The sequence below is a fragment of the Propioniciclava sinopodophylli genome (assembly GCF_004324755.1).
Taxonomy (GTDB): domain Bacteria; phylum Actinomycetota; class Actinomycetes; order Propionibacteriales; family Propionibacteriaceae; genus Propioniciclava; species Propioniciclava sinopodophylli.
This window is the reverse complement of the sequence record NZ_SDMQ01000002.1, coordinates 56395-112857: the sequence shown is the minus strand read 5'-3', so window position 1 is coordinate 112857 and position 56463 is coordinate 56395. Positions and strand designations below refer to the sequence as shown.

Below are 56463 nucleotides of genomic sequence, written 5' to 3'. Positions count from 1 at the left end.
GGTCTACACCCCCGGCGTGACCAGCGCGGACGCCGCGGCCACCCTCACCCAGCAGTCGCTGGCCGGTGAGTTGGGCGCGTGGACGGCCCCCGTCATGGCGATCCTGATCTTCGTGTTCGCCTACTCCACGATCCTGGGCAACTACTCCTACGCCGAGGTGAACCAGGACTTCCTGGGCGGCGGCCGTATCGGCAACATGCTGGTCCGGCTGCTGGTCGTGGGCTCCACCGCGTGGGGCGCGCTACAGGGCCTCGAGTTGCTGTTCGCGATCGCTGATGTGTTCATGTCGGTGATGGCCGTGATCAACCTCATCGCCCTGCTCCTGCTGGGCAAGAAGGCCGTCGGTGCGCTGCGCGACTTCCAGGCACAGAAGGACACCCCGGTCATGGAGCGCGTCTTCGACCTCACCGACAATCCCCACGTCTCCGGGATCCCGGGGGAGGTGTGGACCTCCGACGCCGGACGCCGCAACGTGGGGGTCGGTGTTCAGCGGTAGACCTCCGAGCGCGTCGATCCCGCCGAGCCGCAGGATCCCGGCGAGGTCACGGGCGTCTGAGGCTGGTGGCTGGGCTCAGCCCAGCCGATCGAGCAGGAGGGCGCTGAGTGGGTCCGCCAGGCGCGGGTCCATCCAGCGCCTTTCGGTGCGTGCGCGCAGGGCCTCGGCGACGGCGTCCGCGAACTCGGGGTGGTGGTCGACGAGGGTCTGGGCGCCTGCCTGCTTGCTGAGCCACGTGCCGTCCTCGACGAGCACGACCAGGCGGGCGAGGTTCAGGACACGGTTGGGTGAGCCCGCGTCAGGGCCATCGGGGGCCAGTTGGACGACTGAGGGACGCGCGAGGCCGCCGTTGACGTTGAGCTGGAAGGCGACCGGGTCGCCGAGCGGGTTCAGGTCGGGGAGGGTCGTCACACCGTCAGTGTGCCGAGTCACCAACCACGCTCACGCCACGTGGGCAGGTGTGGTCGCTCGTGGCCCAGCGTCGTCGGGTCACCGTGGCCGGGGTGGACGACGGTGTCGTCGGGCAGTTGGGCGAAGAGCTTGCTGGTGACGCCCTCGAACAGGGAGTCGAACTCCTCAGGTGTGTGTGTCTTGCCGACCCCGCCGGGGAAGAGGGAGTCGCCGCTGAACACGTGGGCGTGGCCCTCGTCGGGGGAGTGGATGAGCGCGATCGACCCGGGCGTGTGGCCGACCAGGCCGACGACGGTGAGCCCGGTGTTGCCGACGCGGAGGGTGTCGCCGTCCCAGACGCGTTGGTCGATGGTGACCCCGGTGGCGGATTCGATGGCGTCGGCGTCCGGCGTCCCGGCAACCAGGCGGGCGCCCGTGTGGGCGGCCATCGCGGCCAGCGCCTGGACGTGGTCGGGGTGGCGGTGGGTCGTGACGATGGTGTGGACGGGCGTGTCGCCGATCAGGGCGAGCAGCGCCACGGGGTCGTCCGCCGCGTCGATCAGCAGGCCCTCACCCGCGTCGACGAGCAGGTAGGCGTTGTTGGTCATCTTGCCGACGACGGCGCTCCTGATCTCCATGACCAGACCCTAGACGAGTCCTGGTCGTGCCTCCCACCATCAGCCGGCGAGGGGGAAGCTGATGCCCTCGGCGTCCGTGAGGCCCTCACCCTTCGTGCGGCCGGTCACCCAGGCCCAGAGCGCGGCGTCCGGGCCGGTCACCGTTCGGCGCTCTCCGACGCCCCCCAGCGAGGCCGCGACGCCGGCGTCCGACTCGATGTCGACGGCGGGCAGGGACTGGTCGTCGCGGAGGAGGATGAGCATCCACTCCAGCATCCAGCGGGCGGGGATGAGGTCGACGTCTTCCCAGGTGAAGCCGGTGTCGAGGTCGAGGTGGTGCAGCGTCAGCTCGTGGAGGCGGATCAGCGTGACCACCGACAGGGGAAACTCGCCGCCGATGAGGCGGACGGGGACGAGCCAGTCCTCGACGCGCTCGCAGAGGTTGGCCAGTTCTCCGGCCGAGGTGTCGAGGTCGACGTGGAGCTCCAGGCCGCTGCGTTCCGAGCCGCGCTCGATGTCGTTGAACTTCGCCGCCGACGAGGGGTAGAGAGGCGCCGGTTCGCCGTCGCGGGCGGCCGCGATGACGCGACGTAGGGCGTCCGCGTTGCGGCTGATGTGCGACGCGACGTGGGCGCGCGACCAGCCCGGGAGGAGGGACGGGGCGCGCCAGTCGTCCTCCTCGAGGTCGAGGGTCTGGCGCAGCAGCGCCTGGGTCGCGGTCGCGATGCGACGGAGGGCAGGCTCCACCTGTCCTTGGTTCAGGATCGCGAGCATGAAGGTCACCCTAGCCTTACCTGGCTCATCGCCGTGGAGGGCGGTACGGAAACTGTCAGGGGCCGCGCCTAACATGGTGCGGGTGACTGAACGCCTGATCGTCGCTGGTGCGCGCGAGCACAACCTGCGGAACGTGAGCCTCGAGCTTCCGCGCGATTCCCTCATCGTCTTCACCGGGCTGTCCGGCTCGGGCAAGTCGTCGCTGGCGTTCGACACGATCTTCGCCGAGGGCCAGCGCAGGTACGTCGAGTCGCTGTCCGCCTACGCGCGCCAGTTCCTGGGGCAGATGGACAAGCCCGACGTCGACTTCATCGAGGGCTTGTCGCCCGCGGTTGCGATCGACCAGAAGTCGACCAGCCGCAACCCGCGCTCCACGGTCGGCACCATCACCGAGGTGTACGACTACCTGCGCCTGCTGTACGCCCGCATCGGGCGTCCGCACTGCCCGGAGTGTGGGGAGCCCATCACGCGGCAGAGCCCGCAGCAGATCGTCGACCGCCTGCTCGCCCTGGAAGAGGGCACCCGGTTCATGGTGCTGGCGCCGGTCGTGCGTGGCCGCAAGGGCGAGCACATCGACCTGATGCGCTCCTACATCACGCAGGGCTTCACGCGCGTGCGGGTCGACGGGGAGATCCACCAGCTCACGAGCCCGCCGACTTTGGACAAGCAGATCCGCCACAACATCGAGGTGGTGGTAGACCGGCTGGCGGCCAAGGCGTCCATCAAGCAGCGCCTCACCGACTCGATCGAGACCGCACTGAACCTGGCTTCGGGCGTGGTCGAGATCGAGTTCGTGGACGTGCCCGAGGGCGAGCCGGGGCGGCACCGCCGGTACTCGGAGAAGCTGGCCTGCCCCAACAACCACGACATCTCGCTGGAGGAGCTCGAGCCCCGGCAGTTCTCGTTCAACGCCCCGTGGGGCGCCTGCCCGACCTGCTCGGGCCTGGGCACCCGCATGGAGGTCGATCCCGACCTGGTCGTGCCCGACCGCAGCAAGAGCCTCTCCGACAACGCGATCGTGCCTTGGAACTCCGTCTACGTTTCGGGGTACTTCCAAGCGATCTTCCGCACGCTGGCCGACACGCACGGCTTCTCCGTCGACACCCCGTGGGGCGACCTGCCGGCGAAGGTGCAGGGCATGATCCTCAACGGCGTCAAGGGCACGCTGCGGGTCTCCAACACCAACCGTCACGGGCGCACGACGAGCTACAACGCGTCGTTCGAGGGGGCGATCCCGTTCGTCCGGAGGCGGTTCACGGAGGCGGAGAGCGACAACGCGCGCGAGCGGTTCGCCGGGTTCATGCGCGAGCGTCCCTGCGACACGTGCCACGGGGCGCGGCTCAAGCCGACCTCGCTGGCGGTCACGATCGCGGGCAAGAACATCGCCGAGGTGGCCAACCTCTCGATCGCCGACTGCCTGGCCTTCATGCGGGGCCTCACGCTCACCGAGCGCGAGGCCGCCATCGCCGAGCGCGTCGTCAAGGAGGTCAACGAGCGGCTGCGATTCCTGCTGGACGTGGGTCTGGAGTACCTGACCCTGGCCCGCTCCGCCGGCAGCCTGTCGGGCGGCGAGGCGCAACGCATCCGGCTGGCGACGCAGATCGGGTCGGGGCTGGTGGGCGTCCTGTACGTGCTGGACGAGCCGAGCATCGGCCTGCACCAGCGCGACAATCGGCGCCTCATCGACACCCTCATCCGGCTGCGGGACCTGGGCAACACCCTCATCGTCGTCGAGCACGACGAGGACACGATCCGCACCGCCGACCACATCGTCGACATCGGCCCCGGCGCCGGCGAGCACGGCGGCAACGTGATCGTCTCCGGTGGGCTGAAGGAGCTGCTGGCCAACAAGGAGTCGGTGACGGGCGCGTACCTGTCGGGGCGCCGGTCCATCCCGGTGCCGGCGGTGCGGCGTCCGGGAAACGGGCGGAAGCTGACGGTCGAGGGGGCGTCCGAGAACAACCTGAAGGACGTCTCGGTCGAGTTCCCGCTCGGGTGCATGGTGTCGGTTACCGGCGTCTCGGGCTCGGGAAAGAGTTCGCTGGTCAACCACATCCTGTCCAAGGCGCTGGCGCGCCACCTGTACTCGGCCAAGGACGTCCCCGGCCGCCACAGCCGCATCACCGGCCTGGAGCACGTGGACAAGGCGATCCACGTCGACCAGAGCCCGATCGGACGGACGCCGCGGTCGAACCCGGCGACGTACACGGGCGTGTTCGACCGTATCCGCAAGCTGTTCGCGGAGACGCCGGAGGCGAAGGCGCGCGGCTACCAGCCGGGGCGGTTCTCGTTCAACGTGAAGGGCGGGCGCTGCGAGAACTGTGCGGGCGACGGCACGATCAAGATCGAGATGAACTTCCTGCCCGACGTGTACGTGCCCTGCGAGGTGTGCCACGGGGCCCGGTACAACCGCGAAACGCTGGAGGTGCACTACAAGGGCAAGACCATCGCCGAGGTGCTCAACATGCCGATCGAGGAGGCTGCCGAGTTCTTCGCGCCGATCAACGCGATCGCGCGCTACATGAAGACGTTGGTGGACGTCGGGCTGGGGTACGTGCGACTCGGCCAGCCGGCCACGACGCTGTCGGGTGGTGAGGCGCAGCGCGTGAAGCTGGCCACCGAACTGCAGCGCCGGTCGACGGGCAAGACGGTCTACATCCTTGACGAGCCGACCACCGGCCTGCACTTCGAGGACATCAACAAGCTGCTCGTGGTGCTGAACCGGCTGGTCGACCAAGGCAACTCCGTGATCGTCATCGAGCACAACCTCGACGTCATCAAGACGTCGGACTGGGTGATCGACATGGGCCCCGAGGGTGGTTCGGGTGGCGGCACCGTCGTCGGCGTGGGCAAGCCCGAGGACATCGCGGCGCTGGAGGACAGCCACACGGGTCAGTTCCTGAAGCCGCTGTTGGTGTAGGAGGTCCCTGAGGTGCGAGCGCAGTGGCCTCGAGGGGCCTGTGGCGCACTGAAAGACGTGGCGACTAGGGTGTTCGCATGAAGGTCACGGACACGCCCCGCCGCGTCGTCGACGCAGCGATCACGGGGTACCAGCGGCACATCAGCCCGCGCAAGGGCTACCGGTGCGCCCGCGGGGCCCTGCACGGCGACCAGACCTGCTCGGCAGCGGTGCGGGGGATCATCCGCGAGCGCGGGGTGATTCGTGGCATCCGGCCGTCGGTGATGAGATTCGTGGCGTGCCACCAGGCGGCGACGCTGCTGAAGCTGTTCCCGGGCGAGGTACGCGGCGTGTGCTGCTGCGGCCCCATCCCGATCCCGTTCCGCTTCTGACGTCCCGGTCCCCTCGAGGCTCGTGGACGCTCACACCTCAGCAGCCTCTACGCCGCCGAAAGCCCGGGCGGGTCAGGCGGAGATCTTGACCTGGTCGCCGTCCAGCTCGGCCTTGGCGGCCTTGAGCGGCTTGGTGGCGGGGCCGTTGGTGACGGACCCGTCGGCGATCGAGAACTTCGCACCGTGGCAGCGGCAGTGGATGTCGGTGCCCTGGATGTCGGAGACCGGGCAGCCCTGGTGCGTGCACATCTTGTTGAACGCCTTGAACTCGCCCGCGGTCGGTTGGGTCACCACGAAGTTGGCCTCGTCGAGGATCACGCCGCCGCCGACGGGGATGCGGCTCGCCGGGACCGACAGCGTGTTGCCGGCCGGGGGAGCGCCGGGCGACGTGCGGGCGGGGGCGCTGCATCCCGCGAGGGCGCCGGTTCCCACTGCGAGTGCCGCCAGGCCGGCGCTGGTCAGGAAGGAACGTCGGTCGGGAGTCATGCGACAACCCTAGTACGCGGGCGCAGGGCTGTCCGGCGCGGCTGTCCGTGGCCGGGGTGGCTAGGGAATCGCCTCGCGCGGGACAACCTCGGCGTCCGCTGGGAGGTAGGGCTCGGGTCCGGCGCTGTCGATGTGGAAGGAGCGCCCGTCGTCCATCAGGATCGCCGCCCCCGCGCCCACACCGGCCAGGCCGTGGACCCGAACCGTCCGGACCGAACCGTCCGAGCCGGTGAAGCGGTACACGGTGAGGCGGCGTTGGCCGAGCTCTGCCTCGGAGAAGGTCTTCTGGCGCGCCCTGTCATAAGGGAAAGCCGTCGCGCAGGCGTCAGCCGCGTCGTCGATGGAGACCTCGTGCCGGTCCGCGATCGGGTGGTCGGCGTAGGTGTTGAACACCTCCACCCGCACCACGTTGGCGGGGCAGGGGTCGAACGGGGCGGACGCCGAGCAGCCGGCTACTGCGCCGGTTGCGAGCAGGAAGCCCAGCCCCAGGGTCAGGGGCCGCCTCATCGCAGCACCACCACGGGTCGCTCCTCCGGGTTCACCGGGGAGCTGGCTGAGGGATCGCCGGGGGTGCCGTGGTCGCCGATGCCCGACCCCCATTCCGCTGCACCGCCGGGCTGTCCGGCCACACCACCACGGTGTCGCCCGCCCACCGGGAGTGCTTGGGAACGGGGCTCTCGGCGCACAACACCGGGGCTGTCGGCGCACAACACCGGGGCTGTCGGCGCACAGGGCCGGGGCTCTCGGCGGCCAAGCCCGGGGCTGTCGGCAGGGGGACCTAAGCTGGCGCGCATGGCTGACCCGGCGTCCTACCGACCGGCGCCCGGCACGATCCCGACCCAGCCCGGCGTCTACCGGTTCAGCGACCCCTCGGGCACCGTGATCTACGTCGGCAAGGCCAAGAACCTCCGCCAGCGGCTCAACTCCTACTTCGCCGATCCGCACTCGCTGCACTTCCGGACGCAGACGATGGTGCGCACCGCGTCCAAGGTGGAGTGGACCGTCGTGCAGAACGAGTTGGAGTCCCTGCAGCTCGAGTACACGTGGATCAAGCAGTTCGACCCGCGGTTCAACATCAAGTACCGCGACGACAAGTCCTACCCGTGGGTGTGCGTCACGTGGGGCGACGAGTTCCCGCGCGTGTTCGTGGGCCGGGGCGCCAAGCGCAAGGGCAACCGCTACTACGGCCCCTACGCGCAGGCGTGGGCGATCCGCGAGACCATCGACTCCCTGCTGCGCGTCTTCCCGATGCGCTCGTGCACCAACGGCGTCTTCCGCAACGCCAAGGCGTCCGGACGCCCCTGCCTGCTGGCCCACATCGGCAAGTGCTCGGCCCCGTGCGTCAACTGGATCGACCCGGACGCCCACCGCGAGCTCGTCAGCGACGTCTGCGACTTCCTGGCCGGCAACACCAACCACCTCATCCGCCGCGTCCGGCAGGCGATGATGCAGGCCTCCGACGAGCTGGAGTTCGAGCGCGCCGCCGTCCTGCGCGACAAGCTCGCCGCGCTCACGTCCGCCACGGAGCGCAACGCCATCGTGCTGGGCGACGCGACGGACGCCGACGTCATTGCCCTGGCCGCCGACGAGCTCGAGGTCGCCATCCAGGTGTTCCACGTCCGCCACGGCCGCGTCCAGGGCGAGCGCGGCTGGGTCGCCGACCGCGCCGACGACTCCACACTGGAGGAGCTGGTCGAGAACTTCTGCCTCCAGCTGTATGCCGACCCCGACCTCGCCGGCATCTCCGGGGGCATCCCGCGTGAAGTGCTGGTGCCGGTGAAACCGGCGTCCGGCACGGCCCTGTCCGGCCTGCTCAGCGACGTCCGGGGCAGCCGCGTCACCGTGCACGTCCCCCAGCGCGGCGACAAGCGCGTCCTCATGGACACCGTCGCACGCAACGCCGGCGAGGCACTGGTTCTGCACAAGACCAAGCGGGCCTCCGACCTCTCCACCCGCAACCGCGCGCTGGAGGAACTGCAGGATGCCCTCGGCCTGGACGCCCCGCCGCTGCGCATCGAGTGCTACGACATCTCCCACCTGCAGGGCACCGAGGTGGTCGGGTCGATGGTCGTCTTCGAGGACGGCCTGGCCCGCAAGGCCGAGTACCGCCGCTTCATCATCCGCACCGTCGAGGGCTCCGACGACGTGGGCAGCATCCACGAGGTGATCACCCGCCGCTTCCGCCGCTACCTGGAGGACCAGGAGTCCTTGACCGGCTCCGACGCCATGCTCGTCGACGCCACCACGGGCGCGGCCCGCAAGTTCGCCTACAAACCGAGCCTGGTCGTCGTCGACGGCGGCGCCCCCCAGGTCGCCGCCGCCAAGGCCGCGATGGACGCCCTCGGCATCACCGACGTACCCCTGGTCGGGCTGGCCAAGCGCCTGGAGGAGGTCTGGCTGCCCGACGACGAGTTCCCGCTGATCCTGCCCCGGGCGTCCGAGGGCCTGTACCTGCTCCAGCGTGCCCGCGACGAGGCGCACCGCTTCGCGATCACCCACCACCGCGGACGCCGTAGCAAGTCGATGGTCGACTCGCTGCTCGACGCCGTGCCCGGGCTGGGGGAGCTGCGCCGCAAGGCCCTCATCAAGCACTTCGGCAGCCTCAAGAAGCTGCGTGCCGCCGACGTCGAGGAGATCGCGCTCGTCCCGGGCTTCGGCCGCAAGACCGCCGAGGCCGTCAAGGCCGCCCTCGACCAGCAGCAGCCGGGAGAGGCGCTGAACACGGCCACCGGCGAGGTCGAACTGACATGATGGCGGCATGAGCGTTCCCTCCACCCGCTTCGTCGCCATCACCGGAATGTCGGGCGCCGGACGCCGCACTGCGGCCCACGCCCTGGAGGACCTCGGCTGGTACGTCGTCGACAACCTGCCGCCCACCCTGCTGGACGAGCTCGTCCAGACCGTCACAGACTCCGGCTTCGACAAGGTCGCGGTCGTCCTCGACGTGCGTACCCGCTCTGAGTTCGACCAGATCCCGGCCGCCTTCGACGCCTTGAACGCCCACGGCGTGTGGCCGCAGATCCTGTTCCTGGAGGCGTCCGACCAGGTCATCGTGAAGCGCCAGGAGCACGTCCGGCGTCCGCACCCACTGCAGGGCGACGGACGGCTGCTGGACGGTATCCGCCGCGAGCGCCACCTGCTGGCCACCCTGCGCGGCGCTGCCGACCTGGTGATCGACACCTCCGACATCAACGTGCACCAGCTGGCCAACCGAGTTGCGTACGCCTTCAACACCTCGGACGACCGGGAGTTGCGCCTCACCGTCATGTCGTTCGGCTTCAAGAACGGCATCCCGATCGACGCCGACATGGTGCTCGACGTACGCTTCCTGCCGAACCCGCACTGGGTGCCGGAACTGCGCCCGCAGACCGGCCTGTCCAAGTCGGTGTCCTCGTACGTGCTCGGGCAGGACGCCGCCGGTCCCTGGCTCGACTCGGTCGAGGCGATGCTGCGCACGGTCATGCCCGGCTACGAGCGTGAGGGCAAGCGGTTGGCCACGGTCGCGGTGGGCTGCACGGGCGGCAAGCACCGTTCGACGGCGATGTCGGAGGAGCTGTCCCGACGCCTGCGGGAGGCGGGCTACGGCGTCCATGTGCTGCACAGGGACCTGGGGCTGGAATGACCCCGACGCTCGACCCGGGGTTGCCCGCCGTCGTCGCGATGGGGGGAGGGCACGGCCTGGCCGCGTCCCTGCGCGCGCTGCGGCGCGTCACCAGTGACCTCACCGCCGTCGTGACGGTCGCAGACGACGGGGGGTCGTCCGGACGCCTGCGCGCCCAGTTCGACATCCTGCCGCCCGGCGATCTGCGGATGGCCCTGGCCGCCCTCTGCGGCGACGACCGCGAGGGCCGCATGTGGGCCGACGTGCTGCAGTCCCGGTTCGGCGGCGAGGGCCCACTGGCCGGCCACGCCATCGGCAACCTGCTGATCGCCGGCATCTGGGAGCGCCTCGGTGACCCCGTCTCCGGGCTGGACATGGTGGCCAAGCTGTTGGGCGTCCAGGGCCGCGTGCTGCCGATGGCGGCTGTCCCGCTGGAGATCGAGGCGGACGTGATCGGCGTCGACCCGGAGCGCCCCGACGAGGTCACCCACATCCGCGGGCAAGCGCGGGTGGCGAAGTGCCCGGGCGTCGTCCGCGAGGTGCGGCTGCTGCCCTCGGCCCCGCCCGCCTGCCCGGAGACGGTCGAGGCCATCCACGCCGCCGACTTCGTGGTGCTCGGGCCCGGCTCGTGGTTCACGTCCGTGCTGGTGCACCTGCTGGTCCCCGAACTGGGCGAGGCCATCGTCACCACGAACGCCCGCCGCATCCTCACCCTGAACCTCGTGGCGGCCGACGAGACGGCCGGCTTCACGGCGTCCACCCACCTGGAGGCCTTGGCCGACCACGCGCCCCGGCTGCGCCTGGACACCATCGTCTGCGACCCCACCTACGCCCGAGGCGACAAGCACCTGGCCACCTACGCCGCCTCGCTCGGGGCCGAGCTGGTGGTCACGCCCGTCCGGGCCACCGACGGCAGGCCCCGGCACGACGTCAACCGTCTCGCCGGCGTCTATGCCGATTTGATGGGACGTTAGGCTGGCCCGCATGGCACTGACCGCAGACGTGAAGGCAGAGCTGGCAGCCGTGCCGGTGACGAAGCCCGCCGTGCGCAAGGCCGAGGTGGCCGCCCTGCTCCGCTTCGCGGGCAGCCTTCACCTGGCCGGGGGCAAGATCATCGTGGAGGTCGACCTCGACACCGGCGCCGCCGCGCGCCGGCTCCGCACCGCCATCGCCGACCTGTTCGGCTTCTCCTGCGAATTCGTCGTGGTCACTCCGTCCGGGCTGCGCCGCGGGACGCGCTACGTCGTCCGCCTCATCAAGGACGGAGATTCGCTCGCCCGCCAGACCGGCCTCATCGACTCCCGCGGACGCCCCGTGCGCGGCCTGCCCGCCGCCGTCGTCTCTGGTGGCCTCGACGTGGCCACGGCCGTGTGGCGCGGCGCGTTCCTGGCCCACGGGTCGCTGACGGAGCCGGGCCGCTCCATGTCCATGGAGGTCACCTGCCCCGGGTCGGAGGCCGCCCTCGCGCTGGTGGGCGCCGCCCGCCGCCTCGGCGTCCAGGCCAAGGCCCGCGAGGTGCGCGGCGTCGACCGCGTCGTCATCCGCGACGGTGACGCCATCTCCGCGATGCTGACCCGCCTCGGTGCGCACGAGACCCTGCTCGCCTGGGAGGACCGGCGGATGCGCCGCGAGATCAAGGCGTCCGCGAACCGCCTGGCCAACTTCGACGACGCGAACCTGCGCCGCTCCGCCCAGGCCGCCGTCGCGGCCGGCGCCCGCGTCGAGCGCGCTCTGGAGATCCTCGGCGACGAGGTGCCCCAACATCTGCGCGCCGCCGGCCTGCTGCGCCTGGAGCACAAGCAGGCCAGCCTCGAGGAGCTCGGCCAGCTGCACCAGCCGCCGCTCACCAAGGACGCCGTGGCCGGCCGCATCCGCCGCCTGCTGGCGACCGCCGACAAGAGGGCCCAAGAGCTCGACATCCCGGGAACGGAGGCGTCGCTGACGCCGGAGATGCTCGACAGCGACTGAGCCGACGCGACGGGGTCCGTCGATACTACGGCATGTCGTGCTCAGGTGGAAGCGATCGGCGAAACGTTCTTTCCGAGTCGGTCAACCGACGGTTTTTCGGTAGGGTGGACTCGTCCAGTTCTCGTCCCCACGAGCGGGCGAGATTCCTTTCGAAGGAGACCCAGTACATGACTGTCAAGGTTGGCATCAACGGCTTCGGCCGGATTGGTCGCAACTACTACCGCGCGCTGGTCGAGTCCGGCGCCGACGTCGAGGTCGTGGCGATCAACGACCTCACCGACAACAAGACCCTCGCCCACCTGCTGAAGTACGACTCGATCCTGGGCCGTTTCGAGGGTGAGGTCACCTATGACGACGACTCCATCACCGCCAACGGCAAGGACATCAAGGCGTTCGCCGAGAAGGACCCGGCCAACCTGCCCTGGGGCGAGCTCGGCGTCGACATCGTCATCGAGTCGACCGGCTTCTTCACCGACGCCACCAAGGCCAAGGCGCACATCGACGCCGGCGCCAAGAAGGTCCTGATCTCCGCCCCGGCGAAGAACGAGGACATCACCATCGTCATGGGCGTCAATGACGGCCTGTACGACGGCTCGCAGACGATCATCTCCAACGCGTCCTGCACGACGAACTGCCTCGCCCCGATGGCCAAGGCGCTCAACGACAGCCTCGGCATCGTCAAGGGACTCATGACCACGATCCACGCCTACACGCAGGACCAGAACCTGCAGGATGGCCCGCACAAGGACCTGCGTCGCGCCCGCGCCGCGGCCCTCAACATGGTCCCGACCACGACCGGCGCCGCCAAGGCCGTCGCGCTCGTGCTGCCCGAGCTCAAGGGCAAGCTGGACGGCTACGCCATGCGCGTCCCGACCCCGACCGGTTCCGCCACCGACCTCACCTTCGAGGCCGCCCGCGAGACCACCGTCGAGGAGGTCAACGAGATCATCAAGAAGGCCGCCGCCGAGGGCCCGCTCAAGGGCGTTCTGGTCTACACCGAGGATCCGATCGTGTCCAAGGACATCGAGACCGATCCGGCCGCCTCGATCTTCGACGCCGGCCTGACCAAGGTCATCGGCAACCAGGTCAAGGTTGTCTCCTGGTACGACAACGAGTGGGGCTACTCGAACCAGCTGGTCAAGCTGACCGAGCTCGTCGCCTCCAAGCTCTGATCGTCCTCAACCCAACCGCATCCTGAAAGGCGAACCCAGGTGAAGTCCATCAACGATCTCGGGGATCTCAAGGGCAAGCGCGTCCTGATCCGCTGCGATTTCAATGTCCCGCTGGACGGCGAGACCATCACCGACGACGGCCGGATCAAGGCGGCCCTCCCGACGCTCAAGCAGCTCACGGAGGCCGGCGCGAAGGTCGTCGTGATGGCTCACCTGGGTCGCCCCAAGGGTGAGGTCAACCCGAAGTACTCGCTCGCCCCGGCCGCCAAGCGGCTGGGGGAGCTCATCGACGCCAAGGTCACCCTCGCCGGTGACGTCGTCGGCGAGTCCGCCAAGGGGGCCGTCGCCGGCATGGCCGAAGGCGACATCGTCATGCTCGAGAACGTCCGCTACGAGCCCGCCGAGGAGTCCAAGGTGGACGCCGAGCGCGAGGCCCTCGCGGCCAAGTACGCCGAGTTCGGCGACGTGTTCGTCTCCGACGGCTTCGGCGTCGTGCACCGCAAGCAGGCCTCGGTCTACGACGTCGCCAAGCTGCTGCCGAACGCGGCCGGCCACCTCGTCGCCAAGGAGGTCGAGGTGCTGAAGAAGCTCACCGAGACCCCCCAGCGCCCCTACGTCGTCGTCCTCGGCGGCGCCAAGGTCGCCGACAAGCTGTCGGTCATCGACAACCTGCTCAAGGTCGCCGACACCCTGATCATCGGTGGCGGGATGGGCTACACCTTCCTGAAGGCCAAGGGCTACGAGGTCGGCACCTCGCTGCTGGACGCCGAGAAGATCGACACCGTCACCGGCTACATGAAGGATGCCGAGGCTGCAGGCAAGGGGCTCCTCATCCCGTCCGATGCCGTCGTGTCGCCGAGCTTCCCGTCCGGGGACGGCCCCTTCGAGAAGACCACCGTGGCGTCCGACTCGATGCCGGCCGATCAGATGGGCCTCGACATCGGCCCCGAGACCGCCAAGGCGTACGCCGACGCAATCATGGGCGCGAAGACCGTCTTCTGGAACGGCCCGATGGGCGTGTTCGAGGTCGATGACTTCGCCGCCGGCACCAAGGCCGTCGCCCAGGCGCTGGCCGACACCGACGCGTTCACCGTCGTCGGTGGCGGTGACTCCGCCGCGGCCGTCCGCCAGCTCGGCTTCCCCGATGACGCGTTCGGCCACATCTCGACCGGCGGCGGCGCGTCGCTGGAGTACCTGGAGGGCAAGACGCTCCCGGGCCTCGACGTCCTCGAAGGGAACTGATCAACGGTGTCGAATCGCACCCCGCTCATGGCGGGCAACTGGAAGATGAACCTCAACCACGTCGAGGCGGCTGGCGTCGTCCAGAAGCTGGCGTGGTCCTTGAAGGACGCGAAGTACGACCCCGAGCAGGCCCAGGCCGCGGTCATCGTGCCGTTCACCGACCTGCGCACCGTCCAGACGCTGGTGGAGGGCGACAAGCTGCCGCTCACCTACGGCGCGCAGGACGTCTCGGTGCACGCGTCGGGCGCCTACACCGGTGAGATCTCGGCCGAGATGCTGGCCAAGCTCAACTGTTCGTACGTGGTCGTCGGCCACTCCGAGCGTCGCGACTACCACGCGGAGAGCGACGAGCTGATCAACGAGAAGGCGAAGGTCGTCCTCGCGGCGGGGATGACGCCGATCATCTGCGTGGGGGAGAAGCTCGACGTCCGCAAGGCCGGCGAGCAGGTCCCGTTCGTGCTCGCCCAGGTCGACAAGGTCCTTGCGGACCTGTCGGGTGAGCAGGTCGGCTCCCTCGTCATCGCCTACGAGCCCGTCTGGGCCATCGGCACCGGCGAGGTCGCGACCCCCGACGACGCGCAGGAGGTCTGTGGAGCGATCCGTGCCCGCGTGGCCGAGCTCGTTGGCCAGGAGGCCGCGGACGCCGTCCGCATCCAGTACGGCGGATCGGTGAAGTCCGGCAACATCGTCGACATCATGGCCCAGACCGACGTCGACGGCGCTCTGGTCGGCGGGGCGAGCCTCGACCCGGAGGAGTTCGCCAAGATCGTCCTCTTCTATCAGAACTGAGACACCTCTCAGCACGAGCCAAGGGGCCGGTGACCACATGGTCATCGGCCCCTTGTGCGTGGGTTAGAATCGTGCGGTGACCATCGCTCCCCTCATGACCTGGCCGATCTTGACTGTCTCGATCCTCCTCGTCGTGACCTCCCTGGCCCTGGCCATGTTCGTGCTGCTCCACAAGAACCGGGGCGGCGGCATGTCCGACCTCTTCGGTGGCGGCATGTCCACCACCATGGGGGGCTCCTCGGTCGCCGAGCGGAACCTGGACCGGTTGACGATCGTCATCGGCCTGGTCTGGCTGGCGAGCATCCTTTTGTTGCTCGCCCTCTACCGCTGGTTCCCCGACGTGGGCGTCCTCGGCTGAGGCCGGCGGCAACCCTCTACTCAGCAACGAGCCAAGGAGTTCTCAACAGTGGTCGGTGGTAGCGCCATCCGTGGCAGCCGCGTCGGTGCGGGTCCCATGGGCGAGGCCGAGCGCGGCGATTCCGCGCCTCGCCTGTACGTGTCCTTCTACTGCAGCAACGGGCACGAGACGCGCCCCGCCTTCGCTGCGGACGCCGTGCTCCCCGAGGAGTGGGACTGCCCCCGCTGCGGGTTGCCGGCCAACCTGGACTCGGAGAACCCACCGCCCCCGCCGAAGATCACCCCGTACAAGACGCACCTCGCCTACGTGAAGGAGCGCCGTACGGACGCCGAGGCCGAGGCCATCCTGGCCGAGGCGCTGGCCGGCCTGCGCGCCCGTCGCGCCGCCGGCGAGGTCATCTACTGACCCGGGAGCCGCCAGGCTCAGAAGGTGCACTCGTGGTGGGGAAGGCCGGCCCCAGCCGCCCGATCCACGATCCACAGCGTGCGCTCGCGCCCGCGGACGACCCCGCCCGGCAGGGTCGGGTCGCCGGCGTAGGCGCGCGCCACGGCGTCCGCCTTCTCCGCCCCGCTGAGCAGGAACCACACCTCGCGGCTGCGGCTGAGCGTCGGCACCGTGAGGCTGATGCGTGAGCTGGGCGGCTTGGGGGAGTCGTTCACCCCGATGACCGTGTGCGTCGTTTCCTCGAACGAGGGATGGTTCGGGAAGATGGACGCCACGTGCCCGTCCTCGCCCATGCCGAGCAGGCAGATGTCGAACACCGTGTCGCCCAGCTCCTTGGCGTAGGTGAGCGCCGAGGCTTCGTTGTCGGTGACCCCGTCCGCGGCCGACATGGCGTGCGTGTGCGCCGGGGTGACCTGCAGCGTCCGGGCGAGGATCGCCAAGGTGTGGCCGGCGTTGCGGTCCGGGTCCTCGGTCGGGACGAAGCGCTCGTCGCCCCACCACAGCTCGATGCGGGACGTGTCCAGCCCGGAGCCCTCGACGAGGTCGGCGAATGCCGAGTAGATGCGGTTGGCGATGCGGCCGCCAGTGAGGCACAGGTGCACCGAGCGGTCGGTGGTGGCTTGCAACTCGACGAGGCGCGCCATCAGCCGTTCGGCGACGCCGTCGGTGAGGTCGGTGCCGGTGGCCCAGCGTTGGATCTCGTCCATGTCAGCCCTCGTTCCCGTTGACGGTCGAGGGGAGGCACGCCATCGACTCCAGGAAGACCTTGTCGGTGTCGAGACGGCGCAGCTCCTCGCTGAGCAGGGCGCTGACCTCGCGGCGGCGCAGCGCGACGGAGCGGGGCGGCGTCCGGGGCGCGGTGAACGTGGCCATCTTGCCGTCGGGGCGCTTGAGGGTGATGTCGCCGTCCTCGGTGGAGAGGGTCACGCCGGTCACGCCGGGGCCGCCGTCCGCCTCGAAGTCGACCGGGACGCCCAGCCGCGAACGCAGCCAGGCGGCCAGCAGGAGCCCGCCCGCGTTGTTGTTCGCGGCCGTCACGCGGCCGCTCACCACGGGGCTCTGGTGGTTGTCGAGCGCGGAGGCCAGCAGGGCGCGCCACGGGGTGAGGCGCGTCCAGGTGAGGTCGGTGTCGCCGGGGGCGACGGTGCCCGCCCGGGCCACCAGCGTGGCCAGCGGATCGTCGGTGCCCATGGCGTCCGTGATCCGGCGGCCGGCCAGCTTTCCGATGCGGTCGGCCGACGCGTCCTCCGGCGCCCGGCCCGGCCACCACGCGATGACGGGGGAGTCGGGCAGCAGCAGCGGCAGCATCGCCGAGGTCTTGTGGTGCATCAGCTCGCCGTGGAACTTGAGGGCGATGACCTCGCCGGGGATCTCGTCGCCGATGTGCAGTTCGGCGTCCAGCCTCTCGGTGCGCGTGGAGCCGTCCGTGGCGATGATGATGCGGGAGGGGTGCTCCCGCCCGGCCGCGAGGCAGGCGTCGAAGGCGTCGTCGTAATCGTCCGCGGTCGGGATGGCCAGCAGGGTGAACACCATCCCGGACGCCGCGCCGACGCTCTGCCGCGCCTTGGTGATGGCGTTCTGGATCTGGGCGGACGTCGTGTCCTTCAGGGTCGTGATCATCGTTCTCCTCCTGGTTTCACGGACGCCGCCACACGAAGCCGTCGCGCTCCAGCATCGCGGCGGCGGACGGGGGGCCCCACGTGCCCGCCACGTACGCCTCGGGCTGGTGCTGCTTGTCGGCCCAGTAGTCGAGGATCGGGTCGAGGATCATCCAGGACAGCTCGACCTCACGGTGCTGCGGGAACAGCGGCGGGTCGCCCAGCAGGACGTCGAGGATCAGCCGCTCGTACGCCTCGGGGCTCGTCTCGGCGAAGCTGGTGCCGTAGTCGAAGTCCATCGTCACGTCGCGGATCTCCATCGGGGTGGCCGGCACCTTCGCGCCGAACCGCAGCGTGATGCCCTCGTTGGGCTGGATGCGCAGCACCAGCGCGTTCGCGCCCAGCTGCTCGGTGTCGGACATCTGGAAAGGCAGGTGCGGGGCCGGGCGCATCATGAGCGCGATCTCGGTGACGCGGCGCGGCATCCGCTTGGCGGCGCGGAGGTAGAAGGGGACGCCCGCCCAACGGCGGTTGTCGATGTCGACGCGGAAGGCGGCATACGTCTCGGTCTGGGAGTCGGGGGCGATGCCGTCCTCCTCCAGGTAGCCCCTCACCTTCTGGGCGCCGGCCCACCCGGCCGTGTACTGGCCGCGGGCGGTGTGGTGCTTCAGGCTGCGCGGGGCACGGGCGGCGGCGAGGACCTTCTCCTTCTCGGCGCGCAGCTTGCCGGCCTCGAACGAGGCGGGTTCCTCCATGGCGACGAGGGCCAGGAGTTGGAGCAGGTGGTTCTGGATGACGTCGCGGGCGGCCCCGATGCCGTCGTAGTAGCCGGCGCGGCCGCCGATGCCGATGTCCTCGGCCATCGTGATCTGGACGTGGCTGACGTAGTTGCGGTTCCACATCGGCTCGAACAGCTGGTTGGCGAACCGGAGCGCCAGCATGTTCTGGACGGTCTCCTTGCCGAGGTAGTGGTCGATGCGGAACACCGAGTCGGTGTTGAAGACGCTGGAGACCTTGCGCTCGAGCTCCTGGGCGCTGGCGAGGTCGTGGCCAAAGGGCTTCTCGATGACGACGCGGTTCCAGGGGCTCTTCTTGGTCTTGTCGACCAGGCCGTGCTTGTCGAGCTGCTCGATCACCTGGTCGAAACCCACTGGCGGGATCGACAGGTAGAAGGCGTGGTTGCCCTCGGTGCCCTGGCTCTCGTCCAGCTCGGCGATCGTGCGCTTGAGGTTCTCGAAGCCCTCGTCGTCGTTGAAGGCGCCGCTGACGAAGCGGATGCCCTCGGCGAGCTGGCGCCACACCTCGGGGCGGAAGGTCGTGCGGGCGTTCGCCTTGACCGACTCGAGGAAGTAGTCGGTGAACGCCTCGTCGTCCCAGTCGCGGCGACCGTACCCGACGAAGCTGAACCCGGGGGGCAGCAGGCCGCGGTTGGCGAGGTCGTAGACGGCGGGGAGAAGCTTCTTGCGCGCAAGATCGCCGGTCACCCCGAACATGACGAGGGCACACGGGCCTGCAACACGCGGCAACCGGCGATCCTGGGGATCGCGCAGGGGGTTGGTGTAGGGAGCACTCGTCACGGAGACACCCTAGCGCCCACCCTCCGGCGCATGAGGGTCAGTTGTCAGCGGAGGCGATGGCCTTCTCCACGGCCGTGACCAGCTCGCTGTCCCACGAGGCGATGAACTTCTGGACGCCCTCGTCCTCGAGCACCTTGAAGACGTCGGCCAGGTCGACGCCCACCGCGGCGATGTCGTCGAGCACCTTCCTGCCCTGGGCGCCGGTGCCCTCCATCGGGGTACCGATTTCGCCGTGGTCGGCGTAGGCCAGCAGGGTCTTCTCGGGCATGGTGTTGACGACGCCCTTGGCGACCAGCTCGGACACGTACAGGGTGTCGGAGTAGGACGGGTCCTTGGTGCCGGTGGACGCCCACAGCGGACGCTGCTTGTTGGCGCCCTTGGCCTCCAGCTTCGCGAAGCGCTCGGAGGAGAAGACCTCCTCGAACGCGGCAAGGGCCACCTGGCCGTTGGCGATGGCCGCCTTGCCCTTGAGCGCCTTGGCCTCGTCGGTGCCGATGGCGTCCAGGCGCTTGTCGATCTCGGTATCGACGCGGCTGATGAAGAAGGACGCGACCGAGTGGATCTTGGAGAGGTCCTTGCCGGCGGCGTCGGCCTGCTCGAGGCCGGCCAGGTAGGCGTCCATGACCGCGCGGTAGCGATCCTCGGAGAAGATCAGGGTCACGTTGACCGAGATGCCGCGGCCGAGCGTCTCGGTGATCGCTGGCAGGCCCTCGATCGTCGCGGGGATCTTGATGAGGACATTCTCGCGGTCGACCAGGTCGTACAGCTCCTGGGCCTCATCGATGGTGGCCTGGGTGTCGTAGGCCAGCCCGGGGGCGACCTCGATGGAGACGCGGCCGTCGTAACCGTTGCTGGCGTCGTAGATGCCCTTGAAGAGATCGCAGGCGTCTTGGACGTCCTTGGCCCACAGCTGCTTGATCGCGGTGGGGACGCCCGTCCCCTTCGGCAGGGCGAGGATGTCAGCGTGGTACTGGTCGCCACCGGTCAGGGCCGCGGCGAAGATCGTCGGGTTGGTCGTCACGCCGGTGACCGACTTGTCGTCGATGAGGCCCTGAAGGTTGCCGCTCTGCAGACGGCTGCGGGAGAGGTCGTCGAGCCAGATGGACACGCCAGCGTCGGCGAGCCCCTTCATACGAGAGTTCATAAAGTGCTCCTGAGTTCAGGGTCCGAGGCATCGCACGACGCCCCACGTCCCCCGACTCTACTTCGCCGGTTCGGCAGAGGGCGGGGCATTCGATGAATCGGCAACCCGCCTTGACACCCCTGCGCCGACAGCCCCGGTCCTGTCCGCCGAGAGCCCCGGTGGTGGGCGCCGAGAGCCCCGGTGGTGGGCGCCGAGAGCCCCGGTCCTGTCCGCCGAGAGCCCCGGTGGTGGGCGCCGAGAGCCCCGAGCATTTCGGATAGACTGGCCGAGGGTCGCGCCCCGTGCGCGCGGCCGGTTCCTCGATTCCGCCGGAGGTCACACCATGCACCCAGCCAGGACGGAGGCGCCTGCCCCCGCCCAGACCGGGGCCCTGGGCACCGTCAAGGCGTACGTCGGGCTGACCAAGCCGCGCATCATCGAGCTGCTGCTCGTGACGACGTTCCCCGCCATGTTCCTCGCCGCCGGCGGGTTCCCTCCGTTGGGGCTGGCGATCGTCACGTTCGTGGGCGGAACCCTGTCCGCGGCGTCCGCCAACGTCTTCAACTCCGTGCTGGACGCCGACATCGACGAGCAGATGCGACGCACGCGGCGGCGTCCGATGGTGCGCGAGCAGGTGTCGCAGCGCTCGGCGTACACGTTCGGCGTTGTCCTAGGCGTCATCTCGACGCTCATGCTCGGCTTCGGCGCCAACTGGCTGGCGGCCGCGCTGTCGGTGATGGCGATCCTCTACTACGTGTTCATCTACACCGTGTGGCTCAAGCGCCGCACGGCCCAGAACATCGTGTGGGGCGGCGTCGCCGGCTGCTTCCCGCCGCTCATCGGCTGGACGGCCGTGACCGGCTCGGTCGCGTGGCCGCCGATCATCCTCTTCCTCATCGTCTTCTTCTGGACGCCCCCGCACACGTGGGCGCTCGGCCTGCGCTACCGCGAGGACTACGCCTCGGTGGACGTGCCGATGCTCCCCGTCGTCAAGGACGCCCCGCACGTGGCGTGGCAGATCCTCGTCTACTCGGTCCTCACCGTGGTCACGTCGCTGGCGCTGTGGCCGGTCGCGGGCACCACGCTGATGTACCCGATCGTCGCTGGGATCGCCGGCGCGTGGCTGGTCTGGGAGTCGGTCGCGCTGCTCAACCGCGCCCGCGCCGGGATGCGCGACGCCGCGCTCAAGCCGATGCGGCTGTTCCACTGGTCGAACAGCTACCTCGCGATCGTGTTCATCGCGGCGGCGGTCGACCCGCTGTTGCCCTGGGGCTGACCGGACTCAGCCCGCCGCCTCGCCGAGCTGCTCGGCGATGTCGGCGACGAACTGCTCGATCTCCGCGACGCCGTGCACCGGCCCGCCCGCCAGCAGGCCGTCGGCACCGAGCAGGACCGCGACCGGGCTGCCGGACAGCTCCAGCGCCTTCTGCGCCAGTCCGGCGTGGTCGTAGGCGACAGCCCCGTCGGGGCGGATCTCCTCGGGCAGCGACTCCGGCTTCATCGAGCTGAGCAGGCGCACCTCGAGCTGGGGCAGGGTCTGCGCCCAGCGGTTCACGGACGCCGCGGCCTCCCGTGAGGTGCCGCACAGGCAGTTGATGCTCACCAGCAGGGCGGCGGTGTGCGCGGTGAGCTCGTGCAGCGTCTTCGGCTCGCCGTCGGCGTCGATCACCGCGGCGGTGGGGATGGGGGTGCGCTCGTAGGCGAACTCGTCGTCGTCGAGGTCCTCGACCGCGGGTTCGGGCTCCGGCTCGGCGACCGGTTCGGGCTCGGGGGCCGGTTCCGGCGTGGCCGGGGCCTGTGGCTGGGGTCCGGCCGAGGCGATCAGCGCGCGGACCCCGCCCTCACCGACGGCCGGGTCGGCCAGCAGCGTGCCGCTGCGGTCGACGAGCACGGCGGTGGGCGTCCACTCGACGAGGGTCTGGGAGACGTTGCCGTGGGGGTCGAGCAGGCCGTCGGTGCGCACGGAAGGCGCCCAGGTCTCGGGGTCGCCGGCGTACGTGTCGGCCAGGACGGGGCGGATGGCGACCTCGGGGTTCTCGGTGCGCAGGGTGTCGAGGTCCTCGAGCACCCGGACGCAGGAGCCGCAGCCGAGGCTGACGAACAGGAGCACGGTGCGCTCGTTGGGCAGGTCACCGGTGTGGACCGGCGTGCGCGTGGTGGCGTCCAGCAGGGTGAACCACGGCAGGCGCGAGCCCTTGGTCGGGCGCCCGGCGGCGGTGGGGGCGTCGGCGGGGCCGTGGCCGAGCACCAGCAGGGCCACGGCGCCGGTGAGGGCGGCCATGGCCAGCCAGCCGAGCGTCGGGCCCGTGGCCTCGACCAGGGTCGCGGGGACCGAGACGTGCAGCAGCGCAGCCACCGTCGCGAGGCTCGCCGTCGCGACCAGCACGGCGTTGCGCACCAACGTGCGCCGGGTGACCCCCTGCTCGCCGAGCTTGCCGAAGCAGTTGCAGGACACCTTCTCGGGGAAGCCGAGGGCCCGCGCGATCACGGCCAGGTAGCCGAAGAACAGCAGCAGCGTCGCGACCGTCGCCAGCAGCAGGACCCAGCCGACCCCGACCAGGAGCAGGACCCCGAGCGCGAGCTCACCCCACGGCAGCAGCGCCGGGGCGGGGGAGTCCGCGAGCCGGCGCGGGAGCCTCAGCGCGACGAAGGCGTCGCGCGTGGCCTGGGGCTCGCGCAGCTTGGCCACGCCGCTGACGAGCAGCACGGCGGCGCACAGCACGAGGGGGGTCACGAGAAAGGGGAGCACTCGACCATTGTGGCAGGCCCCCACCCGAAGGCCCGTTCGGCTACGGCCCACGCCGTGGACGCGCAACGTTCACCCGATGTTCAACCCCTTGTCGAGCCCCGGTGGGACGCCGTCGCTAGCGTCCGGGTCGTCCTCAGCACCATCGCGAAAGGTTCCCCCCATGGCTGACTCCCGCCGCCGGCTGCTCAACCTGCTGGCCCCAGCCCCCGTCCACGGCAACCGCAGCTCGCTCACGTGCCGCTTCAAGTGCGGTGACGCGTGCTTCCACGAGGTGCCCAACACCTCCGAGAACGAGTACCTCGGCGACATCATCGACTCGGTCATCTCGCGTCGTGGCCTGATGAAGGTGGGTGTCGTCGCCGCCGGCGCTGCCGCCGTGGCGGGCACGGGCGTCTCCGCCTTCGTGAACGCGCCGCGGGCCGCGGCCCTCGACACCCGCGGTGGCCTGCCCGGCCTCGGCTGGACGCCGATCGCCCCGTCGACCGCCGACGCCGTCGTGGTGCCGCAGGGCTTCGCCCAGGACATCGTGATCCGCTGGGGCGACCCGATCCTGGCCGGCGCACCGCAGTTCGACCCGTACGCGCAGACGGCGGCCAAGCAGGCCGGCCAGTTCGGCTACAACTGCGACTACCTGGGCTTCTTCCCGCTCGACAAGCGGCACGAGATCATGGTGGTGAACCACGAGTACACCGACGAGGTCATCATGTTCCCGGCCTACGACGCCGCGAACCCCACCCGCGAGCAGGTCGAGGTGGCGTGGGCCGCGCACGGCCTGTCGGTCGTCGTGGTGAAGAAGAACCAGGGCAACGGCAAGCTGACCCCCGTGGTGGGCCACCGCCTGAACCGTCGCTTCACCGCGACCTCCGACTTCGAGGTCACGGGCCCGGCCCGCGGCTCGCGCTACCTGAAGACCTCCGCCGACGCGACCGGCTACAAGGTGCGCGGCACCCTGAACAACTGCGCGGGCGGCAACACGCCGTGGGGCACGGTGCTCTCGGGCGAGGAGAACTTCAACCAGTACTTCGCCAACGGTGCCGCCGTCCAGGGTGGGCTCCCGCAGCAGGCCATCAGCCGCTACGGCATCCCGACTGGGGCGTCCGAGCGCAAGTGGGAGCGGTTCGACGACCGCTTCGACCTCTCGCGCGAGCCCAACGAGGTCCTGCGCCAGGGCTGGGTCGTCGAGATCGACCCGTTCGACCCGACCTCCACGCCGAAGAAGCGCTCCATGCTCGGCCGGACCAAGCACGAGGCCGGCACCTCGGTCATCGCCAAGGACGGCCGCGCGGTCGTCTACTCCGGTGACGACGAGCGCTTCGACTACCTCTACAAGTTCGTCTCCACCAAGAAGGTGCAGCCCGGTGGCGCCAAGGCGAACGCCGACCTGCTCGACACCGGCACGCTCTACGTCGCCCGCTTCACCGGCGACTCCCCGGCGGCGGAGATCGACGGCAAGGGCACGCTGCCCTCCGACGGGGCCTTTGACGGTACCGGCGAGTGGATCCCGCTGTGCACCGACACCGAGTCGTTCGTGGACGGCTTCACCGTGGAGGAGGTGCTCGTCTTCACCCGCCTCGCGGCCGACAAGGTGGGCGCCACCAAGATGGACCGTCCCGAGGACGTCGAGACCAACCCGGTCAACGGCAAGGTCTACATGGCGCTCACGAACAACACCCAGCGCGGCACGGCCGGCAAGGCGGGCGTCGACGAGGCCAACCCGCGCACGGCGAACAAGCACGGCCACGTCATGGAGATGTCCGAGGCGGGCCAGGACCCGGCCGCCACCACCTTCGGCTGGAACATCCTCCTGCTGTGCGGCGACCCCAACGACCCCAGCACCTACTTCGCGGGTGCCGACCGGTCCAAGGTCTCGCCGATCTCGTGCCCCGACAACGTCACGTTCGACGAGCACGGCAACCTGTGGATCTCCACCGACGGCAACCAGCTGGGCGCGCACGACGGCCTGTACGCCGTGCCGCTGGCCGGGGAGCACCGGGGCGAGGTGCGCCAGTTCCTCTCGGTACCGACCGGCGCCGAGACCTGTGGCCCGTGGGTCACGGAGGAGCGGGTGAACATCTGCGTGCAGCACCCGGGCGAGACGAACGGCTCGACGTTCGAGGACCCGTCCTCGCACTGGCCCGACGGTGGTGACTCGCTGCCGCGTCCGTCGGTGGTGACGATCTGGCAGCAGGGCAAGTCGGCGGCCAACCAGCGTGGGCCGAAGGCCCCCGCCGGCCCGCGCGGTCAGCGGATCCCGGACCCCAAGGCCTGATCCCGCTCCGACGGCCCGGTCGCCCGCGTGGCGGCCGGGCCGTCGGCGTACGCGGTGCTGTACCAGGCGTGGCCCAGGGCCACGACGAACAGCGTGGTGCCGATCATGTGGCCCAGGACGAGGACGATGGGCAGGTGGGTGAAGTACTGCACGTAGCCGACGACGCCCTGGAACAGCTCGGTGGCCAGCACGGCCAGCCAGATGGTGCGCAGGCGGGCGTCGCCCCAGGCCAACACGAGGGCCAGGACCGTGAGTGCCACGAGGGCCCACACCGCCCAGGCGTGGATCTTGGAGGTCCACTCGGGGTCGAAGCCGTTGCGGGTGGCGGCGCCGTCGCCGGCGTGCGGGCCCGAGCCGGTCACGACGACGCCGAGCGCGACCACGACCATGCCCAGCAGGAAGATGAGCCGGGTGAGGGCGTACAGGGTGCCGGAGGCGACGACCGGGGCGATGTCGTGGGCCAGGTGGACCATGCGCAGGCAGATCAGGATCAGGGCCACGGACGCCACCATGTGCAGGCCGACCACCCACGGGTCGAGCTGGGTGAGGACCGACACGCCGCCGATCACGGCCTGCGCGATGATGCCCAGGCCCACGCCGATCGACAGCTCGAACAGGCGCAGCGGGGCGGTGCCGCGGCGGAAGGCCCGCCAGGCGGCGATGGCGGTGGCCAGGGCGATGGCGGCCAGCACGAAGGTGAGGAGCCGGTTGCCGAACTCGATGGCGCCGTGCAGGCCCTGCTCGGGGGTCGGCACGTAGCTGCCGGGCTCGCACTGCGGCCAGGTCGGGCAGCCGAGGCCGGACTTGGTGAGGCGCACCAGCGCGCCGGTCCAGATGATCACCATGTTCGCCACGAGGTTGGCGATGGTGAGCCGGCGCAGCGTGCGGCTGGAGGTCAGGAGGTCCATCGGAAGGCCTTTCGCGCGACGAGCAGGGCGAGGGCCGCCCACGCGGCCAGGATGAGCAGGGGGAGGGGGTCCGCGGCGCCGACCGAGGCGAGCCGCAGCGTCTCGCCGAGGGCGCCGAACGGGGTGAGCCGCAGCGGCCACTGGGCCCAGTCGGGGTAGGCCGCGACCGGCAGGACCAGCGCGCCGCCCGCGGCGACGACGAGGTAGACCAAGTTGGCGACGGCCAGGGTCGCCTCGGCGCGCAGCCGCCCCGCGAGGGCGAGGGCGAACCCGGCGAACGCGACGAGCGCGAGCAGGGAGGCGACGACGGCGATGACCGCGCTGGGCAGGTGCAGGACGGGGCGCCAGCCGAGCGCGAACGCGACGGCGGCGATGATGAGGACCTGGAGGGCGGCGATGCCCGCGGTGGCGAGTGCCTTGCCGGCGATGAGGTCACCGCGGGTGAGGGGGGTGGCGACCAGGCGCTCGAGCACGCCGTAGCGCCGCTCGAAGGCGGTGTTGATCGCGAGCGAGGTGAACGACGTCGACCACAGCGCGAGCGCGAGCACCGACGCCGGCAGCAGGGCGGGGTCGAGGCCGACGCGCTCCCCGACGAGGACCCCGGCCACGAGCAGGCCGATCGGGATCACCAGCGCCAGCAGCAGCTGCTCGCCGTTGCGCAGCAGCAGTGACGCCTCGGTGCGGGCGTGGCCGACGATGCGCCGGGCCCTCGGCGCGGACGCCGGGGCGGGGGAGAGGTCGAGTGCGGTCATGCCTGCGCCCCCGTGTGCCGGAGGAAGACGTCCTCGAGGGACTCGGTGGCGGTCAGCTCGGCCACGGTGCCGTCGATCGCGATCCGGCCGGCGTCCATGATCCACACGTGGTCGGCCAGCTGGGCGGCCTCGTCCATCGCGTGGGTGGTGAGCAGGACGCCGACGCCCGCGTCGGCGAGCTGCCGGACCAGACCCCAGGTGCGCCGGCGGGCGTGGGGGTCCATCCCGGCGGTGGGCTCGTCGAGGAGGACGAACTCCGGCCGGCCGACCAGCGCGCCGGCGAGGTTGACCGCCTGCTGCTGGCCGCCGGACAGCCGCCGGTAGGGCGTCCTCGCGAACGAGGTGATGCCGAGGGCCTCGGCGAGGGCGTGCACGTCGTGCGGGCGGGCGTAGAGACCGGCCAGGTAGCGCAGCAGCTCCAGCGGCCGGATGCTCGACCACGCGCCGGTGGCCTGGGGCATCAGGCCGAGGCGGGCGAGGGCGTCCGGGTGGCCGGCCGGGCGGCCGAGCACCTGCGCGGTGCCGCCGTCGACCGGCACGAGGCCGGTCAGCACGCGGATCGTGGTGGTCTTGCCGGCACCGTTGGGGCCGAGCAGCGCCGTGATCGCGCCCGGGGCCGCGGTGAACGTCAGCCCGTCCAGCACGCGGCGCCCGCCGAGGGTGACCTCGACCCCGTCGAGGGCGAGTGCAGCGGCGGCGGGCATGGCGGCCACTCTACCGGTGGCCGCCGCCCCCTCAGGTCGCCGGCTCGTCCACGACCGGGTCGATGTCGGCGGTGGTCAGCATGGGCGCGTCGATGCGCATCTTGTAGAACGAGCGCCACATGAAGACCAGCGCCGCGATGAAGCTCGCGACCGCCAGCACGGTCACCAGCGTGTGCGCCTCGGAGTGACGCAGGCTCACGCCGAGCTCGACGGCCAGCAGGCCGAACAGGGTGGTGAACTTGATGACCGGGTTGAGGGCCACCGAGCTGGTGTCCTTGTAGGGGTCACCCACGGTGTCGCCGACGATCGAGGCGTCGTGCAGCGGCGTCCCCTTCGCGGCGAGGTCGACCTCGACGATCTTCTTGGCGTTGTCCCAGGCGCCACCGGCGTTGGCCATGAAGATCGCCTGGTAGAGCCCGATGATCGCGATCGAGACCAGGTAGCCGATGAAGAAGTACGGGTCGGTGAACGCGAACGCGAGCGTGGCGAAGAACACGCCCAGGAAGATGTTGAACATGCCCTTCTGGGCGTACTGGGTGCAGATCTCCACGACGCGGCGCGAGTCGGCCTCGGACGCCTTCGTGACCCCGTCCAGCTTGATGTTGTCGGCGATGAAGCCGACGGCGCGGAACGCTCCGGTGGTGACGGCCTGGATCGACGCCCCGGCGAACCAGTGGATGACGGCGCCGCCCATGATCAGGCCGAGCAGGAACGGCGCGTACAGCAGCGACAGCTTGTCGATGTTGGCCGTCATGCCCGAGGTCAGCAGCATCATGATCGAGAAGATCATCGTGGTGGCGCCGACGACGGCGGTGCCGATGAGCACGGGCTTGGCGGTGGCCTTGAAGGTGTTGCCCGCGCCGTCGTTGAGCTCGAGCAGGTGCTTGGCGCGTTCCCAGTCGGGGGTGAAGCCGAAGTCGCGCTCGACCTGCTCGGAGACGCCGGGGATGTCCTCGATCGTGGACAGCTCGTAGATCGACTGGGCGTTGTCGGTGACCGGGCCGTAGGAGTCGACGGCGATGGTGACCGGTCCCATGGCGAGGAAGCCGAAGGCGACCAGGCCGAAGGCGAAGACGCCGGGGGCGACCATGAGGGTGTCGAGGCCCAGCATCGACAGGAGGTACGCGCCGGTCATCAGGGCGACGATGGACAGGCCCAGCCACAGTGCGGAGAAGTTGCCGGCCACGAGGCCTGACAGGATGTTCAGGGACGCCCCGCCGCGCTGGGAGGACTTCACGACCTCCTCGACGTGCTTGCTCTTGACCGAGGTGAACACCTTGACCACCTCGGGGATGAGCGCCCCGGCCAGGGTGCCGCACGACATGATCGCCGCGAGCTTCCACCACAGCGAGCCGTCGCCGAGGTCGGGGATGAGCAGCCACGAGACGGCGAAGGTGGCCAGGATCGACACCACCGAGGTGATCCAGACCAGCTCGGTGAGCGGGCGCTCGAAGTCGATGTCCTCGGAGTGCGTGTGCTTGGCCCGCGTGATCGCCGAGCTGGCGACATAGCTCAGCAGCGAGGCGCCGATCATCGTGGCGCTCACGGTGAACAACCACACCAGCAGGGTCGCCTGGGTGGCGGGGACGGCGTCCGCCCCCAACATCTGGCCGCCGACGGCCAGCATGATGAACGTGACCAGCGCGACGCTCGTCACGCCGTAGGTCTCGAAGCCGTCCGCAGACGGGCCGACCGAGTCGCCGGCGTTGTCGCCGGTGCAGTCGGCGATGACGCCCGGATTGCGGGCGTCGTCCTCCTTGATCTTGAAGGCGATCTTCATCAGGTCCGAGCCGATGTCGGCGATCTTGGTGAAGATACCGCCGGCGATACGCAGCGCGGAGGCGCCCAGCGACTCGCCGATCGCGAAGCCGATGAAGCAGGAGCCCGCGATCTCGCCGGGCAGCACGAGCAGGATCATCAACAGGATCAGCAACTCGAGGCTGATCAGGACCGTGCCGATGCTCATACCGGCGCGCAGCGGGATGTGGTGCAGGTCGTACGGACGCCCGCGCAGCGACGCGAACGTCGTGCGCGAGTTCGCGAAGGTGTTCACGCGGATGCCGAACCATGCGATGCCGTAGCTGCCGGCCATGCCGAGCAGGCTGAACGCGAGGATGATCAGCGACTGGCCCAGCGGCGTCCCGACCAGGAACTGGAAGTAGACGAAGATGACCGCCGCGGTGAACGCCCACAGGATCATCAGGAAGCGGCCCTGCTGCTTGAGGTATGCCTGGCAGGTCGCGTAGATCAACTCGGACACCTCGCGCATCGCCGCGTGGACGGGCAGGCGGCTCAGGCCCAGGAAGCTCCACAGGCCGAACCCGAGGCCGGCCACGCTCATCGCGATGCCGAACAGCAGCAGGGTGCGCCCGTCGACGGCGCCACCGAAGAACGTCGCCAGCGCCAGGTCGGGAAGGTGGAGGTTCGCTTCGCCGCCGGCCGGGCGCGCGCCGTCGCCGGTCTGGGCGGTGGTGGTGCAGCCGGCCAGCGCGAGCAGCGCGAGGACGGGGATCACCCCGCGGGCGCGGCGGGAGGGGGAAGAGCTGCGGCCCGGGCGTCCGAGCAGGCGTACTGGAGCGGTCACGTGACCCCTTCGTGCGTCGTCGTTGGCGCGCAGCCGGGCGTCCGGCTGCTTGGACATGCACAATAGAGGGCCGCCCGCGGGTACGGGCAACCCCCTATTGGGACAGCAGTTTTCACTTGGCGTGACGTTGTGGCCTTTCAGCCATTGAGCTCGGCCAGTCGCTGGGCGACGATGTCGTCCGCGGTGAGCATGGGGGCGTCGATGCGCATGGCGTAGAACGACCGCCACACGAACACGCACGCGGCGAGGAAGAACACCCCCGAAAGCACCAGCACGAGCATCCCCTGGCCCGCTTGGGTCAGCATGACGCCGAGTTCGACGGCCAGCAGGCCGAACAGGGTGGTGAACTTGATGACCGGGTTGAGCGCGACCGAGCTGGTGTCCTTGTAGGGGTCGCCGACGGTGTCGCCCACGATGGACGCGTCGTGCAGGTCGGTGCCCTTGGCGTCGAGGTCGACCTCGACGATCTTCTTGGCGTTGTCCCAGGCGCCGCCGGCGTTCGCCATGAAGATCGCCTGGTAGAGGCCGAACAGGGCGATCGAGATCAGGTAGCCGATGAAGAAGTACGGCTCCAGGAAGGCGAACGCCAGCGTCGCGAAGAAGACGCCGAGGAAAATGTTGAACATGCCGCGCTGGGCGTAGATCGTGCAGATCTCCACGACGCGCTTGCTGTCGGCCTCGGACGCCCGCGTGGCGGTCTCGTCCAGCCGGATGTTGTCCTTGATGAACTCGACCGCGCGGAACGCTCCGGTGGTGACGGCCTGGATGGACGCCCCGGTGAACCAGTAGATCACCGCGCCTCCGGTGACCAGGCCCAGCAGGAACGGGGCGTGGAGCAGCGACAGCTTGTCGAGGTTCTCGGTCATGCCGACCGTCAGGCCCATGATGATCGAGAAGATCATCGTGGTCGCGCCGACGACGGCGGTGCCGATGAGGACCGGCTTGGCGGTCGCCTTGAACGTGTTGCCGGCGCCGTCGTTCTCCTCCAGCAGGCGCTTGGCGCGGTCCCAGTCGGCGTCGAATCCGTGCTCGGCGCGGACCTGCTCGGTGACGTTCGGGACGTCCTCGATCATGGACAGCTCGTAGACCGACTGCGCGTTGTCCGTGACCGGGCCGTAGGAGTCGACCGCGATGGTGACCGGGCCCATGCCGAGGAAGCCGAACGCGATCAGGCCGAACGCGAAGACCGCGGGGGCCTTCATGTCGTCGCCGAAGCCCAGGGCGGTGGAGATGACGTAGCCGACGCCCATGAGGGCGACGATGGCGATGCCGAGCCAGTAGGCGGAGAAGTTTCCGGCGACGAGACCCGACAGGATGTCGAGCGAGGCCCCGCCGGAGTTGGCCGACTTCACGACCTCCTCGGTGTGCCTGCTCTTGACCGAGGTGAACACCTTGACCAGCTCGGGGATCAGCGCGCCCGCGAGCGTGCCGCACGAGATGATGATCGACAGCTTCCACCACGTGGTGCCGTCGCCGAGGTGGGGGATCAGCAGGGCGGACGTCGCGAAGGTGAGGAGGATCGAGACGATCGAGGTGATCCAGACCAGCCAGGTGAGCGGGGCCTCGAAGTCCATCTCCTCGGCGTGCTCGTAGCGGCTCTTGGTGAGCGCGGCATTCACCGCGTAGGAGGCTCCGGACGCGACGACCATGACGGCACGGATGAAGAAGATCCAGACCAGCAAGGACGCCTGCAGCACGGACTCGGTCGGCGGGATCGCGAGCATGATGAAGGTGACCAGCGCGACGCCGGTGACGCCGTAGGTTTCGAAGCCGTCCGCGGACGGGCCGACAGAGTCGCCGGCGTTGTCGCCGGTGCAGTCGGCGATGACGCCGGGGTTGCGGGCGTCGTCCTCCTTGATCTTGAACACGATCTTCATCAGGTCCGAACCCACGTCGGCGATCTTGGTGAAGATGCCGCCGGCGATGCGGAGGGCGCTCGCGCCGAGCGACTCACCGATCGCGAAGCCGATGAAGCACGAGCCGGCGATCTCCGCTGGCAGGAACAGCATGATCGTGAGCATCATGAACAGCTCGACCGAGATGAGCACCATGCCGACGCTCATGCCCGAGCGCAGCGGGATCTGGTGGAGCGGGTAGGGGCGACCACGCAGGGACGCGAACGCGGTGCGTCCGTTCGCGAACGTATTGACGCGGATGCCGTACCACGCGATGGCGTAGCTGCCCCCCATGCCGACGAGGCTGAAGCCGAGGATGATGAGCACCTGGCCCCAGCCGGAGCCGACCAAGAACTTGAAGTAGATGAAGATGACGCTGGCGATGAACACCCACAGGATCAGCAGGAACTTGCCCTGTTGGCGCAGGTAGGCCTTGCAGGTCTCGTAGATCAGTTCGGAGATCTCGCGCATCGCCGCGTGGACCGGCAGGCGCTTGAGCTGCATGTAAGAGGCGAGGCCGAACGCCAGGCCGCCGACGCAGACGACGAGGCCGATCAGGAGCAGGGTGGTGCCGTTGACGGTGCCACCCAGGAACGTCGCCGCCGAGAGGTCGGGCAGGTGGATGTTCGCCTCGCCACCCGCGGAGTGTCCCGACGTGGGGGGCGCGCTGGGCCCCGAGCAACCGGCGACGCCGAGGAGTGTGAGCAGGAGCGGCAGCGGGGCCATCAGCCGGCGGGATTCCACGGGTGATTCCTTCGTTCGTCGTACGGCGCGGAGCGCGTCGGCACCAACACTACGCCCTGTAGTGGAGGCATTGGTGTACTCCACAACTTGTCTCACCATCCTCCGCCGAGAGCCCCGGGTTCGTGTGCCGAGAGCCCCGGGTTTCTGTGCCGAGAGCCCCGGGTTTCTGTGTCGAGAGCCCCGGGTTCGTGTGTCGAGAGCCCCGGGTTCGTGTGCCGAGAGCCCCTTCAGCCGCGCCGACGCGGGCGCCGGAGGTCGTGGGCCTCCGGGCACATGCCGTGGTCGACGCGGTGGTCGCCGATGAACGGCTGCAGCGAGGCGAGGATCGCGCCCGGTGTGTGGACGTCCTCGGCCGTCCATCGGACGAAGCGCACGTTCTGACCCTCGATGCGCCGCTGCCGTTCGTACTCACGCCTCCGGACATCGGCGACCGTCTCGCCGGGACGCAGCAACTCGTCGTACTTGATCGCGCCATCGAACTCGCCGACTAGCCCGAACTCGCGCCAGAAGAAGTCCGTGCGCCCCAGCAGGAGACCCCAGGCGTCCACGAACTCGTGCTGGAGCAGCGGCATCGGGATGCCCGACTGCAGGATGTGACCGCGCACGAGTGATTCGTAGGCCGACTCGCTCAGTGGGGTCGCGCGCAGAGCGGCCTCGGTCGCATGCCGACAGCCCCGCCCTCCGCGTACCTCGTCCAGCAACTCGGCCCGGTCGCACCCGAGCCGCAGGGCGGCGTCCGCGATCGCGAGCGCCGGCCCGAACAGCGTGCGCCGCATCATGTCGGACGCCGTGCGTGCGAGTGAGGTGACCGGGAGGTCGTCGACCTTGACCACGGACGGGTCACGGAGCGGCGTCGTGAAGGAGTGTCCGGAGGTGGTGATGCGGCCGTGCCCGCCGCCGGTGTGGACGACGTGCACCCGGTCGAGGTCGGCATGGAAGATCGGCAGCCCGTGGATGAGCGCCGCTGAGGCGCGCGCAAAGTAGCTCCCCGGCCGGAGGTGGGGGAGCCGGGCCTCGACGCGCTTGAGGTGGAGGGCGTACGGGTCGGCTGGCGGTTCGTCGAGGAACACGCCTGGGCGGAGCTTGATCCTGGTGAGCGGACGGTCGGATGAGCTGTTCAACTGGTGCATGCCCGGACAGTGGGCGGTCGAGCCCCATCCATGTCACCTGTTTCTCCACCCTGTGCACAACGGACGCCGCGGCCCGAGACGGCCTGTGGACGAAGGGCTCTCGACGCCCAACACCGGGGCTTTCGACGCCCAGCACCGGGGCTCTCGACGCGTAACGCCGGGGCTCTCGGCGCGTAACACCGGGGCTCTCGACGCGTAACGCCGGGGCTCTCGGCGTCCACGGTCGCGGTGTCGGTTGCACGAGGGTGAATATCTGCAAGTAGGATGTTTCTTAATACGCGTGTGAGGAGGGGAAGTATGACGGAGCAGCTGGTGGTGCCCGAACACGACGATGCGTCCACGCGTGACCGCGTGGCCCGCAGCATCCTCGAGCACGGTCCGAGCACGGCGGCCGACCTCGCGGAGCGGTTGCACCTGACGCCCGCGGCCGTCCGCCGGCACCTCACCGTCCTCACCGACGCCGGCCACCTCGAATCCCGCGAGCAGCGCGTGTACGGCCAGCGCGGGCGCGGGCGTCCGGCCAAGGTGTTCGTCCTGACCGACGCCGGCCGCGAGACGTTCCACCACGCCTACGACGACCTGGCCATCCGCGCCCTGCGGTTCCTGCGGGAGGCCGGGGGAGCCCAGGCAGTCACGGCCTTCGCCGAGCACACGATGGACGAGGTCCGTCGCCGGTTCACCGCCGAAGGTGCGGAATACGCCACCCCCGCCGATGCGTTGACGGATGTGTTGAACGAGCAGGGCTACGTCGCCAACCTGCAACCGGTGGCGTCGGGGACCCAGCTGTGCCAGTACCACTGTCCGGTGTCGCACGTGGCGCGGGAGTTCCCCGAACTCTGCGCCGCCGAGACCCGGCTGTTCTCCGAGCTGTTGGGCAGCCACGTCCAGCGGATCGCGACCATTGCCCATGGAGACGGGGTGTGCACCACGCACATCCCCCACCCGGTTGAGAGGAAGAAGGTCTCATGACCCAGACCCAGGCCCCTGGCCTCGGTGCGACGCAGGACGAGCACCTCGAGGCGCTCGGCAAGTACCGCTTCGGCTGGCACGATGCCGACACCGCCGGCGCGTCCGCGCGCCGCGGCCTGAACGATGACGTCGTGCGCGACATCTCCGCGCGCAAGGGTGAGCCTGAGTGGATGCTCGAGCGGCGCCTCAAGGGCCTCAGGCTCTTCGAGCGCAAGCCCATGCCCACCTGGGGTGCGGACCTCGGCGGCATCGACTTCGACAACATCAAGTACTTCGTGAAGTCCACCGAGAAGCAGGCCCAGACGTGGGAGGACCTGCCCGAGGACATCAAGAACACCTACGACCGCCTCGGCATCCCGGACGCCGAGAAGCAGCGCCTCGTCGCCGGCGTCGCCGCGCAGTACGAGTCGGAGGTCGTCTACCACAAGATCAACGAGGAGCTTGAGCGCCAAGGCGTTGTTTTCCTCGACACCGACACGGGCCTGAAGGAGTACCCCGAGCTCTTCCAGGAGTACTTCGGCACCGTCATCCCGACCGGCGACAACAAATTCGCCGCGCTGAACACCGCGGCGTGGTCGGGAGGCTCGTTCATCTACGTGCCCAAGGGCGTCCACGTCTCGATCCCGCTTCAGGCCTACTTCCGGATCAACACCGAGAACATGGGCCAGTTCGAGCGGACGCTGATCATCGCCGACGAGGGCTCCTACGTCCACTACGTCGAGGGCTGCACCGCCCCGATCTACAAGTCCGACTCGCTGCACAGCGCCGTCGTGGAGATCGTCGTGAAGAAGGGCGCCCGCGTCCGCTACACGACCATCCAGAACTGGTCGAACAACGTGTACAACCTCGTCACCAAGCGCGCCACCTGCGAGGAGGGCGCGACGATGGAGTGGATCGACGGCAACATCGGCTCCAAGGTGACCATGAAGTACCCCGCTGTGTGGCTGCTCGGCGAGCACGCCAAGGGCGAGACGCTGAGCATCGCATTCGCGGGCGAGGGCCAGCACCAGGACACCGGTTCCAAGATGGTGCACGCAGCCCCGCACACGAGCTCGTCCATCATCTCCAAGTCCGTGGCCCGTGGCGGCGGGCGTGCGTCCTACCGCGGCCTGGTCGAGGTGCAGCCGAACGCGCACCACTCGGCGTCCAGCGTCAAGTGCGACGCCCTCCTGGTCGACACGATCTCGCGCTCCGACACGTACCCCTACGTGGACGTGCAGACCGACGACGTGTCGATGGCACACGAGGCGACGGTCTCGAAGGTGTCGGATGACCAGTTGTTCTATCTGATGCAGCGCGGCATGGAGGAGGACGAGGCCATGGCGATGATCGTGCGTGGCTTCGTGGAGCCCATCGCGCGCGAGCTGCCGATGGAGTACGCCCTCGAGTTGAACCGCCTGATCGAACTGCAGATGGAAGGAGCCGTGGGCTGACGCCCGCGGACAAGAGGACAAGAAGACTGTGACCATCACCGAAGTTCCCAACGTCGCGGGCGCGATCGAGACCCTCGAGTCGCACCTGCATCCCCAGCCCAGCTTCGACCTGGCCGACCACCCGTCGCCCAACGGCCGCGAGGAGGTGTGGCGCTTCACGCCGATGCGCCGCATCGCCCCGCTGCTGGAGGAGCGCGCCAACGAGGACCGCGAGGGCGACCCCGCCGTCGCGTTCACGCTGAACGCGCCGGACGGCGTGGAGGCGTCCACCCTGAACCGCGGGCAGGCCCCGCGTGGCACGGTGCTCGTGCCGGGCGACCGCCCGGCCGCGCTGGCCGACCTCGGCTGCGAGGACGCGCTGTACGTGCGCATCCCCGCCAACACGGAGGTTGCTGAGCCGATCCGCCTCGAGATCGAGGGTCGGGACGCCGGACGCCGCAGCAACGCCGTCCACGTCATCGTGGCCGAACCGAACTCGAAGGCGACGATCGTCTACCGGCACAGCGGGTCGACCCAGCAGCTGGAGAACATCGAGATCGACGTGCGCGACGGTGCCAACCTCACCTTCGTGTCGCTGCAGGACTGGGCCGACGACACCCTGCACGCCGCCGAGCACACCGCTCGCGTCGGCCGGGACGCCACCTACCGCCACGTCAACGTGAGCTTCGGCGGCGACGTCGTCCGGATGCACACCAACGTGTACTACGACGGCCCCGGCGGCAGCGCCGAGCTGTTCGGCCTGTACTTCGCCGACGCCGGACAGCACATCGAGCACCGGCTGTTCGTCGACCACAACGCCCCGCACACCAAGAGCAACATCGACTACCGCGGCGCGCTCCAGGGGCAGGACGCCCACGCCGTCTGGATCGGCGACGTGGTCATCCGCAAGGTGGCCGAGGGCATCGAGACCTACGAGTCGAACAAGAATCTCGTCCTGAGCGAGGGCGCCCGCGCCGACTCGGTGCCGAACCTCGAGATCGAGACCGGCGAGATCGCCGGCGCCGGGCACAGCTCGACGACCGGACGCTTCGACGACGAGCACCTGTTCTACCTGACCAGCCGCGGTATCGACCCCGTCGAGGCCAAGCGCCTGGTGGTGATGGGCTTCTTCGTCGACATCATCCGCCGCATCGGCATCCCCGACGTCGAGGAGCGCCTCGTCGCCGAGGTCGAGCGCGAGCTGGCTGCGTCGGTGGGAGCCGCCAAGTGAACTGGGCCCGCGCCTGCTTCGCCTCCGATCTGGAGGACGACAAGCCGTTCTCCGTCGAGGTCGGCGACGAGCTGGTGGCGATCGTCCAGCACGAGGGCGAGCTGTTCGCCATCCGCGATCAGTGCAGCCACGGGCGCGTCATGCTGAGCCTCGGCGAGGTGGTCGATTGCACCATCGAGTGCTTCGCCCACGGCAGCCGCTTCGACCTGCGCACCGGTGAGGCGCTCGACCTCCCCGCCACCCAGCCGGTGCCGGTCTACCCCGTCAAGGTCGAGGGTGACGACGTGCTCGTCGACCTCGCCAACCCGATCTCCACGAACTGAAACAGGAGCCACGAAAGCCATGTCCCTCGTCATCAACGACCTGCACGTCGACGTCCTCACCGAGGACGGCCCCAAGCAGATCCTCAAGGGCGTCAACCTGACCATCAACCCCGGTGAGGTCCACGCGATCATGGGGCCTAACGGCTCGGGCAAGTCGACCCTGGCCTACGCCATGGCCGGCCACCCCAAGTACCAGATGACCTCGGGCTCGGTGACCCTCGACGGCAAGGAGCTGAACGAGCTCAGCGTCGACGAGCGCGCCCGCGCCGGCCTGTTCCTCGCCATGCAGTACCCGGTCGAGGTGCCAGGCGTGTCGGTGTCGAACTTCCTGCGCACCGCGAAGACCGCGATCGACGGCGAGGCCCCCAAGGTCCGCACGTGGGTCAAGGAGGTCAACCAGGCCATGGGTGCCCTCGGCCTCGACTCGTCCTTCTCCGGCCGCTCGCTGAACGAGGGCTTCTCGGGCGGCGAGAAGAAGCGCGCCGAGATCGTCCAGCTGCAGCTGCTCAACCCCAAGTACGCCATCCTCGACGAGACCGACTCCGGCCTCGACATCGACGCCCTGCGCGTCGTGGCCGACGGCGTCAACCGCTACACGGGCCAGGGTGACCGCGGCGTCCTGCTGATCACGCACTACACGCGCATCCTGAACTACATCAAGCCCGACTTCGTGCATGTCTACGTCGACGGCCGCGTGGTCACCGAGGGCGGGCCCGAGCTGGCCGCCAAGCTCGAGGAGACCGGCTACGACGCCTACATCGCGGCGGCGCGGGCGAATGCCTGATTTCGACCCCACGGCGGCCGACGGGCTGGGGGCGTTCGAGGCGCCCCCGGCCGCGTTCGCGCTGCCAGGGGTCGTCCGGGGTGACTTCCCGGTGCTCGGACGCCACGTCAACGGCCACCCGCTGGCCTACCTCGACTCGGCGAACACGTCCCAGAAGCCGCGCAGCGTGGTGGAGGAGATGTCCGACCACCTGCTGCTGCACAACGCCAACGTCGCCCGCGCCATGCACACGCTCGGCGCCGAGGCGTCCGCCGCCTTCGAGGCCGGACGCGCGAAGGTGGCCGCGTTCATCGGTGCGCGGACCGAGGAGGTCGTGTTCACCAAGAACGCCTCGGAGGCGCTCAACCTGGCCGCCCACACCCTCGGCGACCACCTGAGGCTGGGCCCCGGCGACGAGGTCGTGGTGTCGGTGATGGAGCACCACTCCAACATCGTGCCTTGGCAGCTGCTGTGCCAGCGGACCGGCGCCACCCTGCGCTGGTTCGACATCACCGACGACGGACGCCTGGACCTGGCCGCGGCCGAGGAGGACTCGCTGATCAGCGAGCGGACGAAGGTCGTCTCCCTCACGTGGGTGAGCAATGTGCTCGGCACCGTCAACCCGATCCCCGAGCTGGCGGCCAGGGCGCACGCCGTGGGCGCCGTCATGGTCGTGGACGGCTCCCAAGCCGTCCCGCAGATGCCGGTCGACGTCACCACCCTCGGCGCGGACCTGCTGGCGTTCACCAGCCACAAGATGCTCGGGCCCACGGGTCTGGGCGTGCTGTGGGGGCGCTACGACCTGCTCGAGGAGCTGCCCCCGTTCCTGGGCGGCGGCGAGATGATCGAGGTCGTCCGCATGGAGGGCTCGACGTTCGCCCGTCCGCCCGCGCGCTTCGAGGCCGGGACGCCCGCGATCGCGGAGGCCGTCGGCCTCGGCGCCGCCGTCGAGTACCTGACGATGGTCGGCATGGAGCGCGTCGCGGCCCACGAGCAGCTGATCACCGCCTACGCGTTGCAGCAGTTGCAGCAGGTCGAGGGGCTGCGCGTCCTCGGGCCGACCGAGGCCGTCGACCGCGGGGGAGCGATCTCGTTCACCCTGACCAGCGACGACGGGTTCGACATCCACCCGCACGACGTCATGCAGATCCTCGACTCGCGGGGCGTGGCGGTGCGCGGTGGTCACCACTGCGCGCGGCCCCTGCACCAGCGGCTGGGCATCCAGGCATCGTCCCGGGCGTCCGCCTACCTGTACACGACCCCGGACGAGGTCGACCGGCTCGTCGAGGCGTTGGATCACACGCGCACGTTCTTCAGCGGGCACTCGGGAGGGAAGCGATGAGCGTCGAGTCGATGTACCAGGAGATCATCCTGGACCACTACAAGGCCAGGCACGGCTCCGGTCTGCGCGACCCGTACGAGGCTGAGGTCACCCACGTGAACCCGTCGTGCGGCGACGAGATCCTGCTGCGCGTCCACCTGGACGGCGACACCGTCGCCGACGTCAGCTACGACGCGGTGGGCTGCTCGATCTCGCAGGCGGCGACCTCGGTCATGCACGACCTGGTCGTCGGCCGCACGGTCGAGGAGGGCCTGTCCACCATGGGCGCCTTCCAGGCGATGATGCACAGCCAGGGCAACCACGAACCCGACGAGGACGTCCTGGAGGACGGCGTCGCGTTCCTCGGTGTCGCCCAGTTCCCAGCGCGCGTGAAGTGCGCCCTGTTGGGCTGGTCGGCGTGGAAGGACGCCGTCGCCCAGGCCCTCACCACCACCCCGGCGGCCGCGGCCGCCGACGACACCCGGATGGCTGAGCCTGTCGAAGCCAAGGAGGAAAAATGACCGACGAACCCCGCCCGTCCGACCTCGTCAAGGACACGTTCCCGGACGCCCCGGGCGCGGCCGCCGCGCCGCTCGCTGACCGCCCGAGCATCGAGGACCTCGAGGAGGCCATGCGCGACGTGGTCGACCCCGAGCTCATGGTGAACGTCGTCGACCTCGGCCTGGTCTACGGCATCCACCTGGACGAGGAGAACAACGCCACGGTCGACATGACGCTCACGTCCCCGACGTGCCCGCTCACCGACCGGCTCGAGTACGACACCCAAATGGCTCTGGGCCCCCTGGTGAACTCGGCCACCATCAACTGGGTCTGGCTGCCACCGTGGACGCTGGACAACATCACCGACGAGGGCCGCGAGCAGTTGCGCGCGGTGGGTTACAACCTCTGACGCGTCCGGGACGCAGCTCCTGATGACCACCACGACGGCGCCCCTCGGGGCGCCGTTGACGCGTCGTGTGGGGTCAAGCCGTGGCGGGGCCCGGGTCGGGGTCGTCCAGCGGCAGTTCGGGCTGGGCCGGTTCCGGCACGGGGTCGGCGGAGGCCGGCTCGTTGGAGATGAACGCGTTCACCCAGCGCATCTGCGGGTCGTGGTCGACGAGCACCGCCTTGGCCAGCAGCGTCATCGGCAGGGCCAGCAGCGCCCCGAGGGCGCCGAGGACCGAGCTCCACAGGAGCAGAGACAGGAACGAGACGAGCGCGGTGATGCCCACGGCGTCCCCGTTGAACTTGGGCTGGATGATCGACTGGATGACGAAGTTGGCCACCGAGTAGATGATCACCACCAGCAGCGCGGTGAGCGGGTCGTTGGCCAGCAGCGCCATGATGGCCGGCGGCACGAGGCCGATCACGAAGCCCACGTTCGGGATGTAGTTCGTGATGAAGCTGAGGATGCCCCACACCATCGCCAGCGGGACGCCCAGGAACTCCAGGGCGATGACGTCGATGACCGCCACGATGAGGCCGAAGATCGAGGTCACGACCCAGTAGCGGCGGACGCCCGCGATGAAGTCGGCGATCGAGTGCCACACGCGGGGCTGGTGGCGCCGCAGCAGGTGGTTGCGGTCGCCGAAGGTCTCGGAGTCGAAGGCCATCATGAAGACCATCACCACGATGACAGCCAGCAGCGAGACCACGTTGGTGACGCTGCCCAGCGCGCTGGAGAGCAGCCCGGCGAGGCTGCTGGGGTTGACGCCCTTGACCTGGTCGACGACCTGCTGCTCGGAGATGCCTAACTGCGCCATCAGGGCGACGACCTCGTGGTACAGCTTCCAGAACTGGGGCTGGTAGCGGGGCAGCTCCTGCACCAGCGCGGTGAACGACCACGTCAGCGCGTAGGCGAAGAGCGCAAGGATCGCGAACACCGTCAGGGCGAGGACGACCTGGGCCAGGAGCCGCGGCACCTTCAGTGAGACCAGCCACGTGTAGACGGGGTAGGCGGCGATGAAGAGGTTCACCGTGAGCAGCAACGGGCCCAGGATGTCTGCGTACTGGCGCATGCCGAACAGGACCACGATGCCGGCCGTCACGGTGAGCAGGATGACGGCGATGCTGGGCATCACCGGGGGGCGCTGCGTCTGCTCCATGAGCACACCCTAGGTGGTCGACCGGACAAGATCGGCGGACGCACGACTGGCGGTGCGGCGTCCTAGACTCGGGGCCATGCCTGACTACCTCGCCGAAGCCGCCGGACTCGCCGCCGAGATCACCGACCTGCGCCACCGGCTGCACCGCTGGCCGGAGATCGGCAACGACCTGCCGCGCACCCAGGCGGCGGTGCTCGAGGCGCTGGCGGGGCTCGACCTGGAGGTCACGACGGGCGAGGCCACCACGTCGGTCACGGCCGTGCTGAGGGGTGGCGCGGGGGCGTCCGCCGACAAGCCGGTCGTGCTGCTGCGCGGCGACATGGACGGCCTGCCGGTGCAGGAGGAGACGGGCATGCCGTTCGCGTCCGAGCGCGACGGGCACATGCACGCCTGCGGCCACGACGTGCACACCGCGACTCTGGTGGGGGCCGCCAAGCTGCTCCACGCGCACCGCGACGAGCTGCCCGGAGACATCGTGTTCATGTTCCAGCCGGGGGAGGAGGTGCTCAGCGGGGCCAACCACATGCTCGCCGAGGGCGTCCTCGAGGCCGCCGGCCGCACCGTCGACCGGGCGTTCGGCCTGCACACCTTCTCGGCCAACTTCGCGCCCGGCACGTGGACGACGCGGCCCGGCACGCTGATGGCGGCGTCCGACCTGGTCGCGGTCGACATCATCGGACGCGGTGGGCACGGCTCGGCACCGTTCATGGGCAACGACCCGGTGCCGGTGATGGCGGAGGTGATCCTCGCGATTCAGACCATGATCGCGAAGAAGTTCAGCAACGCCGACCCGATCATCGTGAACGTGGGGGTGGCGAACGCCGGCGGGGCGGCCAACATCATTCCGGAGAAGTGCCACCTGGAGATGTCCATCCGGACCTTCTCGGCCGGTGCGCGCGAGCGCGTGCGGCCGCTGATCACCCAGCTGATCGAGGGGATCGCGTCCGCGCACGGGTGCCGCGCCGAGGTCGACTACCGCCTGGGCGTCTCGCCGACCGTCAACGACCCTGAGGTCGTCGACTTCGTCGGCCGCGTCGTGGGCGGCCTGGTGGGGGAGCGCTACTCGGTGCTCGAGGAGCCGCTCGGCGGCTCGGAGGACTTCTCCGAGGTGCTGGCCCGCGTACCCGGGGCGTTCCTGTTCTACTCGGGCGTCCCGCGGGGCAGCAGCATGGCCGACACGTCCTACAACCACTCCGCGACAGCGTGGTTCGACGACGAACCGATCGCCGAGGCCATGGTCGTCTACGCGGCGCTGGCCCACGAGTCGCTGGTGGAGTTGTCGCGCGCGGCTGGCTGAGCCCCCACCCGGGCGGCTGAACTTGGCGAAGCCCCGGTAGCGGTAGACTCGGCCCACGTGATTGTCGCGCGCGAACTGACGGTGGCCGTGGGGGCCCGTACCCTGCTCGAGCCCACCAGCTTCCAGATCGCTTCGGGCGACCGCATCGGTCTGGTCGGCCGCAACGGCGCGGGCAAGACCACGCTCACGAAGATCCTCGCCGGCGAGGGCCAGGCCGCTGGTGGCCAGGTCACCAGGACCGGGCTGATCGGCTACCTCCCGCAGGACGCCCGCGTCGGCGACCTCACCCAGTTGGCCCGCGACCGCATTCTGTCGGCGCGCGGGCTGGACTCGATCCTCAAGCGGCTGGACACCTACACCCAGGCCATCGCGGACGCCGCCACCGACGACGAGCAGGAGGACGCGCTGCGCCGCTACGCGCGGGCCGAGGCCGAGCTCGACGCCGCAGGCGGCTACGCCGCCGAGTCCGAGGCGGCCCGGATCTGCGCGAACCTCGGCCTGCCCGACCGCGTGCTGACCCAGGAAATCGCGACCCTGTCCGGCGGACAGCGCCGCCGCGTCGAGCTGGCCCGCATCCTGTTCTCGGGCGCCGACGTGCTGCTGCTCGACGAGCCGACCAACCACCTCGACCACGACTCCATCGTGTGGCTGCGCGGGTACCTTGCGACGTACCCCGGCGGCATCATGGTGATCTCCCACGACACGGGCCTGCTGGACGCGGTGGTCAACAAGGTGTTTCACCTCGACGCGATGCGCTCGGAGATGGACCTGTACAACCTCGACTGGAAGAAGTACCTCGTCCAGCGGGAGACCGACGAGAAGCGGCGCAAGCGCGAGCGCGCCAACGCCGAGAAGAAGGCCGGCCGCCTGCTGGAGCAGGCCGCGAAGCTGGGCGCCAAGGCGACGAAGGCCACTGCGGCGCAGAACATGGCCAAGCGCGCCGAGAAGATGCTCGCCGCCACGGAGGGGGAGCGCGCCGCCGACCGGGTCGCGAAGATCAGGTTCCCCGGGCCCGCGCCGTGTGGCCGGGTGCCACTCACGGCGTCCGAACTGAGCAAGAACTACGGCTCGCTGGAGGTTTTCACCGGCGTCGACCTCGCCATCGACCGCGGCGCGAACGTGGTGGTGCTGGGGTTCAACGGCGCGGGCAAGACGACGCTGCTGCGCATCCTGGCCGGCATCGAGACGCCGGACACGGGCGAGGTCGTGCCCGGGCACGGGCTGAAGCTGGGCTACTACGCGCAGGAGCACGAGACCATCGACGGTGCGCGGTCGGTGCTGGACAACATGGTGTCCGCCTCGCCCAACCTCGACGACACCCAGGTGCGGAAGATCCTCGGGTCGTTCCTGTTCACCGGCGACGACGTCGACAAGCCCGCCCGCGTGCTGTCCGGTGGTGAGAAGACCCGTCTGGCGTTGGCGATGCTCGTGGTGTCGGCGGCGAATGTGCTGCTGTTGGACGAGCCCACCAACAACCTCGACCCGGCCTCCCGGCGCGAGGTGCTGGAGGCGATCCGGACGTACGCCGGCGCGACGATCCTAGTCACCCACGACCCCGGCGCCGTCGAGGCCCTGCAGCCCGATCGTGTCTTGTTGCTGCCCGACGGCGACGAGGATCTCTGGTCCGCTGACTACGCCGACTTGATCACTCTCGCCTGAGGCGTAACCTTTCCGGCCGCGCGGGCGTCTACAGGGTGTGAGGGCCCCGACCCCCGGGCCCCACGAGAGGAGTCAGCCATGTCCACCCTGACGATGCTCCGCCGCCTGGCCGTCGTGCTCGCGGCGAGCCTCCTGGCGCTGGTCCTGCCGGCGTCCCTGCCCGCGGCCGAAGCCGCCACCCCCTACTGCGGAATCACCTGGGGATCCCTCACCAAGGCATCCGGCACGCACCAGGACCAGGTGCTGACCCATGTCCGGACCGGCCGCCACGCCTGTTACGACCGGCTCGTCATCGACCTCAAGGGCAGCACGCCGGCCGGCTACTCGGTGCGGTACGTCGACAACGTCTACCAGGACGGTTCCGGGTACCGCGTGCCGTTGCGCGGTGGTGCGAAGCTGCAGGTCATCGTGCGTGCCCCGGCGTACGACGCGTGGGGCCGGCCCACCTACCGGCCCGCCAGCGTGACGGACCTGACCGACGTGACGGGCTTCGACACCTTCCGCCAGGTGGCCTGGGCTGGCTCGTTCGAGGGGCAGAGCACCCTGGGGCTCGGCGTGCGGGCGCGCCTCCCCTTCCGGGTGTTCGTGCTCGACGACGGATCCTCCGCCCGACTCGTGATCGACGTGGCCCACCGCTGGTGAGCCTCGGTGTGTCGCCGGGCGTCGGACGACGGTGACACGGCCTGCGGCCTCCGCCCCGACCGGGGCGGGGGCCGCAGGCGCCTGCGCAAGACGGTAGCCTTGCCCGATGCCCGTGGAACTGATCGCCGCCCTGTCGGTCGTGCTCGTCGTCGTCGGCGTGTGCGGGATCGTCGTCCCCGTGCTGCCGGGGAGCCTGGCGATCCTCGGCGGGTTGTTGGTCTGGGCGATCTGGGGCGGCTCCCCGTTCGGCTGGCTGGTGTTCGGGATCGGCGCGACGTTCGTCGCGGCGGGCGCGAGCGCGCAGTACCTGATCACCGGACGTCGGCTCAAGGAGCGTGCCATCCCGAACCGCTCGGTGATCATCGGACTGGTCGCGGGCGTGATCGGCCTGTTTGTGATCCCCTTCCTGGGCCTGCCGATCGGGTTCACCATCGGCCTGCTCGCCTCGGAGTACGCGCGTGTGCGCAACCTCCGGGAGGCCGCGTCGACGTCCTGGACGGCCCTGAAGTCGGTTGGCCTGGGCATGCTTGTGGAACTCGCCCTCGCGCTGTGCGCCGCCGCCACGCTGCTGGTCGGCATCATCACCCACCTCATCGGGTGACCCGGGGGCCCTCGGCCGACGCGACCGGGGCTGTCGGCGTGTTGCCGCAGTTGTCGCGCAACAGTCCACGGGTTGGGCACTTTTCGTCCGGGTCGTGAGCCGATCGGGCCCGGGACGACGTGCCCGGACGCGGGTTGCTACGGTGCGTAGTAGTCGATCGGCGACTCCAGCACTCGAGGACGAGGTTGTACCTGATGACAGATCAACTGGCGACGTTGCGCGAGAAGAGGCAGCAGGCGCTAGAGGGTGGTGGAACCCAGCGTATCCAGGCCCAGCATGCCAAGGGCAAGCTCACCGCGCGCGAGCGGTTGTCGATCCTCCTCGACGAGGCCTCCTTCCAGGAGCTTGGCGCCCTCGCCACCCATCAGAACACCGACTTCGGGATGGACAAGAACCGCTTCCCCGGTGACGGGATCATCACCGGCTTCGGCAAGATCGGCGGCCGTCGCGTGGCGGTCTACGCCCAGGACTTCACCGTGCTGGGCGGCTCGTTCTCCGAGGTGCAGAGCAACAAGATCTCCCGCATCCTCGACCTTGCCATCCAGGCCGGCATCCCCGTCATCGGCCTGAACGACTCCGGTGGCGCGCGCGTCCAGGAGGGCGTCCGCTCGCTGGCCGCCTACGGCGAGGTGTTCGTCCGCAACGTCAAGGCGTCCGGCGTGGTGCCCCAGTTGTCACTGATCATGGGCCCCTGCGCCGGCGGCGCGGTGTACAGCCCGGCCCTGACCGACATCACGATCATGGTCGACCAGACCTCGAACATGTTCCTCACCGGCCCCGACATCATCAAGACCGTCACGGGCGAGGACGTCACCGCCGAAGAGCTCGGTGGCGCCTGGGTGCACAACGCCACCTCGGGTGTCGCGCAGGTCATGGCCTCCGACGAGGCGGACGCGCTGCGCAAGACCAAGCAGTTGCTCAGCTACCTGCCGCAGAACTACACCGAGGACCCGCCGCAGCTCGAGCCGTACGACCCGGCCGACCGCATGGACGAGGGCCTGAACACCCTCATCCCGGCCGACGACAACATGCCGTACGACATGCGCGACCTGCTGGCCCGCATCTTCGACCGCGACTCCCTGTTCGGCCTGCACAGCGACTGGGCGGCCAACGCGCTGGTCGGCTTCGCCCGCCTCGACGGCCACGCTGTCGGCATCATCGCGAACAACCCGCAGGTCATGTCCGGCTGCCTGGACATCAACGCGTCCGACAAGATCGCCCGCCACATCACGTTGTGCGACCAGTTCAACATCCCGCTCATCACGTTCGTCGACTGCCCGGGCTACCTGCCGGGTGTCGAGCAGGAGTACAACGGCGTGATCCGCCACGGCGCGAAGATCATCTATGCCTACTGCCAGGCGACGGTTCCGAAGATCTCGATCGTCACGCGCAAGGCGTACGGCGGCTCGTACGTGGCGCTGAGCTCGAAGCAAATGAACAACGACGTCGCGTTCGCGTGGCCGTCGGCCCAGATCGCCGTCATGGGTGCCGAGGGCGCCGCGCGGTTGCTCAACCGCCGGGGCATCGAGGCAGCCGAGGACCCGAAGGCCGAGGAGGCCCGGTTCATCGCCGAGTACAAAAAGAAGTTCTTCAACCCCTACCAGGCCGCCGACGTGGGCCAGATCGACGAGGTCATCGAGCCTCGCGAGACCCGTCCGCGCCTGATCCGTGCCCTCGAGGTGCTGCGGACCAAGGTCACGCAGACCATCCCGAAGAAGCACGGCCTCTTCCCGGTTTAAGGAGCCCCGATGCCAAGTCTCCCCACGATGGATGACATCTCCTGGGGCCTGATGATGATGGTCGTCGGCATGGGCGTGGTCTTCGCGCTGCTGCTGGCCCTCATGGCGGTCCTGATGCTCATCGGACGCCTCGACGGGACCGGGGCGCCCACGCTCAAGGCCCGCAAGGGCGATCCCGAGCGGGAGCTGGTCACGATCATGCCGGGTGAGGACGACCCGACGAAGGACGCCGTGGCCAAGCCCGCAGCCCGCGCCGTCCGGATCATTGCCGACGGACTGGACGAGAACCAGGTCGCGGCGATCACGGTCGCCGTCATCCAGCACGCCGAGATCCGACGCCGGTCCGCCGGCCCCGAGACCCGCGCCCACGCGCCCGGCAGCCAGCTCTTCGCGAGCCGCTGGCTCGCCGTCGGCCGGGGCTACCAGACCAACCCGTTCTCCCGGAGGTAGGCCATGCGCCGCTACACGATCAGCGTCAACAACACGTCCAAGGTGGTGGACGTCGAGGCCGTCGGCGCCAACCTCTTCCGCGTCCAGATCGACGGACGTCTCGTCGACGTCACGCTCGACGACCACCGCGACCTGGCCCACTCGGCGATCACGCCCGCGGTGACCCCGCGCGCCGTGTCCGCCGCCCCGGCCGCGCACACGGCGTCCGCACCGCTGGCATCGGACGCCCCGGCGGCGTCCGCGACCGCGCAGGGGGCCGCGCCCGCGGCGTCCGGTGGGGGGCCCCGCGCTGCAGCCGCCGCCGGTGGTGGCGGTCGCGACAAGATGACCGTGCCCATGCCCGGCGTGATCCTGACCGTGGACACGGCGGTCGGGGCGTCGGTGAAGCGGGGCGACTCGCTGATGGTGCTCGAGGCCATGAAGATGAAGAACGAGCTGAAGGCGCCCAAGGACGGTGTCGTCGCCGAGATCTACGTGGCGGCCGGCCAGCAGGTGAAGTTCGGTGAGACCCTGGTGAGGTTCGAGGCCTGAGATGAGTCCGGACACACTGCACTACCTGCTGCAGGGGATCAACAACGTCACCTGGCAGAGCCTGACGATGATCGCCATCGGCCTGCTCCTGATCTGGTTGGCGATCAAGAAGGAGTACGAGCCCCTGCTCCTGCTGCCCATCGGCTCGGGCGCGATCCTGGCGAACCTGCCGCTCTCGCCGATGGTGGGGGAGCACGGCATGCTCCAGGCGCTCTACGACATGGGCGTGGGCAACGAGATGTTCCCGCTGCTGATCTTCGTCGGCATCGGCGCCATGACCGACTTCGGGCCGCTGCTGGAGAACCCGAAGATGGTGCTGCTCGGCGCCGCCGGCCAGTTCGGCATCTTCCTGACGTTGCTGCTGGCGCTGTTCCTGGGGTTCAACCACAACCAGGCCGCCTCGATCGGCATCATCGGCGCCATCGACGGGCCGACGTCGATCTACGTGTCGAACAAGCTCGCGCCCGAGCTGGTCGCCCCCATCACGGTGGCCGCCTACTCGTACATGAGCCTGGTGCCGATCATCATGCCGCCGATCATGCGGGCGCTGACGACCGCCAAGGAGCGCGCCATCGTGATGCCGTACACGTCGCGGGAGATCTCGCAGCGCACGCGCATCCTGTTTCCGATCATCGTGACGATCGTCGTCGGCACGCTGGTGCCGTTCGCGACGCCGCTGATCGGCATGCTGATGCTGGGCAACCTGATGCGCGAGTCGAAGGTCGTCGAGCGGCTGGTGGGGGCGTCCTCGAACGAACTCGCCAACGTCGTCACGCTGTTCCTCGGCCTGGCCATCGGATCGACGATGATCGGCGAGAAGTTCCTCAACCTGCAGACCCTCATGATCCTGGTGCTGGGCCTCATCGCGTTCGTGCTCGACACCGTCATGGGTGTCTCGTTCGGGAAGCTGATGAACGTGTTCTCGGGTGGCAAGTTCAACCCGCTGATCGGTGCCGCCGGCATTTCGGCCTTCCCGATGGCGGCGCGTGTCGTCCAGCGTGAGGCGCAGCGGGAGAACTTCGACAACTTCCTGCTGATGCACGCCATGGGAGCGAACGCGGCCGGCCAGGTCGCCTCCGTCGTCGCCGGCGGTGTGCTGCTCGCCCTGATGGGTGCCAGCTGACGCCGAGGGCTTGGGTTCAGTCCGCCGAGGGCTTGGGTTCGATCACGAACCCAAGGCCTCGGCGCACGTGTCGGGGCTCTCGGCGCCGAACACTGGGGCTCTCGGCGCAGAAACCCGGGGCTCTCGGCGCAGGGTCAGGCGCGCAGGAGGTCCGCGGCGGCTACGTAGTTGACGGCCAGGGCGACCGCCGCGAGGCGGAGCGCGCCGCGTCCGGGGAGGAACTTGGGGTGGTGCAGCCCCACGCCGCCGTCGGAGCCGACCCCGATGAACGACATCAGCGATGGGACGACCTGGCCGTACTCGGAGAAGTCGTCCGAGCCGCACGAGCGGAAGGGCACCGTCGCCACCGGCACCTCCAGACCGGTCAGCAGCAGGTCGGCGCGTTGGGACAGCTCCGGGTGGTTCACCAGGGCGGGCCCGCCGCGGACGAACGTCGCCGTCGCGGTGGCGCCGCGGGCCAGGGCGGTGCCCTCGGCGAGCCGCGCGATGGCCTCGTGCAGGGCGACGCGGTCGGCCTCGTGGAACGTCCGGATGGAGCCGGTGCACGTGGCCGTCTCGGCGATCACGTTGGCGGCCGTGCCGGCCTGGAACGTGCCCACCGAGACCACTGACGGGTGGATCGGGTTCACCACGCGCATCGGCAGCTCACCCAGCCCGGTGACGATAGAGGACAGCACGGTGATCGGGTCCAGCGCCGTGTGCGGGTAGGCGCCGTGGCCGCCGCGTCCGCGTACGGTGATCTCGAACGAGTCAAACGCCGCGTTGACCGCGCCGGCACCGGTCGACACCACGCCCTTCTCGACCTGAGGCTGGACGTGGACGCCCACCATGGCCTGCACGTCGACGTCCTCCAGGACGCCGGAGGCCACCACGTCGGTCGCGCCGGGCGGGTTGTCCTCCTCACGGGGCTGAAGCAGGGGCACCATCGCGACCGGAAGGTCAAGCCCGCGGGCGGCGGTGACGACCGCCCACAGCGCCGCCATGTGCACGTCGTGGCCGCAGGCGTGCATGATGCCGCGGCGTTGGGAGGCCCACTCGACGCCGGTCGCCTCGGTGATGGGCAGGGCGTCCAGCTCGGCGCGCAGCCCGACGGCGGGGCCGTCCGGCCCGAACCGCGCGTACGCCCCGGTCTCGGCCACCGGCAGCCAGTCCAGCCAGTCCATGGACTGGGTGAGGGAGTCGCGGGTGTCCATCTCGTCGCCGCCGATGTGCGGGTCGGCGTGGATCGAGCGGCGCAGGGACGCCGCATCGGGCAGGATGGCGTCGATTCCGGCGACCAGGTTGTCGAGCAGCGAGTCGGTCACCCGCGCGAGCCTACAGCGCGGCGATGACCCCGGGCAGCGCGCGGGCCGCCAGTTCCTCGGGCGTGCGCGGACCCTTCAGGGCGGACGCCGCCCGCGCCTGCAGCGCGGCCGCGAGCGCCCCGGCCCGCAGCGCGGGGACGCCGGCCGCCAGCAGGGCCCCGGCGATGCCCGCGAGCACGTCGCCCGAACCGGCGACCGCCGTCCAGGCCGGCCCAGCCGGCACGACGAGCACCTCGCCCGAGGGCGACGCGCAGTACTGGGTGGCTCCCTTCAGCAGCACAGTGACGCCGAACGCCCCGGCGGCCTCGGCCGCGTGGGCGATCGGGTCGGACTCCACCGCCCGACGCCCAACGCCCAGCAGGCGGGCCAGCTCCCCGGCGTGCGGCGTGGCCAGCGAACCCGACGGCAGGGCCGAGGGCAGCCACGGCAGCGTGTCCAGGGCGCCGGCGTCCACCACCAGCGGGACGCCGTCGGCCACCCGGCGGCTGAGGCGGGGGCCGTCCGCGCCGGGCCAGCCGGAGCCGACCACCCAGGCCTGCACGCGGCCGGGCGCGGCCGGGTCGAGCGGCGCCACCACCGACGGGAAGGCCGCCAGGACGGCGTCCCGGGCCGCACCGGCGAAACGCACCATGCCCGCCCCGGCGTGCAGAGCGCCGGAGACCCCGAGCACCGCGGCGCCCGGGTAGGCGTCCGTACCGGTGTCGAGGCCGACGACTCCGCGGCTGTACTTGTCGGAGGCTGCGGTGGGGAAGGGGTACCAGGCGCGCGCGTCGGCGTCCGTCACGACCGACCAGGGCGACTGGGGCGGCTCCACCCCGATGTCGACCAGCTCCACGCGTCCGCACCGGGACGCCGCGGGCTCGGCCACGTGCGCGAGCTTGCGGGCGATGAACGTCACGGTCACGTCGGCAACGAAGGAGGAGTGCGCGACGGGGGAGTCGGCGACCAGCCCCGAGGGCATGTCGACGGCCACAACGGGCACCCGCGCGTCGGCGGCCGCCCGCGCCAGGGCTGCCACGGCGTCCGGCAGGCCGGGGCGTCCGCCCAGGCCCGAGAACCCGTCGATGACCAGGCCCGCGCCGCCCACGTGCGTGAGCGCACCCGCGGCGTCCACCACGACCGCGCCCGCGGCCAGGGCCGCCTCCAGCCCGTCGGCGTGCGCGCGCTCCAGCACGGGCCACACCCACAGGGGCACCGTGCGGCCGAGGAGCCCACCGAGTTCGGCGGCCGCGTAGAGGGCGTCGCCGGCGTTGTTACCGGGGCCGGCCACCACGAGCACCCCGACGAGGTCACGCCCGCGCAGCACCTCGGCACAGACCGCGGCGACGGCGTCCGCGGCGCGGCCCATCAGGTCGCCGCCGGGGTGCGCGTCGAACCACGCCTGCTCTGCCTCGCGGATGGCCTGGGCGGTCGCGATCGGTTCCATCAGAGGCGGTCCAGCGCGTCGCGCAGGCGGGCGACGGCGCCATCCACGTCGGTGAGCTTGTCGAGGCCGAACAGGCCGACGCGGAACGTCGAGAAGTCATCGGGCTCGCCGCACATCAACGGGACGCCCGCGGCGGCCTGGACGCCGACGCGCTTCAGCGCGGCGGCCGACTTCAGCTCCGGGTCGGTGGTGTGCACCACCGCGACGCTGGGGGACTCGAAGCCGGGCGCGGCGACCGACGGCCAGCCCCGCTCGGCCAGCAGCGCGCGGACGCGGCGCCCGAGCTCCCACTGGCGCTCGGCCAGGAGCTCGAAGCCGAGGTCGCGGGTCTCCAGCAGGCGCGCGGCGTTGATGGCCAACGCGTCCGTCGGCATGGTCGCGTGGTAGCCGGGACGCCCCTCGCGGTAGCCCTCGGCGATGCCGACCCAGCGGGCCAGGTCGAGGGCGAAGCTGCTGGACGTCGTCCCGTCCAGCCGGGCGCGGGCCCGGTCGCCGAGCAGGACGAAGCCGGCCGCGGGCGTGCCCGTCCACCCCTTCTGCGGGGCGCCGACCAGGACGTCGGCGTGCACGGAGGCGATGTCGACCAGCAGCGCGCCCGACGCGATGCCGTCGACGACGAACAGCCCGTCGACCTCGCGGACGGCCTGACCGACCGTGCGCAGGTAGTCGTCCGGCAGCAGGATGCCGGCCGCGGTCTCGACGTGCGCGGCGAACACCACGTCCGGTCGCGTCGCCCGGATGCGGGCCGCGACCTCCTCGGCGGGCGCGGGCGCCCAGCCTGGCCGCGCGGCGTCCGAGGTGGGGGAGGCCGCGCACACCGCGACGGACTCGGCGATGCGGCCCTGCTCGAGGATCTGCGACCACCGGTAGCTGAAGAACCCGTTGCGCACGACGAGGCAGCGCGCGCCGGTCGCGAACTGGCGCGCGACGGACTCCATCGCGTAAGTGCCACCCCCGGGCACCACGGCGACCGTGTGGGCGCCGTGGGCCTGGGTGAGCACCGTGTCGATGTCCGCCATCACCCGCACGAACCGTGCCGACATGTGGTTGAGGGCGCGGTCGGTGTAGACGACCGAGTACTCCAGCAGTCCGTCTGGATCGACCTCAGGGCGGGGCAGCATCACCATGGCGCGAGCTTACGCCGCCCCCGCCCGCCGGCTCACCGCAGGATGGCCGCGTTCAGCCACGCCTCCTCGACGCCGAGGCCCTCGACGAGCTCGAGCGCCTTGCCGCGCAGCTCCACGCACAGCGCGTCCACGGCCTCGGTGATGGCCTTGGAGCGGGCGCCGTCGAAGCGCTCGTGCTCCATGTACCAGCCGCGGTTCTCCTCGATGGTGGCCAGCGCGTACAGGTCGCAGACCTTGCCGAGGATGGAGGCGATGTACCGGTCCTCGCACTGGTGGATGCCCTCGATGAAGGCCTCGAGCACGACGCGGTCGGTGTGGGCGCGGGCGGCCGCGAGCATGTGCTGCTGGCACGCGTTGACGGCCGCGAAAGAGTCGGACGCCTTGGCCGCCGCGCGCATGCGCTTGGCCAGGCCCTCGACGGTGTGCTTCTCGCGGTCCTCGAACATCTCGATGTGCCAGGCGCGGGAGCCCACGTCCTTGCTCTTGGAGCCGGCCAGGATGCGGTCGATCACGGCGCGCGCGGTGGTGCGCTCCAGGAACGTCCCGCCGATCATGCGGGCCGTGGCCTGCGCGGTGCCGCGCATGTCCATGTCGCCCCACGTCTTCTTGTAATCCAGCAGCAGGGCCTTGGCGACGAGCTGGAGCAGGACGGTGTTGTCCCCCTCGAAGGTGGCGAAGACGTCGGCGTCCTGGCGGAGCATGGTCAGGCCGTTCTCGCTCAGGTAGCCGGCGCCGCCGCAGGCCTCGCGGGCGACCTGGATGGTGTCGTTGGCCCAGCGTGTGAGCAGCGACTTCATGCCCGCGGCGCGGGTCTCCAGCTCGCGGGCGGCGACCGGGTTCGCACCCTCGGCGTCCGTCACACGCTGCAACTGCAGGGCGAGCTCGTTCTGCGCGAAACCGTAGGCGTAGGCCTTGGCGATGTTCGGCAGCAGCTTGCGCTGGTGTGTCTGGTAGTCGAGCAGCAGGATCTCCTCGCCCAGGCCCGGCTGGCGGAACTGCGTCCGCTTCAGGGCGTAGCGCGTGGCGATCGACAAGGCCTTGCGGGTCGCGGACGCCGCGCCGCCACCGACGCAGATGCGGCCGCGGACCAGCGTGCCGAGCATCGTGAAGAAGCGGGCGTTCTTGGACTCGATGGCCGAGTGGTACACGCCGTCCTCGCCGACGCCGCCGAACTTGTCGAGCAGGTGAGTGCGGGGCACGCGCACGTGGTCGAACGTGATGGTGCCGTTGTCGACGCCGAGCAGGCCGCCCTTGTGGCCGTGGTCGCCGCAGGTGACGCCCGAGACGGGGGAGAGGTCCTCGTCGCGGATGCGGACGACGGCCACGTGCACGCCCTGGTTCTCGCCGTCGACGATCAGTTGGCCGAAGACCGCGGCCCACTTGCCGTGCTGGGCGGCGTTGCCGATGTAGGCCTTCGTCGCGCCGGGCGTCGGGGAGTGGACCTCGAACTCGCCGTCCTCTGCGATCCACGTGATGGTGGTCTCGATGGACTGCACGTCGGAGCCGTGGCCGAGCTCGGTCATCGCGAAGCAGCCGGTGGCCTTGCCGGTGATGGTGTCGGGCAGCCAGGTCTCGTGGTGCCACCGGGTGCCGAGGTTCGTGATTGCGCCTCCCCACAAACCGTGTTGGACGCCGGACTTGATGGTCAGGCTCAGGTCGCCCATGGCGAGCATCTCGAAGTGGGCCACCGACTGTGCCTGCGTGCCGCGGCCGCCCTGGGCCTCGGGGAAGCCGGCGATGGCGAACTCGCGGCCGGCGAGGTCGACGAGCTTCTCCAGCGCCCACGCGCGGGCGGTCGGGATGTCCCACTCGGGGTCGCGGACGAAGTCCTCGGCCGTCACCTCGGTGCGCCAGCGCTGCTTGACGTCGTGGAACGGGCCGTCGAGCGCCCTGCGCAGTGCTTCGCCGGTCGCGGTGACGCGGCCGGACGCCGCGGGTGCTGCCTGGTTGGTCTGGGGGGCGTCAGCGGTGAGCGTCATGGTGGTCAGGACTCCTTCGTCGGGACGGTGGTGCGAGTGGTCTGCTGTCCGGCGAACGCCGGGGCGAAGAACTGGTGGACATAGGCGACGACGTCCGCGCGGGGACGCCTGAGATCGGTGAGGATCCAACGGTCGGCGACGGCCCAGATGAAGCCGACGGCGCCGTGCCCCCAGATGTTGGCGGGCTCGGTGTCGAGGCCCTCGGCGACCAACCAACGGCGGAAGGCCGCCGACACCTCGTCGCCGATGCGGTTGGTGATGCCGAGCACCGGGTCGGGGGAGTCGCCGGGACGGTTGGCGACGAACCGGTAGATCTCCCCGTCCGCCTCGACGACGGCCAGGTAGGCGTCGGCGAGTTCGGTGACGAGTTGGGCGGGCGGCAGCTCCGCGGCCAGGGGGCCGATGAAGTTGCCGAGGATGAACTCCTGCACGGATTCGACGACCGCCGTGTACAGCCCGGCGCGGTCGCCGAAGTGGCGGTAGAAGACGGTCTTGGATGTGCCCGCGTCCGCCGCGAGGTCGTCCATGCCGATGCCGTGCCCGTGCTTCCGGATCGCGCGCAGGGTCGCCTCGACCAGCTCGCGCCGGCGCTCGGCGTTGTGCTGGGCCCAGCGGGTCGCGCGGCCGTCCACGGAAGTTGTCATGCACCGAGGGTATCCGAAACTTCGTGTACCTGCTACCGTGAGTGCCGGAAACTTTCCGCAAACCTCAGACAGTCGAGGAGCACCCATGCCCCAGTCCCCAGGCGCGTCGCTGCGCAACGCCGTCATCGTCGGCGGCAACCGGACGCCCTTCGTGAA

General features: G+C 70.0%; 51 protein-coding genes and 2 pseudogenes (2 of these 53 cut by a window edge). 31 read left to right on the top strand and 22 right to left on the bottom strand.

The genetic code is table 11. The features are described from left to right. A protein-coding gene (locus tag ET989_RS02750; RefSeq protein ID WP_131167037.1) for an alanine/glycine:cation symporter family protein crosses the window boundary here: on the top strand, window positions 1–496 show its 3' end. It extends 959 nt beyond the left edge of the window; 496 of the gene's 1455 nt are visible here — the last part of the coding sequence; its start codon lies beyond the left edge, outside the window; its stop codon occupies window positions 494–496. 75 nt (window positions 497–571) lie between these two features. Here ET989_RS02750 and ET989_RS02745 read toward each other — a convergent pair whose 3' ends face one another. From ET989_RS02745 to ET989_RS02735, 3 genes are read right to left on the bottom strand one after another with little or no spacing between them, the layout of a single operon-like run. After that, window positions 572–907, bottom strand: a complete 336-nt coding sequence (locus ET989_RS02745) for an aminoglycoside adenylyltransferase domain-containing protein (protein WP_165489997.1) — start codon at window positions 905–907, stop codon at window positions 572–574. A 17-nt stretch (window positions 908–924) separates the two neighbouring features. Beyond that, on the bottom strand, window positions 925–1524 hold the full coding sequence (locus tag ET989_RS02740) for an MBL fold metallo-hydrolase (RefSeq protein WP_131167035.1): 600 nt from the start codon (window positions 1522–1524) through the stop codon (window positions 925–927). Between the two features lie 39 nt (window positions 1525–1563). Continuing rightward, the gene (locus ET989_RS02735; protein ID WP_165489996.1) at window positions 1564–2277 is read right to left on the bottom strand and encodes a maleylpyruvate isomerase family mycothiol-dependent enzyme; all 714 of its coding nucleotides are present in this window, start codon (window positions 2275–2277) and stop codon (window positions 1564–1566) included. A gap of 73 nt (window positions 2278–2350) precedes the next feature. Here ET989_RS02735 and uvrA point away from each other — a divergent pair. Further along, window positions 2351–5191 (top strand): annotated as a pseudogene (gene uvrA, locus ET989_RS02730) (excinuclease ABC subunit UvrA); the annotation flags it as partial. 83 nt (window positions 5192–5274) lie between these two features. Further along, the gene (gene yidD, locus ET989_RS02725) at window positions 5275–5568 is read left to right on the top strand and encodes a membrane protein insertion efficiency factor YidD (RefSeq protein WP_131167032.1); all 294 of its coding nucleotides are present in this window, start codon (window positions 5275–5277) and stop codon (window positions 5566–5568) included. A 72-nt stretch (window positions 5569–5640) separates the two neighbouring features. Here yidD and ET989_RS02720 read toward each other — a convergent pair whose 3' ends face one another. Further along, entirely contained in the window at window positions 5641–6054 is a 414-nt protein-coding gene (locus ET989_RS02720) for a Rieske (2Fe-2S) protein (RefSeq protein ID WP_131167031.1), read from the bottom strand. 60 nt (window positions 6055–6114) lie between these two features. Then, entirely contained in the window at window positions 6115–6561 is a 447-nt protein-coding gene (locus tag ET989_RS02715; protein WP_131167030.1) for a hypothetical protein, read from the bottom strand. A gap of 285 nt (window positions 6562–6846) precedes the next feature. Between ET989_RS02715 and uvrC the strand changes: the two genes are divergently transcribed. The 9 genes from uvrC (at window position 6847) to ET989_RS02670 (ending at window position 15589) form a co-directional block, all read left to right on the top strand. After that, the gene (gene uvrC, locus ET989_RS02710; protein ID WP_131167029.1) at window positions 6847–8805 is read left to right on the top strand and encodes an excinuclease ABC subunit UvrC; all 1959 of its coding nucleotides are present in this window, start codon (window positions 6847–6849) and stop codon (window positions 8803–8805) included. Between the two features lie 7 nt (window positions 8806–8812). Next, window positions 8813–9676, top strand: a complete 864-nt coding sequence (rapZ, locus tag ET989_RS02705; protein WP_131167028.1) for an RNase adapter RapZ — start codon at window positions 8813–8815, stop codon at window positions 9674–9676. Further along, entirely contained in the window at window positions 9673–10629 is a 957-nt protein-coding gene (locus ET989_RS02700) for a gluconeogenesis factor YvcK family protein (RefSeq protein ID WP_131167027.1), read from the top strand. Before rapZ ends, ET989_RS02700 begins: the two co-directional genes overlap by 4 nt. 10 nt (window positions 10630–10639) lie before the next feature. Beyond that, window positions 10640–11623: a DNA-binding protein WhiA gene (gene whiA, locus ET989_RS02695; protein WP_131167026.1), complete on the top strand. Its 984-nt coding sequence runs from the start codon at window positions 10640–10642 to the stop codon at window positions 11621–11623. 167 nt (window positions 11624–11790) lie between these two features. Next, a complete protein-coding gene (gene gap / locus ET989_RS02690) occupies window positions 11791–12795 on the top strand; it encodes a type I glyceraldehyde-3-phosphate dehydrogenase (RefSeq protein WP_131167025.1) in 1005 nt (334 codons plus the stop codon). Between the two features lie 39 nt (window positions 12796–12834). After that, window positions 12835–14037, top strand: a complete 1203-nt coding sequence (locus ET989_RS02685) for a phosphoglycerate kinase (protein WP_131167024.1) — start codon at window positions 12835–12837, stop codon at window positions 14035–14037. A gap of 27 nt (window positions 14038–14064) precedes the next feature. Beyond that, window positions 14065–14826, top strand: a complete 762-nt coding sequence (gene tpiA / locus ET989_RS02680; protein WP_241656196.1) for a triose-phosphate isomerase — start codon at window positions 14065–14067, stop codon at window positions 14824–14826. Window positions 14827–14920: 94 nt separating this feature from the next. After that, window positions 14921–15184 (top strand): preprotein translocase subunit SecG, encoded by a 264-nt coding sequence (gene secG / locus ET989_RS02675; protein ID WP_131167250.1) that lies wholly within the window; start codon window positions 14921–14923, stop codon window positions 15182–15184. A gap of 48 nt (window positions 15185–15232) precedes the next feature. After that, window positions 15233–15589: an RNA polymerase-binding protein RbpA gene (locus ET989_RS02670; RefSeq protein ID WP_131167022.1), complete on the top strand. Its 357-nt coding sequence runs from the start codon at window positions 15233–15235 to the stop codon at window positions 15587–15589. Between the two features lie 17 nt (window positions 15590–15606). Here the strand turns inward: ET989_RS02670 and pgl are convergent, their stop codons facing one another. From pgl to tal, 4 genes are read right to left on the bottom strand one after another with little or no spacing between them, the layout of a single operon-like run. Continuing rightward, the gene (pgl, locus tag ET989_RS02665; RefSeq protein WP_131167021.1) at window positions 15607–16335 is read right to left on the bottom strand and encodes a 6-phosphogluconolactonase; all 729 of its coding nucleotides are present in this window, start codon (window positions 16333–16335) and stop codon (window positions 15607–15609) included. A gap of 1 nt (window position 16336) precedes the next feature. After that, window positions 16337–17248 (bottom strand): glucose-6-phosphate dehydrogenase assembly protein OpcA, encoded by a 912-nt coding sequence (locus ET989_RS02660; protein ID WP_131167020.1) that lies wholly within the window; start codon window positions 17246–17248, stop codon window positions 16337–16339. 16 nt (window positions 17249–17264) lie between these two features. Continuing rightward, the gene (zwf, locus tag ET989_RS02655) at window positions 17265–18803 is read right to left on the bottom strand and encodes a glucose-6-phosphate dehydrogenase (RefSeq protein ID WP_131167019.1); all 1539 of its coding nucleotides are present in this window, start codon (window positions 18801–18803) and stop codon (window positions 17265–17267) included. A 37-nt stretch (window positions 18804–18840) separates the two neighbouring features. Then, a complete protein-coding gene (gene tal, locus ET989_RS02650) occupies window positions 18841–19947 on the bottom strand; it encodes a transaldolase (protein ID WP_131167018.1) in 1107 nt (368 codons plus the stop codon). A gap of 322 nt (window positions 19948–20269) precedes the next feature. On the opposite strand from tal, the gene ET989_RS02645 reads away from it, so the two are divergent. Beyond that, a complete protein-coding gene (locus tag ET989_RS02645; protein WP_131167017.1) occupies window positions 20270–21202 on the top strand; it encodes a heme o synthase in 933 nt (310 codons plus the stop codon). Window positions 21203–21208: 6 nt separating this feature from the next. On the opposite strand, the gene ET989_RS02640 is transcribed toward ET989_RS02645, so the two are convergent. Continuing rightward, complete coding sequence (locus ET989_RS02640) at window positions 21209–22675, bottom strand: TlpA family protein disulfide reductase (protein WP_165489995.1); 1467 nt, start codon at window positions 22673–22675, stop codon at window positions 21209–21211. A gap of 160 nt (window positions 22676–22835) precedes the next feature. Between ET989_RS02640 and ET989_RS02635 the strand changes: the two genes are divergently transcribed. Beyond that, window positions 22836–24944 carry a PhoX family protein gene (locus tag ET989_RS02635; protein WP_131167015.1) on the top strand — a complete coding sequence of 703 codons (2109 nt, stop codon included), beginning with the start codon at window positions 22836–22838 and terminating at the stop codon, window positions 24942–24944. Here ET989_RS02635 and ET989_RS02630 read toward each other — a convergent pair. The 6 genes from ET989_RS02630 to ET989_RS02605 all read right to left on the bottom strand — a co-directional run bounded on the left by ET989_RS02630 (window position 24917) and on the right by ET989_RS02605 (window position 33661). Beyond that, window positions 24917–25852 (bottom strand): COX15/CtaA family protein, encoded by a 936-nt coding sequence (locus ET989_RS02630; protein ID WP_131167014.1) that lies wholly within the window; start codon window positions 25850–25852, stop codon window positions 24917–24919. The genes ET989_RS02635 and ET989_RS02630 overlap by 28 nt on opposite strands. Next, a complete protein-coding gene (locus ET989_RS02625; protein WP_131167013.1) occupies window positions 25840–26604 on the bottom strand; it encodes an ABC transporter permease in 765 nt (254 codons plus the stop codon). The genes ET989_RS02630 and ET989_RS02625 overlap by 13 nt, the downstream gene beginning before the upstream one ends. Continuing rightward, window positions 26601–27308 (bottom strand): ABC transporter ATP-binding protein, encoded by a 708-nt coding sequence (locus tag ET989_RS02620; protein ID WP_131167012.1) that lies wholly within the window; start codon window positions 27306–27308, stop codon window positions 26601–26603. The genes ET989_RS02625 and ET989_RS02620 overlap by 4 nt, the downstream gene beginning before the upstream one ends. 31 nt (window positions 27309–27339) lie before the next feature. Continuing rightward, window positions 27340–29949, bottom strand: a complete 2610-nt coding sequence (locus ET989_RS02615) for a sodium-translocating pyrophosphatase (protein WP_131167011.1) — start codon at window positions 29947–29949, stop codon at window positions 27340–27342. An 80-nt stretch (window positions 29950–30029) separates the two neighbouring features. Continuing rightward, window positions 30030–32513, bottom strand: coding sequence for a sodium-translocating pyrophosphatase (locus ET989_RS02610; protein ID WP_180320753.1), 2484 nt, complete (start codon window positions 32511–32513; stop codon window positions 30030–30032). A gap of 245 nt (window positions 32514–32758) precedes the next feature. Beyond that, window positions 32759–33661 carry a hypothetical protein gene (locus tag ET989_RS02605; protein ID WP_131167009.1) on the bottom strand — a complete coding sequence of 301 codons (903 nt, stop codon included), beginning with the start codon at window positions 33659–33661 and terminating at the stop codon, window positions 32759–32761. 297 nt (window positions 33662–33958) lie between these two features. On the opposite strand from ET989_RS02605, the gene ET989_RS02600 reads away from it, so the two are divergent. Genes ET989_RS02600 through ET989_RS02565 form a run of 8 tightly spaced genes read left to right on the top strand, consistent with a single transcriptional unit; the run spans window position 33959 to window position 40590 of the window. Next, window positions 33959–34630 carry a helix-turn-helix transcriptional regulator gene (locus ET989_RS02600; RefSeq protein WP_180320751.1) on the top strand — a complete coding sequence of 224 codons (672 nt, stop codon included), beginning with the start codon at window positions 33959–33961 and terminating at the stop codon, window positions 34628–34630. Beyond that, window positions 34627–36063 carry a Fe-S cluster assembly protein SufB gene (gene sufB / locus ET989_RS02595; RefSeq protein ID WP_131167007.1) on the top strand — a complete coding sequence of 479 codons (1437 nt, stop codon included), beginning with the start codon at window positions 34627–34629 and terminating at the stop codon, window positions 36061–36063. The genes ET989_RS02600 and sufB overlap by 4 nt, the downstream gene beginning before the upstream one ends. 28 nt (window positions 36064–36091) lie before the next feature. Then, window positions 36092–37273, top strand: a complete 1182-nt coding sequence (sufD, locus tag ET989_RS02590) for a Fe-S cluster assembly protein SufD (protein ID WP_206662197.1) — start codon at window positions 36092–36094, stop codon at window positions 37271–37273. Then, on the top strand, window positions 37270–37596 hold the full coding sequence (locus ET989_RS02585; RefSeq protein ID WP_131167006.1) for a non-heme iron oxygenase ferredoxin subunit: 327 nt from the start codon (window positions 37270–37272) through the stop codon (window positions 37594–37596). Before sufD ends, ET989_RS02585 begins: the two co-directional genes overlap by 4 nt. A gap of 19 nt (window positions 37597–37615) precedes the next feature. Further along, a complete protein-coding gene (sufC, locus tag ET989_RS02580; protein ID WP_131167005.1) occupies window positions 37616–38380 on the top strand; it encodes a Fe-S cluster assembly ATPase SufC in 765 nt (254 codons plus the stop codon). Next, window positions 38373–39701 (top strand): cysteine desulfurase, encoded by a 1329-nt coding sequence (locus ET989_RS02575; protein ID WP_131167004.1) that lies wholly within the window; start codon window positions 38373–38375, stop codon window positions 39699–39701. Before sufC ends, ET989_RS02575 begins: the two co-directional genes overlap by 8 nt. After that, window positions 39698–40201: a Fe-S cluster assembly sulfur transfer protein SufU gene (sufU, locus tag ET989_RS02570; RefSeq protein WP_131167003.1), complete on the top strand. Its 504-nt coding sequence runs from the start codon at window positions 39698–39700 to the stop codon at window positions 40199–40201. Before ET989_RS02575 ends, sufU begins: the two co-directional genes overlap by 4 nt. Next, window positions 40198–40590: a metal-sulfur cluster assembly factor gene (locus ET989_RS02565; protein WP_131167002.1), complete on the top strand. Its 393-nt coding sequence runs from the start codon at window positions 40198–40200 to the stop codon at window positions 40588–40590. Before sufU ends, ET989_RS02565 begins: the two co-directional genes overlap by 4 nt. A gap of 73 nt (window positions 40591–40663) precedes the next feature. On the opposite strand, the pseudogene ET989_RS02560 reads toward ET989_RS02565, so the two are convergent. Next, a pseudogene (locus tag ET989_RS02560) lies at window positions 40664–41722 on the bottom strand (AI-2E family transporter); the annotation flags it as partial. A gap of 139 nt (window positions 41723–41861) precedes the next feature. On the opposite strand from ET989_RS02560, the gene ET989_RS02555 reads away from it, so the two are divergent. From ET989_RS02555 to ET989_RS02520, 8 genes are all read left to right on the top strand, one after another. Beyond that, window positions 41862–43082 carry a M20 metallopeptidase family protein gene (locus tag ET989_RS02555; protein ID WP_131167000.1) on the top strand — a complete coding sequence of 407 codons (1221 nt, stop codon included), beginning with the start codon at window positions 41862–41864 and terminating at the stop codon, window positions 43080–43082. A 57-nt stretch (window positions 43083–43139) separates the two neighbouring features. After that, a complete protein-coding gene (locus ET989_RS02550) occupies window positions 43140–44741 on the top strand; it encodes an ABC-F family ATP-binding cassette domain-containing protein (RefSeq protein ID WP_131166999.1) in 1602 nt (533 codons plus the stop codon). A 78-nt stretch (window positions 44742–44819) separates the two neighbouring features. Beyond that, window positions 44820–45383: an AMIN-like domain-containing (lipo)protein gene (locus tag ET989_RS02545; RefSeq protein WP_206662196.1), complete on the top strand. Its 564-nt coding sequence runs from the start codon at window positions 44820–44822 to the stop codon at window positions 45381–45383. Between the two features lie 106 nt (window positions 45384–45489). Then, window positions 45490–45984 carry a DUF456 domain-containing protein gene (locus tag ET989_RS02540; RefSeq protein WP_131166998.1) on the top strand — a complete coding sequence of 165 codons (495 nt, stop codon included), beginning with the start codon at window positions 45490–45492 and terminating at the stop codon, window positions 45982–45984. 194 nt (window positions 45985–46178) lie between these two features. Further along, window positions 46179–47723: an acyl-CoA carboxylase subunit beta gene (locus ET989_RS02535; RefSeq protein WP_131166997.1), complete on the top strand. Its 1545-nt coding sequence runs from the start codon at window positions 46179–46181 to the stop codon at window positions 47721–47723. 27 nt (window positions 47724–47750) lie between these two features. Continuing rightward, a complete protein-coding gene (locus ET989_RS02530; protein ID WP_165489994.1) occupies window positions 47751–48173 on the top strand; it encodes an OadG family transporter subunit in 423 nt (140 codons plus the stop codon). A gap of 3 nt (window positions 48174–48176) precedes the next feature. Continuing rightward, window positions 48177–48704 (top strand): acyl-CoA carboxylase biotin carboxyl carrier protein subunit, encoded by a 528-nt coding sequence (locus ET989_RS02525; RefSeq protein WP_131166995.1) that lies wholly within the window; start codon window positions 48177–48179, stop codon window positions 48702–48704. Between the two features lies 1 nt (window position 48705). After that, window positions 48706–49827 (top strand): sodium ion-translocating decarboxylase subunit beta, encoded by a 1122-nt coding sequence (locus tag ET989_RS02520; protein ID WP_131166994.1) that lies wholly within the window; start codon window positions 48706–48708, stop codon window positions 49825–49827. Window positions 49828–49961: 134 nt separating this feature from the next. On the opposite strand, the gene ET989_RS02515 is transcribed toward ET989_RS02520, so the two are convergent. Genes ET989_RS02515 through ET989_RS02495 form a run of 5 tightly spaced genes read right to left on the bottom strand, consistent with a single transcriptional unit; the run spans window position 49962 to window position 56307 of the window. Then, entirely contained in the window at window positions 49962–51131 is a 1170-nt protein-coding gene (locus tag ET989_RS02515; protein ID WP_131166993.1) for a M20 metallopeptidase family protein, read from the bottom strand. A 10-nt stretch (window positions 51132–51141) separates the two neighbouring features. Further along, window positions 51142–52557 carry a bifunctional ADP-dependent NAD(P)H-hydrate dehydratase/NAD(P)H-hydrate epimerase gene (locus tag ET989_RS02510; RefSeq protein ID WP_131166992.1) on the bottom strand — a complete coding sequence of 472 codons (1416 nt, stop codon included), beginning with the start codon at window positions 52555–52557 and terminating at the stop codon, window positions 51142–51144. After that, window positions 52557–53684: an alanine--glyoxylate aminotransferase family protein gene (locus ET989_RS02505; RefSeq protein ID WP_206662195.1), complete on the bottom strand. Its 1128-nt coding sequence runs from the start codon at window positions 53682–53684 to the stop codon at window positions 52557–52559. Before ET989_RS02505 ends, ET989_RS02510 begins: the two co-directional genes overlap by 1 nt. Before the next feature lie 32 nt (window positions 53685–53716). Then, window positions 53717–55663, bottom strand: coding sequence for an acyl-CoA dehydrogenase family protein (locus tag ET989_RS02500; protein WP_131166991.1), 1947 nt, complete (start codon window positions 55661–55663; stop codon window positions 53717–53719). A 5-nt stretch (window positions 55664–55668) separates the two neighbouring features. After that, window positions 55669–56307, bottom strand: a complete 639-nt coding sequence (locus ET989_RS02495) for a TetR/AcrR family transcriptional regulator (RefSeq protein ID WP_165489993.1) — start codon at window positions 56305–56307, stop codon at window positions 55669–55671. Window positions 56308–56392: 85 nt separating this feature from the next. Between ET989_RS02495 and ET989_RS02490 the strand changes: the two genes are divergently transcribed. Beyond that, window positions 56393–56463: the 5' end (the start) of an acetyl-CoA C-acetyltransferase gene (locus ET989_RS02490; RefSeq protein WP_131166989.1), read on the top strand. The gene runs 1192 nt beyond the window's last position; 71 of the gene's 1263 nt are visible here — the first part of the coding sequence; its start codon is at window positions 56393–56395; the stop codon falls past the right edge of the window.

Excerpts from the sequence above, each read along its gene's own strand:
- ET989_RS02620 (WP_131167012.1), bottom strand. The coding sequence starts at position 27,308 with ATGCCCGCCGCCGCTGCACTCGCCCTCGACGGGGTCGAGGTCACCCTC.
- tal (WP_131167018.1), bottom strand. The coding sequence starts at position 19,947 with ATGAACTCTCGTATGAAGGGGCTCGCCGACGCTGGCGTGTCCATCTGG.
- ET989_RS02545 (WP_206662196.1), top strand. The coding sequence starts at position 44,820 with ATGTCCACCCTGACGATGCTCCGCCGCCTGGCCGTCGTGCTCGCGGCG.
- ET989_RS02575 (WP_131167004.1), top strand. The coding sequence starts at position 38,373 with ATGCCTGATTTCGACCCCACGGCGGCCGACGGGCTGGGGGCGTTCGAG.
- ET989_RS02715 (WP_131167030.1), bottom strand. The coding sequence starts at position 6,561 with ATGAGGCGGCCCCTGACCCTGGGGCTGGGCTTCCTGCTCGCAACCGGC.
- sufC (WP_131167005.1), top strand. The coding sequence starts at position 37,616 with ATGTCCCTCGTCATCAACGACCTGCACGTCGACGTCCTCACCGAGGAC.
- ET989_RS02645 (WP_131167017.1), top strand. The coding sequence starts at position 20,270 with ATGCACCCAGCCAGGACGGAGGCGCCTGCCCCCGCCCAGACCGGGGCC.
- rapZ (WP_131167028.1), top strand. The coding sequence starts at position 8,813 with ATGAGCGTTCCCTCCACCCGCTTCGTCGCCATCACCGGAATGTCGGGC.
- whiA (WP_131167026.1), top strand. The coding sequence starts at position 10,640 with ATGGCACTGACCGCAGACGTGAAGGCAGAGCTGGCAGCCGTGCCGGTG.
- tpiA (WP_241656196.1), top strand. The coding sequence starts at position 14,065 with ATGGCGGGCAACTGGAAGATGAACCTCAACCACGTCGAGGCGGCTGGC.
- yidD (WP_131167032.1), top strand. The coding sequence starts at position 5,275 with ATGAAGGTCACGGACACGCCCCGCCGCGTCGTCGACGCAGCGATCACG.
- gap (WP_131167025.1), top strand. The coding sequence starts at position 11,791 with ATGACTGTCAAGGTTGGCATCAACGGCTTCGGCCGGATTGGTCGCAAC.
- ET989_RS02735 (WP_165489996.1), bottom strand. The coding sequence starts at position 2,277 with ATGCTCGCGATCCTGAACCAAGGACAGGTGGAGCCTGCCCTCCGTCGC.
- sufB (WP_131167007.1), top strand. The coding sequence starts at position 34,627 with ATGACCCAGACCCAGGCCCCTGGCCTCGGTGCGACGCAGGACGAGCAC.
- ET989_RS02535 (WP_131166997.1), top strand. The coding sequence starts at position 46,179 with ATGACAGATCAACTGGCGACGTTGCGCGAGAAGAGGCAGCAGGCGCTA.
- ET989_RS02700 (WP_131167027.1), top strand. The coding sequence starts at position 9,673 with ATGACCCCGACGCTCGACCCGGGGTTGCCCGCCGTCGTCGCGATGGGG.
- sufU (WP_131167003.1), top strand. The coding sequence starts at position 39,698 with ATGAGCGTCGAGTCGATGTACCAGGAGATCATCCTGGACCACTACAAG.
- ET989_RS02500 (WP_131166991.1), bottom strand. The coding sequence starts at position 55,663 with ATGACGCTCACCGCTGACGCCCCCCAGACCAACCAGGCAGCACCCGCG.
- ET989_RS02510 (WP_131166992.1), bottom strand. The coding sequence starts at position 52,557 with ATGGAACCGATCGCGACCGCCCAGGCCATCCGCGAGGCAGAGCAGGCG.
- ET989_RS02605 (WP_131167009.1), bottom strand. The coding sequence starts at position 33,661 with ATGCACCAGTTGAACAGCTCATCCGACCGTCCGCTCACCAGGATCAAG.
- ET989_RS02495 (WP_165489993.1), bottom strand. The coding sequence starts at position 56,307 with ATGACAACTTCCGTGGACGGCCGCGCGACCCGCTGGGCCCAGCACAAC.
- pgl (WP_131167021.1), bottom strand. The coding sequence starts at position 16,335 with ATGGACGAGATCCAACGCTGGGCCACCGGCACCGACCTCACCGACGGC.
- ET989_RS02720 (WP_131167031.1), bottom strand. The coding sequence starts at position 6,054 with ATGACTCCCGACCGACGTTCCTTCCTGACCAGCGCCGGCCTGGCGGCA.
- secG (WP_131167250.1), top strand. The coding sequence starts at position 14,921 with ATGACCTGGCCGATCTTGACTGTCTCGATCCTCCTCGTCGTGACCTCC.
- ET989_RS02615 (WP_131167011.1), bottom strand. The coding sequence starts at position 29,949 with ATGTCCAAGCAGCCGGACGCCCGGCTGCGCGCCAACGACGACGCACGA.
- ET989_RS02600 (WP_180320751.1), top strand. The coding sequence starts at position 33,959 with ATGACGGAGCAGCTGGTGGTGCCCGAACACGACGATGCGTCCACGCGT.
- ET989_RS02660 (WP_131167020.1), bottom strand. The coding sequence starts at position 17,248 with ATGATCACGACCCTGAAGGACACGACGTCCGCCCAGATCCAGAACGCC.
- ET989_RS02630 (WP_131167014.1), bottom strand. The coding sequence starts at position 25,852 with ATGGACCTCCTGACCTCCAGCCGCACGCTGCGCCGGCTCACCATCGCC.
- ET989_RS02625 (WP_131167013.1), bottom strand. The coding sequence starts at position 26,604 with ATGACCGCACTCGACCTCTCCCCCGCCCCGGCGTCCGCGCCGAGGGCC.
- ET989_RS02525 (WP_131166995.1), top strand. The coding sequence starts at position 48,177 with ATGCGCCGCTACACGATCAGCGTCAACAACACGTCCAAGGTGGTGGAC.
- ET989_RS02505 (WP_206662195.1), bottom strand. The coding sequence starts at position 53,684 with ATGGTGATGCTGCCCCGCCCTGAGGTCGATCCAGACGGACTGCTGGAG.
- ET989_RS02555 (WP_131167000.1), top strand. The coding sequence starts at position 41,862 with ATGCCTGACTACCTCGCCGAAGCCGCCGGACTCGCCGCCGAGATCACC.
- uvrC (WP_131167029.1), top strand. The coding sequence starts at position 6,847 with ATGGCTGACCCGGCGTCCTACCGACCGGCGCCCGGCACGATCCCGACC.
- ET989_RS02565 (WP_131167002.1), top strand. The coding sequence starts at position 40,198 with ATGACCGACGAACCCCGCCCGTCCGACCTCGTCAAGGACACGTTCCCG.
- ET989_RS02635 (WP_131167015.1), top strand. The coding sequence starts at position 22,836 with ATGGCTGACTCCCGCCGCCGGCTGCTCAACCTGCTGGCCCCAGCCCCC.
- ET989_RS02540 (WP_131166998.1), top strand. The coding sequence starts at position 45,490 with ATGCCCGTGGAACTGATCGCCGCCCTGTCGGTCGTGCTCGTCGTCGTC.
- ET989_RS02740 (WP_131167035.1), bottom strand. The coding sequence starts at position 1,524 with ATGGAGATCAGGAGCGCCGTCGTCGGCAAGATGACCAACAACGCCTAC.
- ET989_RS02520 (WP_131166994.1), top strand. The coding sequence starts at position 48,706 with ATGAGTCCGGACACACTGCACTACCTGCTGCAGGGGATCAACAACGTC.
- ET989_RS02530 (WP_165489994.1), top strand. The coding sequence starts at position 47,751 with ATGGATGACATCTCCTGGGGCCTGATGATGATGGTCGTCGGCATGGGC.
- ET989_RS02610 (WP_180320753.1), bottom strand. The coding sequence starts at position 32,513 with ATGGCCCCGCTGCCGCTCCTGCTCACACTCCTCGGCGTCGCCGGTTGC.